The organism is Lentzea sokolovensis (assembly GCF_033949975.1).
GTDB lineage: Bacteria > Actinomycetota > Actinomycetes > Mycobacteriales > Pseudonocardiaceae > Lentzea > Lentzea sokolovensis.
The window spans coordinates 1-56,315 of record NZ_JAXAVU010000017.1; the positions used below are offsets into that span (position 1 = coordinate 1).

General features: G+C 70.0%; 56 protein-coding genes (1 of these 56 running past the window's edge). 19 read left to right on the plus strand and 37 right to left on the minus strand.

The annotated features are described in order from the left end of the window. Nucleotides 1-96: 96 nt before the first annotated feature. From SK854_RS42930 to SK854_RS42960, 7 genes are all read right to left on the minus strand, one after another. A complete protein-coding gene (locus tag SK854_RS42930; protein WP_319980922.1) occupies nt 97-996 on the minus strand; it encodes a hypothetical protein in 900 nt (299 codons plus the stop codon). Continuing rightward, nucleotides 993-1,292: a type VII secretion target gene (locus SK854_RS42935; RefSeq protein WP_319980923.1), complete on the minus strand. Its 300-nt coding sequence runs from the start codon at nt 1,290-1,292 to the stop codon at nt 993-995. The genes SK854_RS42930 and SK854_RS42935 overlap by 4 nt, the downstream gene beginning before the upstream one ends. Further along, nucleotides 1,289-1,633 (minus strand): YbaB/EbfC family nucleoid-associated protein, encoded by a 345-nt coding sequence (locus SK854_RS42940; RefSeq protein WP_319980924.1) that lies wholly within the window; start codon nt 1,631-1,633, stop codon nt 1,289-1,291. Before SK854_RS42940 ends, SK854_RS42935 begins: the two co-directional genes overlap by 4 nt. 13 nt (nt 1,634-1,646) lie before the next feature. After that, the gene (locus SK854_RS42945; protein ID WP_319980925.1) at nt 1,647-2,264 is read right to left on the minus strand and encodes an ESX secretion-associated protein EspG; all 618 of its coding nucleotides are present in this window, start codon (nt 2,262-2,264) and stop codon (nt 1,647-1,649) included. Then, nucleotides 2,261-2,563, minus strand: a complete 303-nt coding sequence (locus SK854_RS42950; protein WP_319980926.1) for a hypothetical protein — start codon at nt 2,561-2,563, stop codon at nt 2,261-2,263. The genes SK854_RS42945 and SK854_RS42950 overlap by 4 nt, the downstream gene beginning before the upstream one ends. Continuing rightward, nucleotides 2,560-3,630, minus strand: a complete 1,071-nt coding sequence (locus tag SK854_RS42955) for a hypothetical protein (protein ID WP_319980927.1) — start codon at nt 3,628-3,630, stop codon at nt 2,560-2,562. The genes SK854_RS42950 and SK854_RS42955 overlap by 4 nt, the downstream gene beginning before the upstream one ends. A gap of 93 nt (nt 3,631-3,723) precedes the next feature. Continuing rightward, on the minus strand, nt 3,724-5,835 hold the full coding sequence (locus SK854_RS42960) for an XRE family transcriptional regulator (protein ID WP_319980928.1): 2,112 nt from the start codon (nt 5,833-5,835) through the stop codon (nt 3,724-3,726). 88 nt (nt 5,836-5,923) lie between these two features. Between SK854_RS42960 and SK854_RS42965 the strand changes: the two genes are divergently transcribed. Further along, the gene (locus tag SK854_RS42965; protein ID WP_319980929.1) at nt 5,924-6,523 is read left to right on the plus strand and encodes a DedA family protein; all 600 of its coding nucleotides are present in this window, start codon (nt 5,924-5,926) and stop codon (nt 6,521-6,523) included. Here the strand turns inward: SK854_RS42965 and SK854_RS42970 are convergent. Next, entirely contained in the window at nt 6,486-7,205 is a 720-nt protein-coding gene (locus SK854_RS42970) for an SDR family NAD(P)-dependent oxidoreductase (RefSeq protein WP_319980930.1), read from the minus strand. The two genes, SK854_RS42965 and SK854_RS42970, sit on opposite strands and share 38 nt — an antisense overlap. Before the next feature lie 109 nt (nt 7,206-7,314). Between SK854_RS42970 and SK854_RS42975 the strand changes: the two genes are divergently transcribed. After that, nucleotides 7,315-8,157: an alpha/beta hydrolase gene (locus tag SK854_RS42975; RefSeq protein WP_319980931.1), complete on the plus strand. Its 843-nt coding sequence runs from the start codon at nt 7,315-7,317 to the stop codon at nt 8,155-8,157. Here the strand turns inward: SK854_RS42975 and SK854_RS42980 are convergent. The 4 genes from SK854_RS42980 to SK854_RS42995 are packed head-to-tail and all read right to left on the minus strand — an operon-like array spanning nt 8,132 to nt 12,122. Beyond that, complete coding sequence (locus SK854_RS42980) at nt 8,132-9,235, minus strand: macrolide family glycosyltransferase (RefSeq protein WP_319980932.1); 1,104 nt, start codon at nt 9,233-9,235, stop codon at nt 8,132-8,134. The two genes, SK854_RS42975 and SK854_RS42980, sit on opposite strands and share 26 nt — an antisense overlap. A gap of 32 nt (nt 9,236-9,267) precedes the next feature. Next, nucleotides 9,268-10,179, minus strand: a complete 912-nt coding sequence (locus SK854_RS42985) for a Gfo/Idh/MocA family protein (RefSeq protein WP_319980933.1) — start codon at nt 10,177-10,179, stop codon at nt 9,268-9,270. A gap of 4 nt (nt 10,180-10,183) precedes the next feature. Beyond that, a complete protein-coding gene (locus SK854_RS42990) occupies nt 10,184-11,251 on the minus strand; it encodes an ABC transporter permease (RefSeq protein ID WP_319980934.1) in 1,068 nt (355 codons plus the stop codon). A 1-nt stretch (nt 11,252) separates the two neighbouring features. Then, nucleotides 11,253-12,122, minus strand: coding sequence for an ABC transporter ATP-binding protein (locus tag SK854_RS42995; RefSeq protein WP_319980935.1), 870 nt, complete (start codon nt 12,120-12,122; stop codon nt 11,253-11,255). Between the two features lie 90 nt (nt 12,123-12,212). Between SK854_RS42995 and SK854_RS43000 the strand changes: the two genes are divergently transcribed. Continuing rightward, nucleotides 12,213-12,686 carry an NUDIX hydrolase gene (locus tag SK854_RS43000; RefSeq protein ID WP_319980936.1) on the plus strand — a complete coding sequence of 158 codons (474 nt, stop codon included), beginning with the start codon at nt 12,213-12,215 and terminating at the stop codon, nt 12,684-12,686. Here SK854_RS43000 and fdhD read toward each other — a convergent pair. After that, nucleotides 12,683-13,522: a formate dehydrogenase accessory sulfurtransferase FdhD gene (gene fdhD, locus SK854_RS43005; protein ID WP_319980937.1), complete on the minus strand. Its 840-nt coding sequence runs from the start codon at nt 13,520-13,522 to the stop codon at nt 12,683-12,685. The two genes, SK854_RS43000 and fdhD, sit on opposite strands and share 4 nt — an antisense overlap. Nucleotides 13,523-13,912: 390 nt before the next feature. Then, entirely contained in the window at nt 13,913-15,154 is a 1,242-nt protein-coding gene (locus SK854_RS43010) for an MFS transporter (protein WP_319980938.1), read from the minus strand. A gap of 62 nt (nt 15,155-15,216) precedes the next feature. On the opposite strand from SK854_RS43010, the gene SK854_RS43015 reads away from it, so the two are divergent. Further along, on the plus strand, nt 15,217-16,590 hold the full coding sequence (locus SK854_RS43015; RefSeq protein ID WP_319980939.1) for a molybdopterin molybdotransferase MoeA: 1,374 nt from the start codon (nt 15,217-15,219) through the stop codon (nt 16,588-16,590). On the opposite strand, the gene SK854_RS43020 is transcribed toward SK854_RS43015, so the two are convergent. Genes SK854_RS43020 through pcaH form a run of 6 tightly spaced genes read right to left on the minus strand, consistent with a single transcriptional unit; the run spans nt 16,579 to nt 21,613 of the window. Beyond that, nucleotides 16,579-17,667 (minus strand): winged helix DNA-binding domain-containing protein, encoded by a 1,089-nt coding sequence (locus SK854_RS43020; protein WP_319980940.1) that lies wholly within the window; start codon nt 17,665-17,667, stop codon nt 16,579-16,581. The genes SK854_RS43015 and SK854_RS43020 overlap by 12 nt on opposite strands. A 34-nt stretch (nt 17,668-17,701) precedes the next feature. Beyond that, nucleotides 17,702-18,871: a 4-hydroxybenzoate 3-monooxygenase gene (locus tag SK854_RS43025; protein WP_319980941.1), complete on the minus strand. Its 1,170-nt coding sequence runs from the start codon at nt 18,869-18,871 to the stop codon at nt 17,702-17,704. Nucleotides 18,872-18,885: 14 nt separating this feature from the next. Beyond that, a complete protein-coding gene (gene pcaC, locus SK854_RS43030) occupies nt 18,886-19,281 on the minus strand; it encodes a 4-carboxymuconolactone decarboxylase (protein ID WP_406601897.1) in 396 nt (131 codons plus the stop codon). Next, complete coding sequence (locus SK854_RS43035) at nt 19,271-20,392, minus strand: lyase family protein (RefSeq protein WP_319980943.1); 1,122 nt, start codon at nt 20,390-20,392, stop codon at nt 19,271-19,273. The genes pcaC and SK854_RS43035 overlap by 11 nt, the downstream gene beginning before the upstream one ends. Continuing rightward, nucleotides 20,389-20,883 carry a dioxygenase family protein gene (locus tag SK854_RS43040; protein WP_319980944.1) on the minus strand — a complete coding sequence of 165 codons (495 nt, stop codon included), beginning with the start codon at nt 20,881-20,883 and terminating at the stop codon, nt 20,389-20,391. The genes SK854_RS43035 and SK854_RS43040 overlap by 4 nt, the downstream gene beginning before the upstream one ends. Beyond that, nucleotides 20,876-21,613 (minus strand): protocatechuate 3,4-dioxygenase subunit beta, encoded by a 738-nt coding sequence (pcaH, locus tag SK854_RS43045; protein ID WP_319980945.1) that lies wholly within the window; start codon nt 21,611-21,613, stop codon nt 20,876-20,878. Before pcaH ends, SK854_RS43040 begins: the two co-directional genes overlap by 8 nt. Before the next feature lie 108 nt (nt 21,614-21,721). On the opposite strand from pcaH, the gene SK854_RS43050 reads away from it, so the two are divergent. Further along, nucleotides 21,722-22,294: a TetR/AcrR family transcriptional regulator gene (locus SK854_RS43050; protein ID WP_319980946.1), complete on the plus strand. Its 573-nt coding sequence runs from the start codon at nt 21,722-21,724 to the stop codon at nt 22,292-22,294. Nucleotides 22,295-22,362: 68 nt separating this feature from the next. Then, the gene (locus tag SK854_RS43055; protein WP_319980947.1) at nt 22,363-23,175 is read left to right on the plus strand and encodes an alpha/beta fold hydrolase; all 813 of its coding nucleotides are present in this window, start codon (nt 22,363-22,365) and stop codon (nt 23,173-23,175) included. A gap of 33 nt (nt 23,176-23,208) precedes the next feature. On the opposite strand, the gene SK854_RS43060 is transcribed toward SK854_RS43055, so the two are convergent. Continuing rightward, nucleotides 23,209-24,027, minus strand: coding sequence for a cellulose binding domain-containing protein (locus tag SK854_RS43060; protein ID WP_319980948.1), 819 nt, complete (start codon nt 24,025-24,027; stop codon nt 23,209-23,211). Nucleotides 24,028-24,250: 223 nt separating this feature from the next. Here SK854_RS43060 and SK854_RS43065 point away from each other — a divergent pair, with 223 nt between their 5' ends. Beyond that, entirely contained in the window at nt 24,251-24,664 is a 414-nt protein-coding gene (locus tag SK854_RS43065) for a ribonuclease domain-containing protein (RefSeq protein ID WP_319980949.1), read from the plus strand. A gap of 4 nt (nt 24,665-24,668) precedes the next feature. On the opposite strand, the gene SK854_RS43070 is transcribed toward SK854_RS43065, so the two are convergent. Continuing rightward, nucleotides 24,669-25,799, minus strand: a complete 1,131-nt coding sequence (locus SK854_RS43070; protein ID WP_319980950.1) for a helix-turn-helix domain-containing protein — start codon at nt 25,797-25,799, stop codon at nt 24,669-24,671. A gap of 162 nt (nt 25,800-25,961) precedes the next feature. Here SK854_RS43070 and SK854_RS43075 point away from each other — a divergent pair, with 162 nt between their 5' ends. After that, nucleotides 25,962-27,743 (plus strand): FAD-binding dehydrogenase, encoded by a 1,782-nt coding sequence (locus SK854_RS43075; protein ID WP_319980951.1) that lies wholly within the window; start codon nt 25,962-25,964, stop codon nt 27,741-27,743. Here the strand turns inward: SK854_RS43075 and SK854_RS43080 are convergent. Both SK854_RS43080 and SK854_RS43085 read right to left on the minus strand, forming a co-directional pair. Next, nucleotides 27,740-28,342: an AAA family ATPase gene (locus SK854_RS43080; protein WP_319980952.1), complete on the minus strand. Its 603-nt coding sequence runs from the start codon at nt 28,340-28,342 to the stop codon at nt 27,740-27,742. The two genes, SK854_RS43075 and SK854_RS43080, sit on opposite strands and share 4 nt — an antisense overlap. An 8-nt stretch (nt 28,343-28,350) precedes the next feature. Beyond that, nucleotides 28,351-30,285: a potassium transporter Kup gene (locus SK854_RS43085; RefSeq protein ID WP_319980953.1), complete on the minus strand. Its 1,935-nt coding sequence runs from the start codon at nt 30,283-30,285 to the stop codon at nt 28,351-28,353. Between the two features lie 447 nt (nt 30,286-30,732). On the opposite strand from SK854_RS43085, the gene SK854_RS43090 reads away from it, so the two are divergent. From SK854_RS43090 to SK854_RS43120, 7 genes are all read left to right on the plus strand, one after another. Beyond that, entirely contained in the window at nt 30,733-31,014 is a 282-nt protein-coding gene (locus SK854_RS43090) for a metal-sensitive transcriptional regulator (protein WP_319980954.1), read from the plus strand. Nucleotides 31,015-31,032: 18 nt separating this feature from the next. After that, nucleotides 31,033-31,239, plus strand: coding sequence for a heavy-metal-associated domain-containing protein (locus SK854_RS43095; RefSeq protein ID WP_319980955.1), 207 nt, complete (start codon nt 31,033-31,035; stop codon nt 31,237-31,239). Between the two features lie 3 nt (nt 31,240-31,242). After that, nucleotides 31,243-32,082, plus strand: coding sequence for a hypothetical protein (locus tag SK854_RS43100; RefSeq protein WP_319980956.1), 840 nt, complete (start codon nt 31,243-31,245; stop codon nt 32,080-32,082). Then, nucleotides 32,072-34,264, plus strand: coding sequence for a heavy metal translocating P-type ATPase (locus SK854_RS43105; RefSeq protein ID WP_319980957.1), 2,193 nt, complete (start codon nt 32,072-32,074; stop codon nt 34,262-34,264). The genes SK854_RS43100 and SK854_RS43105 overlap by 11 nt, the downstream gene beginning before the upstream one ends. Before the next feature lie 63 nt (nt 34,265-34,327). After that, entirely contained in the window at nt 34,328-35,176 is an 849-nt protein-coding gene (locus tag SK854_RS43110) for an SGNH/GDSL hydrolase family protein (protein ID WP_319980958.1), read from the plus strand. Nucleotides 35,177-35,243: 67 nt separating this feature from the next. Further along, entirely contained in the window at nt 35,244-36,074 is an 831-nt protein-coding gene (locus tag SK854_RS43115; protein WP_319980959.1) for an SGNH/GDSL hydrolase family protein, read from the plus strand. Between the two features lie 406 nt (nt 36,075-36,480). Beyond that, on the plus strand, nt 36,481-37,137 hold the full coding sequence (locus SK854_RS43120) for a class I SAM-dependent methyltransferase (RefSeq protein ID WP_319980960.1): 657 nt from the start codon (nt 36,481-36,483) through the stop codon (nt 37,135-37,137). 15 nt (nt 37,138-37,152) lie between these two features. On the opposite strand, the gene SK854_RS43125 is transcribed toward SK854_RS43120, so the two are convergent. Further along, nucleotides 37,153-37,764, minus strand: coding sequence for a TetR/AcrR family transcriptional regulator (locus SK854_RS43125; protein ID WP_319980961.1), 612 nt, complete (start codon nt 37,762-37,764; stop codon nt 37,153-37,155). Nucleotides 37,765-37,835: 71 nt separating this feature from the next. On the opposite strand from SK854_RS43125, the gene SK854_RS43130 reads away from it, so the two are divergent. From SK854_RS43130 to SK854_RS43140, 3 genes are read left to right on the plus strand one after another with little or no spacing between them, the layout of a single operon-like run. Beyond that, complete coding sequence (locus tag SK854_RS43130) at nt 37,836-38,693, plus strand: metal-dependent hydrolase (RefSeq protein WP_319980962.1); 858 nt, start codon at nt 37,836-37,838, stop codon at nt 38,691-38,693. A gap of 52 nt (nt 38,694-38,745) precedes the next feature. Beyond that, a complete protein-coding gene (locus SK854_RS43135; protein ID WP_319980963.1) occupies nt 38,746-39,642 on the plus strand; it encodes a PDR/VanB family oxidoreductase in 897 nt (298 codons plus the stop codon). 2 nt (nt 39,643-39,644) lie between these two features. Then, entirely contained in the window at nt 39,645-41,258 is a 1,614-nt protein-coding gene (locus tag SK854_RS43140) for an SDR family oxidoreductase (protein WP_319980964.1), read from the plus strand. On the opposite strand, the gene SK854_RS43145 is transcribed toward SK854_RS43140, so the two are convergent. The 7 genes from SK854_RS43145 to SK854_RS43175 all read right to left on the minus strand — a co-directional run bounded on the left by SK854_RS43145 (nt 41,244) and on the right by SK854_RS43175 (nt 48,816). After that, the gene (locus SK854_RS43145) at nt 41,244-41,684 is read right to left on the minus strand and encodes a tetratricopeptide repeat protein (protein ID WP_319980965.1); all 441 of its coding nucleotides are present in this window, start codon (nt 41,682-41,684) and stop codon (nt 41,244-41,246) included. The two genes, SK854_RS43140 and SK854_RS43145, sit on opposite strands and share 15 nt — an antisense overlap. Nucleotides 41,685-41,767: 83 nt before the next feature. Continuing rightward, nucleotides 41,768-43,219 (minus strand): carboxylesterase/lipase family protein, encoded by a 1,452-nt coding sequence (locus SK854_RS43150; protein WP_319980966.1) that lies wholly within the window; start codon nt 43,217-43,219, stop codon nt 41,768-41,770. A gap of 56 nt (nt 43,220-43,275) precedes the next feature. Further along, nucleotides 43,276-44,244 carry an NAD(P)-dependent alcohol dehydrogenase gene (locus SK854_RS43155; protein WP_319980967.1) on the minus strand — a complete coding sequence of 323 codons (969 nt, stop codon included), beginning with the start codon at nt 44,242-44,244 and terminating at the stop codon, nt 43,276-43,278. A gap of 151 nt (nt 44,245-44,395) precedes the next feature. Further along, on the minus strand, nt 44,396-46,423 hold the full coding sequence (locus SK854_RS43160; RefSeq protein WP_319980968.1) for a leucine-rich repeat domain-containing protein: 2,028 nt from the start codon (nt 46,421-46,423) through the stop codon (nt 44,396-44,398). 10 nt (nt 46,424-46,433) lie between these two features. Next, complete coding sequence (locus SK854_RS43165) at nt 46,434-47,030, minus strand: VOC family protein (RefSeq protein WP_319980969.1); 597 nt, start codon at nt 47,028-47,030, stop codon at nt 46,434-46,436. After that, nucleotides 47,027-48,370, minus strand: coding sequence for a dihydrolipoyl dehydrogenase family protein (locus tag SK854_RS43170; RefSeq protein WP_319980970.1), 1,344 nt, complete (start codon nt 48,368-48,370; stop codon nt 47,027-47,029). The genes SK854_RS43165 and SK854_RS43170 overlap by 4 nt, the downstream gene beginning before the upstream one ends. After that, the gene (locus SK854_RS43175; RefSeq protein WP_319980971.1) at nt 48,370-48,816 is read right to left on the minus strand and encodes a VOC family protein; all 447 of its coding nucleotides are present in this window, start codon (nt 48,814-48,816) and stop codon (nt 48,370-48,372) included. Before SK854_RS43175 ends, SK854_RS43170 begins: the two co-directional genes overlap by 1 nt. A 109-nt stretch (nt 48,817-48,925) precedes the next feature. Here SK854_RS43175 and SK854_RS43180 point away from each other — a divergent pair, with 109 nt between their 5' ends. Then, complete coding sequence (locus SK854_RS43180; RefSeq protein ID WP_319980972.1) at nt 48,926-51,598, plus strand: helix-turn-helix transcriptional regulator; 2,673 nt, start codon at nt 48,926-48,928, stop codon at nt 51,596-51,598. 7 nt (nt 51,599-51,605) lie between these two features. Here SK854_RS43180 and SK854_RS43185 read toward each other — a convergent pair whose 3' ends face one another. The 5 genes from SK854_RS43185 to SK854_RS43205 form a co-directional block, all read right to left on the minus strand. Further along, entirely contained in the window at nt 51,606-52,598 is a 993-nt protein-coding gene (locus SK854_RS43185; RefSeq protein WP_319980973.1) for a hypothetical protein, read from the minus strand. Between the two features lie 105 nt (nt 52,599-52,703). Continuing rightward, complete coding sequence (locus SK854_RS43190) at nt 52,704-53,687, minus strand: hypothetical protein (protein ID WP_319980974.1); 984 nt, start codon at nt 53,685-53,687, stop codon at nt 52,704-52,706. Nucleotides 53,688-53,816: 129 nt separating this feature from the next. Continuing rightward, complete coding sequence (locus SK854_RS43195; RefSeq protein ID WP_319980975.1) at nt 53,817-54,563, minus strand: SDR family oxidoreductase; 747 nt, start codon at nt 54,561-54,563, stop codon at nt 53,817-53,819. A gap of 79 nt (nt 54,564-54,642) precedes the next feature. Beyond that, nucleotides 54,643-55,509, minus strand: coding sequence for an RNA polymerase sigma-70 factor (locus SK854_RS43200; protein WP_319980976.1), 867 nt, complete (start codon nt 55,507-55,509; stop codon nt 54,643-54,645). Nucleotides 55,510-55,743: 234 nt separating this feature from the next. Then, nucleotides 55,744-56,315 carry the 3' portion of a hypothetical protein gene (locus tag SK854_RS43205; RefSeq protein ID WP_319980977.1) on the minus strand. It continues 370 nt past the right edge of the window, so only the last 572 of its 942 coding nucleotides appear in the window; the start codon falls outside the window, past its right edge; its stop codon occupies nt 55,744-55,746.

The window sequence follows — 56,315 nt, forward strand, 5'->3', positions numbered from 1 at the left end:
CGGTCCACCAGGGCACGGGCCAAGACGGCCGTGGATGCGGCAGCTTGACTGTCCCGGTCCACCCCGATGCGGGCCGGGACGGTCACGCCCGCCGCCCTAGCCGACCGGCTGCTCTTCCCGGTCCGCCTCCGTGCGGGTCGAGACGGTCGGCAGTTCCGCACGGCCCGGCGCGGCGCTGGTCGACGCCGTGCTGTTCGAGGCCGTGCTGGTCGAAGCTGCAGACAGCTCGGCCGACCCTCCCTCGGCCTTGTCCCCGATCACCGACATCGCCTGCTTCACGATCTTCAGCACGGCCTGCGCGCCCTCGACCAGCTTGATCAGGTTCTCGCCGCTGGCCAGCAGTTCACCGAGCTTGGCCGCGATCTGGGCACCGCACTCCACGGCGATCTGCACGCACTGCGGGATCGCCACGGCGATGCTCTGCCCGAACGTCGCGGCCGCCGCGGCGATCGCCTGGGTCATGATCGGCACGATCTTGCCGACCGCCTCGGTGATCAGTCGCGTCACCTCGGCGACGACCTGCGCGACCACCTCGCCCGCCTTGATCAGCGCGGTGGCGTTGGTGAGCGCCGTCTCGGCAACGGACAGCACGCCGTCGACGAGTTCCTTGCCGGTCTTGGCGTACTCGGCCGCGCTGGCGCCGGTCCAGCTGTCGGTCTCGCTGCCCGCCTTCGCGCCGTACTCGCCGGCCAGCGTGGTCGCGGACTTGCTCGCGTTCTGGAACTCGCCCGCGCCCTGTTGCACGCCGTCCGGGTTGCCGCGCAACTGGTTCAGCGGCTCCTCCAGGAACGAGATCATCGGCGTGAGGAAGCCGACGCCCGCGCTGTCCAGTGCCTGCAACGGTTTCCCGTTCGACCCCAGCTCGCTCATCTGGGCCTTGGGCGTGGCGGCGAGGTCGGACGACAGCCACTCGTCGCCCGCGATGGCGTTCGTGGTGGTGCGGAGTTCGTTCAGCAGCGCGGCGATCGTGCCCGCGTCCGTCGCGGTGGCGGTCATCGGCCGGCCCCCGTGATACTCTCGGCGTTGCGTTCGTCGGTGCGCTGGTAGTTCTCGGCGGTGCGCCGCATGCCCTCCCCGACCTTGTCCATTGTGGACGCGACGTGCGCGAAGGCGCCCATCGTCTCCCCCATCGGGCCGCTCAGGCCGGCGGTGAGGAACTGCGCGAACGAGCCGAGCGAGGACTGGCCGAGCTGGTCGGGCAGCCGGGTTCCGGTCTCGGACAGCTGGTCGGCGTACCCGGTCAACGTCGTGGCGTGGCGGCGCAACTGCTCGTGGTCGGCGGTGAAACTCATCGCACGGCCTCCGGCAGATGCCTCGTGATCTGGTGCAATGCGTCGCTCTCGCCGAGATAGTCCGCCATCACCTCGGTCATCCGCGCGCTCGCCAGCCGTTGCGCCTCCCGCGCGGTGCTGACGATCAGCATCGCGAGCGTGTCGACGTCGAGCTTGCGCGCCGCCGGCGTCAGCATGACGTCACCGAGCACGCCGCCCGCGTTCACGGTCACGGTCACCTCACCGCGTGGCGACGTCGCCCTGGCGCCGACCTCGGCCAGGCTCGCGCTCGCCGACCGTGCGCTGTAGGCGACGCGCTCCAGGCGTTCCTGGTAGTCCGCCAGCCACTGTGCTGGATCCACTTCTCCCCCTCTTCTAGGCTCGCGCGACCGCGGCGAGCTCACCGATCAGCCGGACCAGGTCGTGATGCCGCAACGGGTTGACGCTGACCCAGCCGTCCTCGCCCGCGTCGACCCTGACCCGTCCGCCCGCACTGTCCAACCAGGACACTTCCTGCCGCTGCCCGCCCCTGATCACGCCCGCCTGGCCCTGCCCGGTGACCTCCAGGTCGAGTCCGGCGCCGGGCGGCAGGGTGATCGGCATGAGCTGCGCGGGTCTCGACTCCGGGATCAACGCCACCAGCTCGTCGCCGACCGTCTCCGCCTCGACGTGCGTGACCCGGACCGTGCTTTCGGACTGCGTGCACACCAGCGCGTCGTCGCCGTAGACCATCGCGACCGCACCCGTTCCCGGCACGACGAGGTCGACCACCGCCGTGTGCTCGTGCAGCGCGGTCACCAGTGCGGCGGCCATGCCGGTCGGGCCGTGCGGTGCCGCCAGTCCGCGTGCCTGCAACCCGTGGCCCGCCTCGGCGAGCAGCGTCGCGCGTTCGTCCGCGAGCCTGCCGAACGACGGCACCCGCAACGGGAACGGCCAGCGCACCCCGGCGTGCGTGGCGAGCAGGTCCATCTCCACGAGATCGAACGCGATCATCGCCCCGCCTTGCGCGCCTGGTCGGCGTCGGTCTCGGTGTAGGTGGTCCTGATCTCCGCGAGCATCTGCCGGAACTCGCGCACCTCGCGTTCAGCTGCGCTCACCTCACCCGCGAGCCCCGACCCGGCGTCCTTCAGCCGCCGCGACAGCTCCTGGGCGGGCGGCGCGGTGCCGAGCAACGGCGTCCGCTCCGCCAGCCTGCTCGCCGTCGACACCAGGTCGCCGGTCAACTCGGCCAGCCTCGTCAGCGTCTTCACCCGGTCCTGCAACTGGTCGGGCGAGACCTCGTAGCCGGTCACTGGTCCTCCCCGATGACCGCCGGAGACACGCGCTCGGTCACCGCGAACAGGTCGTGGTCGAGCGTCGGCATCTGGTTCTCGTGCTGTTCGTCCTCGTCCTTGCGAGCCCCTCCCGGCGGCGGCGCGCCCATCGCGTTGTTCTGGGCCGGCGTTCTCGGGTCGGCGGTGAGCGTTCCGGTCGCGGCGATCCCGCCGTGCTGGCCGAACATCACCCCCGCCCGCATGCCCGGAGTGAGCTGCTGGCTGACCGGGGTGGCGGCGCCGATCACCGGGCCACGGGTCGTGGCCACCGAGCCGCCGCCACCGCCTCCGCCCACGAGGCGTTGCCACGGCACGCCACCTGAACTGGGCGTCTTCACCTGGGCCGTGGCCGCCGCACGGGGCGTGGAAGCGGCCTGCGGGATGTTGCCGCGGGCGTCGTCGATGAGGCGGCCGCTGCCGTTGAGGCTGGACTCGTAGGTCTGCATCGCCCGGATCGCCTGGGCCTTCTGCTGGTCGGCAGAGGCGGCGCCGAAGTAGAAGTAGAAGCCCGAGGTGGCTCCGGCGGGCATGGTCGGAGCGCTCGGCAGGGCCATCGGCGCGGGTGCGCTGGGCAGTGAGAACGGCGCGGGAGCCGTCGGGAGCGCGAACGGGGCGGGAGCCGTCGGCAACCCCAACGGCGCAGGCGCACTCGGCAGCGCGAACGACGCCGGCGCGTTGGGCAGCCCCGCGAACGCCGGCATCGTCGTCCCGGGAGCCGGTGGCGGCGGCATCGCGGCACGGGCCGCGGCCAGCGCGTCGGCCGAGTCCTGCGCGGCCTTCTGCCCGGCCACCGCCAGTTCGCTGATCTTCTCGACCCGCTCGGCCAGCGCCCCCAGCCGAGCCGCGGCCTCCTCCGCGGCAGCCCCGGCCCACCCGTCGACCAACGCGGCCCGCTGCTCCCGGAGCACCTCGGCGTGCGCGTCCAACGCCGCGCGGTGCCGCGTCCACTCCTCGGCGACGGTGCTCACGTCCGCGACATCAGCGTCCTGCCACAGCATCCGGTGCAACTCTTCATGGCTGTACGCCTCCCAGTTGATGCCTGACACCCCTGGTTCCCCCTTCGTCCCGGCAAACGATCACACCGGGACCAAACGAGGGAACAGGCCAGACGACCGGCCACTTGTGGCCGGTCCACCTGATCAGCGCAAACGCGCGAAATGCTCCTGCAGGCGCGCGTGCCGGAACTGGTAGACCGCACCAGCCCGCCGCAGCACGCCACGCCGATAGGCGTCGTCCAGGAACGCCGGCAACCCCCACGGCAGCTTCCCGGTCAACGGCAACCAGACGCGCGCGAACACCACCCACTGCCCCCACGCGGTCAGGCTCAGCACGTACGCCAGCCCGCCGCCGACGCCGCCGACGAGCCCGAGCGCCAGAGCCGTCGTCGGGCTCCACAGCACCTCGAACCGCAACGCCGTCAGCCCGCTCGCGACGATCCCGGTGGCCCCCGCGACGAACACCGCGAACACCGGCACCATCGCCGCGACGAGTCCGAGCACCGCGCGCCGGTTCGCCTCCAGCAACCCGTCGGGACTGCCCGCCGACCGCACGTCCAGCGGCGCCTCCATCGCGGCGACCACGGCGAACACCAACGCGGCGCCGAGCCCGAACACCAGGCCGAACACCCCGATGTCCACCAGCACCCCTGGCGACCACGGAACGTCCGGCGTGACCAGCCAGAACGCCATCGCGCGCACCAGCCCGTAGGCGGCACCGACCGCCCCGCCGAACGCCAGCCCGAGCAGCGCCCGCGACCACACCCGCCGCCCAGCCCTGCCACGCAACCGCAGCCTCGTCCGCACGGGTTCGAGCGGCGTCCTGCGCACCACGTACCGGTGCGCCGCCCCGAACAACACTCCTGTGACCAGCCCGATCATCACCGCGAACAGCAGTCCCCTGGCGGTCAGCCCGCCGACCAGGATCGTCTCCAGCCCCAGATCGGCCACCCCGACCGCGAGCCCGACGCTCAGCCCGGTCACCACCGAAGACGTGCCGAACTGCCACCACGCCACGTCGTGCGTCCCGAGCCTGGTCAGGTGATCGGCGAGATGACCGAGCCAAGGCTGCACACGATCTGCATGCACCCCGTACACAGCCGGTACGAAGCTGCTGAGCAGGTGGCGCTCGATCTCGTCGGGCTCGTGCAGGTCCAGCAACGCGGCCGGATCGTGGTCAGGGGTGTCGCTGTAGATCCGCCGTGCGAGCGCCACCATCAACGGCGTCGTCAGCACCTCGGCGAGCGGCCCGCCGTTGCGCACCTCGTCGAGAACGGGCTTCCATACGTTGCCGCCCGGCCCGGTCTTGCGGGTGGTGCGCGGCAGGTAGTCGGCGAGGTCGTCGCACGTCAGGTCGGCGAGCACGACCGCGGCGGCCGACGTCAGCACGTCCGTGCCCTCGACCGCGTCGCGATACTCGTCCACCCGGCTGGTCAACAGCAACGGCAGAGTGGTGGTGTTCAACGCCGTGAGCGCGGGCCGATGCAGTCCGGTCGCGATCTCGTCGAAGCCGTCCAGGACCGGCAGCACCCGTTGCGAGTCGACCAGCGCCGCCGCCAGCGTCCCGCCGCTCGGGCCGGGAGCCGCGAGGAACGGGTGATCGCGCGTGAGCTGGTCGGCGAGCCAGTCGCGCAGACCGGCCCGTTCGGGATGCCACGCCCCGAGGCTGAAGATGACCGGCACCGGATCGGCCGGGTTCCGCGCGCCGAGCAGGTCCAGCACGAACCGCGTCGTCAGCACCGTCTTGCCGGACCCGGCCCGGCCCAGCACCACCAGCCGCCGCGACCCGACCCCGCGATACACCTCGACGACCTGGTCCAGCCGTCCCGCGAGGGCGGCCTCGCCGCCGATGTTGAGCCAGCTGTCCATCAACGGCGCGGGCGCCGCGTCCCACCGCACCGGCAGCGGCACCGGGTCGTGGATCTGCCGTTGCTCCTCCTCGCGCCGCCACCGCGCCTCGATCGCGACCTTCAACGTCTCGACGGCCTCGTGCAGCGGATCGAACCGCACGGGCTCCACGGCGGCCACGGGTTCGTCGCGCCCGGCGGCGGAGAACAGCTCCGTGCGTTCGGCGCCGGTGAGTTCCAATGCGTCGGCCAACGCGCGCACGGTGCCCATGCGTGGATCGGTCCGCTCGCCGGTCTCCAGCCCACGTACCGTGCGAATGCCCACGGCAGCGCGCTGAGCGAGCGCCTCCTGGCTCAAGCCCGCTCGCTGCCGCCACTGACGCAGCAGTAAGCCGAACTGGCTCGCCACAACCGCCCCCTCGTCCTGATGATCAGCAGGGTACCGAGACGGTCGTGTCTCGTGGCCGATCCCATCCGGTTGGAGGAAGATCGCGGATGTGCTGACCGAGTGGCTCCACACCGTTCCACCGCTGCTGGTCTACGTCGTCGTAGGCCTGGTGGTCGGTGTCGAGAGCATGGGGATCCCGCTGCCGGGCGAGGTCGTGCTCGTCGCGGCGGCGCTGATGGCCTCACACCACGACGGCATCTCGCCGCTGTGGGTCGGCATCGCGGCGTCGGCCGGGGCGATCATCGGCGACAGCATCGGGTACGCGCTGGGCAAGCGGTACGGGCAGCGGATCTTCGGCTGGGCGGGTGAGAAGTTCCCCGGCCACTTCAGTCCGGACAAGGTCGGCCGCGCCCAGGCGCTGTTCGAGCGCTACGGCGCCTGGGCGGTCTTCTTCGGCCGGTTCGTGGCGTTGCTGCGGATCCTGTCCGGTCCGCTCGCGGCCACGATGGGCATGCACTACGGGAAGTTCCTGCTGGCCAACGCGGCTGGCGGCATCGCGTGGGCCGGCGGCACGACAGCGGCTGTCTACTTCGTGGGAGAAGCCGCCGAGCACTACCTCGCGGAGTTCTCGTGGATCGCGCTCGTCGTGGTGCTGCTCGCGGTCATCGGGTTCAGCGTCCGAGGCCGGCTCCGCCGTTCACCCCGATGACCTGCGCGGTGACGTGCCCCGCCTCCGGTGAGGTCAGGAACGCGATCGTGGCGGCCACGTCGGCCGGGGTGCCCGCGCGGCCGTTCGCCGGGTTGCCCACGAGCTTCTTGCGCCGTTCCTCGCTGAGGGTGCCGCCGAAGAACTCGGTGTCCTCGACGACACCCGGCGACACGACGTTGACCGTGATCCCCCTTGCCCCCAGCGCGAACGCGAGGTCCGCCGTCCACGCCTCCACCGCGGACTTCGCCGCGCCGTAGGCACCCGAACCCCGCCTGCCCGCGATCGAGCCGAGCGTCACCACCCGCGCGTTGTCGGCCAGGCGCGGTTCCAGCGCGGTCGTCACGAGGACGGCGCTGACCACGTTGGACTCGTAGTTCGCGAGCCACAGGTTCCGCACGTCGGTGAGGTTCTGCGGCGCGGGCAGGCGGCGGGTCATGTTGCCGCCCGCGTTGTTCACGAGGACGTCCACTGAGGACGGCAGGTCGTTCAACGCGGCCTCGACCGACTCGGGGTCCGCCGCGTCGAACACGACCGCCCGTGCGCCGATCTCCCCCGCCGTCGCCTTGAGCACGTCCTCGCGCCTGCCCGTGATCACCACGTCCAGGCCCTGCTCGGCGAGCCGGGCGGCCACCGCCCTGCCGATGCCGGTGCCGCCACCGGTCACCACTGCTGTTCGTGTCATGCGACCTTTGATAACAGGGGAATACATGCAGGTCGATCGGCCTGTTAGCCCATCGGGGTTCACGTCTGTGACTAGGCTGCTCAGACCCGACTCCACTGGGGAGAATTCGATGGAAACCCATGTTCTGGAAACCGGCGGCGCGGCCATCACCTACGACGTGAGCGGCGAAGGCGGCCGTCCGTTGATGATGATCGGCCAGCCGATGGACGCGAGCGGCTTCGTGGCGTTGCGCGAGCAGTTCCCCGACCGCACGGTGATCACCTACGACCCGCGCGGGCTCGGCCGCAGCACCCGTTCGGACGGTCGCACGGACAACACACCCGAAACCCAGGCGGCGGACGTGCACGCGGTGATCGAGGCCGTGGGCGGTCCGGTCGACCTGTTCGCGTCCAGCGGTGGCGCGGTCACGGCGCTGGAACTGGTGGCGGCCTACCCGGACGACGTCGTCACGCTCGTCGCGCACGAGCCGCCGATCATCGACGTGCTGCCCGACGCACCCGCCGCGCGCAAGGCCCGTGACGGGTTCATGAACGCGTACCAGGCCGGCGGCGGGGGCGCGGGCATGGCCGCGTTCATCCAGATGAGCTCGTGGCAGGGTGAGTACACCGACGAGTACTTCGCGCTGCCGCTGCCGGATCCCGCGCAGTTCGGGATGCCGGCCGAGGACGACGGCAAGCGCGACGACCCGTTGCTCGGGACCGCCTCGCTCGCCATCACCGACTACTACCCGCGCGTGCAGGCGCTGGCCGCCGCGCCCACTCGCATCGTGATCGCCGTGGGCGAGGAGACGGGCGACGCGTTCACCGGACGCACGGCCGTCCACACGGCACGCCTGCTCGGCCAGGAAGCCACCGTGTTCCCCAGCCACCACGGCGGTTTCATCGGCGGCGAGTTCGGTTACGCGGGCAAGCCGGAGGAGTTCGGCGTCAAGCTGCGCGAGGTGCTCGGCTGAGGATGACCTCGGCGGCCTTCGCGGCGCCGCCGCCGTGAGCGATGGCGGCACGCATCCGGTCGAGGTTCCGCCGGATCGTGCCGCTGGCCGCCACCCGTTCGACGGCCGCCCGCAGGCCGGCGTGGTCGTCGACCCGTTCGCCCAGGCCGAGTTCGGTCACGCGGTCGGCGTTCGCGGCCTGTTCCGGCGTCTGCGGCACGACGACCAGCGGCACGCCCTGGTGCAGCGCCTCCATCGTGGAGTTCATGCCGCCGTGGCTGATGAACGCCTTGGCGTGCTTCAACACGGCGGGCTGCGGGAACCACGGCTGAACGTCGATGTCGTTCGTGCCTTCCACGTCCTTGGCGGTCATCGCGACCTGCCAGGCGCCGTCGTCGAACTGCTCGGCGCAGGCCCGGTAGAAACCGGCATCGCTCATGATCGAGCCGAGCGAGACGAACAGCAGCGGCACGTCGTCACGGCGTGGTGACCACTCCTCGTCCAGCCGGCTGCCGAGCACCGGGCCGACGAAGTGGAACGACTCGTCGAACGTCTCCGCGTGAGGCTGGAACTCGCGCGGCACGAACACGATGCTGCACGCCTCGGGTGCCTCGATCGTGCTTGGGATGTCGAGTTCCACGTCGTACCGGCTGGTGAACTCCGCGAGGTCGTCGGCGACATGTCGCGCCAGGCTCGCGTCCATGAGGTTGTAATGCGCGTTGGATGCCGTGTGCGGCACCGTGCGCACAGCCTGTACACCGAGTGCGTGCGCGATCAGCCTTGCCGGCCAGTTCGTGGAGTCGTAGCAGATCAGATCGGGTTCGGCCGTCTGGCAGTGGTCGAGCAGGACCGGGTAGGTCGCGCTCATCGCCCGGAAGTAGTGCGGAAACCACTCGTCGATCGGGTTGGCGGTGACGGGCCGGAAGTCGGGCAGCGCGGGGAGTTCCACCCACCGCGCGCCCGCTCCGATCACCGCCTCGGCGTGCTCGGCGCCGGTCGCGTAGCCGACCTCGGCGCCGCGTCTGGTCAGCTCCTCGACGACCGCGAGGGTCGGCGTGACGTGTCCATGGCCTGCGAGCGTGACGAACAAGATCCCCATTGGCCTGATCCTGCCGAACGGGGTCAAGCGGTTTATCGCAGGAAGGCCTCGATCACCTCGGCCACCCGCAGCCCGCTGGCGAAGTCCGCCAGGTCACGCGGGTGCTCGCCGCGCACGGCCTGCGCGAACAGCGTGAGCCGCGAGTAGTCGGACCCGGTCTGCTCCAGCGGCACGGGTTCCCACGCACCACCGTCCGAAGTGGACAGCAGGGCCCACTGGTCGAGGCGCAGCGACCGTTCGGTGCCCCACGCGGTCCACTCGTAGATCTCGGGCCCGGCCAGTCCGGAGAACGCCGACACGTGCACCGGCACGCCGCTGCCCCGCAGCACACCGCGTGCCGCCACCTCGGCCGCACCGGGCTCGGGGAAGTCCGACGACACCGACTCGACCGTGAGCGGCCCGAGCATCCGGTCCGTCAGATAGACGAAGTGCGACAACACCTCGCGGACGAACCCGCCCTGCTCCGACCGCGACAGCCAGGTCGCCTCCGCCTGGAACGCCCTGGGCCAGCGCGGGAACTGCAGCCGGATCTCCACGCCCCGCAGCGTGCCCAGTTCGGGCAGCCGTCGTTCGATCTCGACCGTCGCCACCATGTCGGACAACGCGAAGTTCACCGCGTTCGGCCGTCCTCGGGCGGCTTCGGCCATCGCGCGGGCCTCGGCGAGGTCGACGGCGAGGGGCTTCTCGCAGAACACCGCCTTGCCGGCCTGGAACGCCTTGGTCGTCAGCTCGGCGTGCGACGCGGGTGGCGTCGAGACGTACACCGCGTCCACATCGGACAGCACGTCGTCCAGGTTCGTGACGACCGGGACGTCGAGCGTGCGGGGTGCGACGTCGACGCCCGCGACCACGGTGAAGTCGGGATGTGCCAGCGCCGCCGTCAGCATCCGGGTGCCCATGGCTCCCAGGCCGACGACGGCGAGGCGAATCGGATCAGCGATCATGCGCCTATTCTGCAGGTGCCCAGGCCTTCGACAGCTTCACCCGGCCGCCGGTCTGCAGCAACGAGCCGGTGTAGAGCCGTGACGCGACCAGCAGGATCACCACGACGGTCACCGCGAGGATGCCGAGGGACAGGATCGCCTCCCACGCCGCGGCCTGTTCGGAGAACAACCGCACCGGCATCGCGACGCCGGCCGTGAAGGGCACGAACGACATCCACTTGAGCACGACGGGGTTCTCGTAGAAGAACTGCACGCCGAAGTACGGTCCCATGACCGCGATCATGACCAGGCCCATCGTCGAGCCGAGGTCCTCCTGACGGCTGACGAGCGCGCCCGCCACGGCCCACATGGACGAGATCAGCACGAACCCGAGCATCAGGAACGGGATGAACCAGCCGAGCGCGGGCGCCACCACCCCCAGCAGTTCGCCGAGTCCCGCGACCCGCAACGCGATCGGTGCCGCGAGCGCCAGGACGACGACCTGGAGGAGCGTCAGGATCGTGTGCCCGAGGATCTTGCCGGCGAGCAGCGCCCGCACCGGCACGGTCGACACGAGGATCTCCACGATCCGCGTCTGCTTCTCGGTCACGGTGCTCTGCGCGATGGCCGCGCCGCCCATGCCGAACATCAGGAACACCAGCCCGAACACGATCACCGTGACGGATCGCTGGCCGGACGTCACCGCCGAGGCCTCGAGCAACTCCACCGGGGGCGACTCGACGAGCTGGCGGATCACGCTGTTGGGCGGGCTGTTGAGCGCGAGGACCTTGATCCCGGCGCCGTCCGGCACGATCGCGGCGTCGACGTCGTCAGCCCTGACCAGGTCGGCGGCCTCCTGGACGCTGCCTACCTCTTGCACGTCGAGTGCCTTGCCCTGCACCGCTTGCACGGCCGATCCGACGACGGCGACCTTGGGATCGTCGCCCCCGAACACGGTGGGCAGGATCGTGAGCGCGAACAACCCGACGACCGTGAAGAGGAAGCCGATCCAGAAGCCCTTGGTGCCGACCAGGGTCTTCATCTCACGTTCGGCGACGAGCCACGTCGCCTGGCTGAAGGAGGCGCGAGCCATGTCAGATCACTTCCCTGAAGATCTCGTCCAGCGTGGGCACGACCGGCGTGAACGAGCGGACCTCGCCGCGGTCCAGAGCCGCCCTGAGCACCTGCTGGGGTTCCGCCTCGAACACCGCGCGCGGCCCGTCGAGTTCCAGGATCCGGACGCCGGGCACGTCGCGCACCCAGCCCGCGTCCTCCTGCACGACGATCTCGTGCCGCTCGCCCGCGTGCCGGGCACGCAACTCCTCGCGTGACCCGTTGGCCACGATCCGTCCCTTTGAGATGATCACGACGTCGTCGCAGAGCCGTTCCACGATCGCCAGCTGGTGGCTGGAGAACAGCACCGGCACCCCGTTGGCAGCCCGCTTGCGCAGCACGTCCAGCACGGTCTCGACGGCGATCGGGTCGAGGCCGGAGAACGGCTCGTCGAGGATCAGCACCGCCGGGTCGTGCACCAGCGCCGCCGCGATCTGCACGCGCTGCTGGTTGCCGAGCGACAGCTCCTCGAGCCGGTCCCCGGCCCGGTCGGTCAGCTCCAGGTCCGCCAGCAGCGCGTCGGTGTTGCGCTGCGCGGTCTCGCGGTCCATGCCGTGCAACCGCGCCAGCCATGTGATCTGGTCGCGCACCTTCATCTTCGGGTAGAGCCCGCGCTCTTCCGGCATGTAACCGAAGTCGGGCCGGTTCTGCGGCCCGACCTCGGCCCCCTGCCAGCTCACCGCTCCCCCGTGGGCGGCGAGCACCCCCAGCACGATCCGCATGGTGGTCGTCTTGCCCGACCCGTTGGCGCCCAGGAAGCCCGTCATCCGGCCGGGCCGGACGTCGAAGCTCACCTCGTCGAGCACCTTGTGATCGCCGAAGCTCCGGCTGATCCCCCTGACAGTCAACATGGGGAGAACGGTAGGTCGTGGCGTTCAAGATCGCGTCCGCCGCGCGGCATCATCCTCGCGGAGGACCCCTTACGGGCTAACGTGCCCAGCATGACGACCTTCCGGCTGGCCGCCTACGCCGTGAGCATCGAGAACGACCGCGTGCTGCTCGTTCGTTGTACATCAGCGTTCGACGAGGGCCATTGGTCACTGCCCGGTGGCGCGGTGGAGCACGGCGAGGATCCGTTCGACGCCGTGGTCCGGGAGGTCGCCGAGGAGACCGGGTGCGACGGCGAGGTCGAACGTCTGCTGGGCGTGGACTCCCGGTTCATCCCCGCGGCCGAGCGGCACATGCCGGAGAAGGGGCCGCACCAGAACATCGGTGTCTTCTACCGCGTCCGGATCACCGGCGAGCCGCGGCCGGAGCCGAACGGGGCGACCGTCGATCCGGTGTGGACACCGCTGGCCGACGTCGCGGGTCTGCGCCGGGCGGCGCTGGTCGACGTCGGTCTCGCGCTCGCACTGGAAATGCCGCCGACCGGGCATGTCGCCGCGGTCCCGGTCGGCGGCTTGGTCCTGCACTAGCGGGCCGCGGCGGTGACTCCCAGCCGGTGCCCACCGGTATAGACGTTCATCGACGTTCCGCGCAGGAACCCGACCAGCGTCACGCCCATCTCCTCCGCCAGGTCGGCGGCGAGCGACGACGGCGCGGACACCGCCGTGAGCACCGGAATCCCGGCCATGACCGCCTTCTGCACCAGTTCGAACGACGCCCGGCCGCTCACCATCAGCACGGTGCCGGTCAGCGGCAGCCGTCCGCCGCGCGTGGCCCAGCCGACGACCTTGTCGACCGCGTTGTGCCGGCCGACGTCCTCGCGCAGGCAGAGGAGATTGCCCTGGGCGTCGAACAACCCGGCCGCGTGCAGGCCGCCGGTGCGGTCGAAGACCCGTTGCGCGGCACGGAGTTTCGTCGGGAACTCGGTGACCGTCTTCGGGTCGAGGCGGATCGGGTCGGCCGCGACCTGCCAGGACGCGGTGGTGCGCACGGCGTCCAGGCTCGCCTTGCCGCACAGGCCGCACGACGAGGTGGTGTAGAAGTTGCGTTCGATCGACGGGTCCGGCGGCGCGACGCCGTCCGCGAGCCCGACGTCGAGGACGTTGTAGGTGTTGCTCCCGTCCGCCGTGGCGCCCGCGCAGTAGCGGATCGACGCGATGTCGGACGGCGCGCGCACCACGCCCTCGCTGACCAGGAAGCCCGCGGCGAGGTCGAAGTCGTCACCCGGCGTGCGCATGGTCACGGCGAGGGACTTGCCCCGCACGCGGATCTCCAGGGGTTCCTCGACCGCCAGCGTGTCCGGCCGCACGGTGACCGCGTCGTCCACCAGCCGCACCACGCGCCGCCTGCTCGTCACTCGTCCCATGCCTTGCCTCCCAGCAGATCGCGACGCACTCGTCGAGCAGGCGCCGCAACACCTCGTCCCCCGACAGCGCCCTGACGGCCCTGGCCACGATCCAGTTGCGCGGCCACCACTTCGGCGCGACGATCCCGGCTCTGCGCGTGCAGTGCGCGACCAGACGTTCAGCGGGCGCCCTCCGCGTCCCGATCACCCTGGTGGCGAACGGCAGGAGCTTCCTGCGACCATCCTCTGTGGACTGATCGTTGACGCACCGCGCCACGCACGCCAGCACCGGGTGCACGCAGGCGGGCCGGTCCGACCACACCTCACCCGCGAGCACAGAAGTCAGCTCCATCAGGCAGCAGCCGTCCGCGGGCGTCTCGTGCCAGCCTTTCGAGAGCCGCGGCAGGCGGCTCACAGGCGGGGCCTTCCCGGTTGCGACAGGTGCCCGGTGAGCACCGCGCCCGCCAGCCCGAGCACGCCCGCCGCGATGAACGCGAACGCAGGTCCTTGTGACGCGAGGACGATCGCGGCGATCAACGCCCCGGCGGCTTTGGCGGTGTAGAGGACGCCGAAGTTCTGCGCGCCGTTCGTCTCGCCGAAGTACTCCCTGGTGAGGCCGACCAGCAACGAGTAACAGCACCCCGTTCCGAGGCCCGCGAGCGTGGCGCCGATGAGCAGCCCCGTGACGTTCTGGGAGTACAGCAACACGAACTGCGCCAGTCCGCCCGTCGCCAGCGTCCAGACCAGCGCCTTCCGCCGCCCGACCCGGTCGGAGATCCACCCGACCAGCACACGCCCGGTGCCCGTCGCCGCAGCCAGCGTCGCCAGCGCGACGGCCCCGAGCACCTCGTCGCCGACGAACAGCGGCAGATACGCCAGGTCGTAAAGAGACACGGCCGCCGCGAACGCCACACCGCCGTACAGCCACCAGAACGTGCCGCACCGCATTGCCTCGTGGGTCCGGAACTCCTTGAGAGCAGACCGGTTCGGCACTCGCGCGCGGTCGAGCGCCCACTCTCGTGGCGGGATGTGCGGCGGCCACCAGTGCTCGGGCGGATCCTTCATGACCGTGCCCGCCACCGCCACGACGACGGCGATCGCGATCCCGGCCTGCGTGAGAAAGCCGCCGCCGAAGAAGATCCCGGCAGCCAGCACGAACGGCACCGACCCGTACGCGAACGCGCCGCTGACGAACGCGACCTTCCTGGTCACGCGCTCCGGATACCAGCGGACGACCGTGCCGAGGCACGTCGCGTACACCAGCCCCGCGCCGACGCCGCCAAGAACGGCGTATCCGACCAACTGTCCCTGCCCGAGCGTCAGAAGCCCGGCGCCGCACAGGATCGCGCCGATCCACATCGCGCCGGCGGACGTCAGCCTCTTCTGCTCTCTGAGCCAGGCCACCGGAAACGCCGTGCCCGCCTGGCAGACGGTCCACAACGCCAGTGCCCAGAACAACTCCGGCACACTCCACCGGTCCTGCAACTGAGGGATCAGCGCCCCGAACCCGTACTGCCCGATGCCGGCCGCGAGCATCGCCGCCCAAGCGGCCCACAGCACCGTGCGGCGCGAGCGCCCCGACGCCTCGACGTCGGTCTCCCCCACCCGGTAGAGCCTGCCGACGTGATCACGGACGTAAGTCGCGACCGACATGCCCTTCACCCCGTCCCGAGGATTGCATACAGTATTCGGTAGGCTATACCACGGGAGCCCTGATGAACATGCCCTGGACGCTCGCCCGCCAGACGGCACGCGACGCCGCCAAGCCACTGGACGCGACCGAACTCGCCCTGCCCGACGCCCTGGGCCTGGCACTCGCCTCGGCCGTGCGGGCCCTCACCAGCCAGCCGACCTGCGACACCTCGGCCATGGACGGCTACGCGGTGGCGGGCCCCGGCCCGTGGACCGTCGTAGGGCGCGTGGCCGCCGGAGACCCGGTGCCCGCTCTGGCGCTGAGGCCCGGGGAGGCGTTCGGGGTGGCGACTGGCGCGCCGGTCCCGGACGGCTCCGAATCGGTGCTCCCGGTGGAGCGCTGCTCCACCGACGGCACACAGCTCAGGGAAGACCACACCGCCCCTGACGAGCGCGGCCGCCGGAACGACCCCACACCTCGCCGGCACAACGGCCCAGCCCCGGCCAACCGACACGACCACCCCGCGCGGGCCACCGGCTCTCACCAGCCCGAGCCTTCGCCACCCAGCGACCGAACCCTCAGATGGGAAGCCGACCCGTCCGGCAACCGCGCCGCCCGACGGGACGGCACTCCACTCGGCAGCCACGAGGCCTCCCCACCCGACGACCACCACGAGCCCCCGCCCCTGGGCAGACACATCCGCCGCCGAGGCGAGGACTGGTCAGCGGGCGACGAGCTGATCCCCGCCGGTTCCCTCATCTCCCCCGCCGTGGTGGGCCTCGCCGCCGCGGCAGGCCACGACACCCTCCTGGCCCACCGCCGCCCGAGGGTGGCCGTGATCGTCACCGGCGACGAACTCCTCCACACCGGCCCACCCAGGCCAGGCCGGGTCCGCGACGCCATCGGCCCGATGCTCCCCGGCCTGCTCACCAGAGCGGACCTGATCGGCACCACCCACCTGCGCGACGACGCGTCCGCCCTCGCAGAGGCCCTCACCTCGGACCAGGCCGACGTCCTCGTCACCTGCGGCGCCACCTCGGTGGGCCCGGCCGACCACCTGCGCACAGTGCTGTCCGGCCTCGACGCCGAGATCCTGGTCAGCGGCGTCGCCTGCCGACCGGGCCACCCGATGCTGCTCGCCGTCCTCCCCGACGGCCGCTGCGTCGTCGGCCTGCCCGGCAACCCGTTCGCCGCACTGGCCGCGGTACTGACCCTGCTCCACCCGCTGCTCGACACCCTCGGCGGCCACACGACTCGTCCGCCGATCACGGCCTGGCTGGGCGATGTGCCCGCTCACCCCCGCGACACCCGCCTGATCCCGGTCACCAGGTCCGGCAACACGGCCGTCCCCGTCGGCCACGACCGGCCCGGATCGCTCTGGGGCGCGGCACTGGCGGACGCACTCGCCGTCGTCCCGCCCGGTCATCAGGGCGGCGAGGTGGAGCTACTTGCGTGAACGCCAGCTGACCTTCGACGAACCGGTCTCGGGGGCGTCCTTCACGACGGTCCGCACCGGCAGTCCGAGGAAGTCGCCGAACCGCGCGGTGTGCTCGGCGAGCCGGTCGACGTCGAAGCCCGGCAGCGGCCGCAGTTCCACGTCCACCGAGGTCTTCTTCATGACCCGCCGCCACAGCCCGGCGATCTGACCGTCCTCGATGATCGTCGCGTAGAACATGCCGTTGTACGTGGAGATCGGGATCTCGTCGTACCGGGTGAAGTAGGCGCTCCGGTCCTTGTACCCGATCACCAGCTCGTCGTAGGCGGGCAGCACGAACGCGCCGGAGCCCGGCGTGAGGTCCGGTGGCAGCCAGTACTCCTTGCCATCGAACGTCTCGCACACCAGCTCGTGCTTCACCGCCTCCAGGCCGCGCGAGGCCTCGCGCACGCCGATGCCGCACCAGTTCGCGAAGTCCGCGAGCGTCGCCGGGCCGTGGCTGCCGAAGAACCGCGACGCCAGCACGGCCATCGCCTCGTCGCCCTCCAGGGAACGCTGCCGTGGCGCCCATTCGTCCAGCAGCACGAAGGTCTGTTCCTTGCCGCGCGGCGGTCCCGGCACCACCAGGCCCTCCTGAGCGAGGTGGATGAACGTGAAGTAGCTCTGCTGCCGGTCGTCCGGGATGCCGACGCCCGCCATCAGGTCGATCATCTCGCGCCGGGTGAGGCAACCGCCGCCGGTGAGCGCCTCCACGAACGTCTTGCGCGCCAGCGACATCAGCTCGGGCGTCATGTGGTGGTACTGCCAGGCCTTGGGCGTGAGCCTCGCGAGGTCGCGGGCACCGAACAGGCCCAGCATCCACCGGACGTCCTCGGCCAGGACGTAGTGGATCGTGCCGCGCATCAGCCACGTGCGGACCACACGTCCGGTCTGCAACGCTTCCTCGACGTCGGTGATCCTGGCATCCGCCGTGCGCAGGCCGATCGCCCACAGCGACTGGCCGTAGTCCTGGCCCTGCACGGCTCCGAGTGAGCGGACGACGTCCTCCGCCGACTGGAGCCGCCCGATGTTGCCGAGGCGCAGCGCCGCGATGTCCATCAGGACAGTCTGGCGGGCCGCGCTCCAGCCTCGCTCAAGCGGGCCAGCAGCCCGTGTACCCCTCGGCCAGGAACCTCGATCCCGCCTCCGACCCGACCACCGAACGCAGTTCGCCGAGTTGCCTGCGCACGTCGAAGTCCGTCGCGCCGGGCAGGGCGTGCAGCATCGTGGTCATCCAGTACGAGAAGTGCTGCGCCTTCCACACCCGGTCCAGCGCACGCGGCCCGTACTCGTCCAGCGCGTCGTCGTCGTTCTTGAGCAACGCGCGTTCGATGACCTCGGCGAGCACCCGGACGTCCTGCAACGCCAGGTTCAAGCCTTTCGCGCCGGTCGGCGGCACGGTGTGGGCGGCGTCGCCGGCGAGCAGCAACTTGCCGTGGCGCATGGGTTCCGCGACGAACGACCGGAAGCGCAGCACGGTCTTCTCGGTGATCGGCCCTTCCTTGAGAGTGAATCCGTCGGGCCCGGCGACCCGTGCCTGCAGTTCCTCCCAGATCTGATCGGCGGACCACGCCGCGGGATCGGTCTCCGGGTCGCACTGGAAGTACATGCGTTGGTGTGTCTCGGTGCGCTGGCTGATCAACGCGAACCCGCGCGGCGAGTGCGCGTAGATCAACTCTGGGGCGCTGCGCGGTGCCTCGGTGATGATGCCGAACCAGGCGAACGGGTACTCGCGGAAGCTGTGCGTGCGCAGGGCTTCCGGCACCTGGGCGCGGCAGATCGAACGGGAGCCGTCCGCGCCGACGAGCAGGTCGCAGCGCACCTCCTGCCGCACGCCGTCGCTGTCGACGAACCGGATCGCGGGCTCGGTGATGTCGACCGAGGTGTCGCTGACGCCGAACCGCACGTCGCCGCCGTCGCGTTCGCGGGCGTTCGCCAGGTCCACGAACACGTCGGTCTGCGGGTAGAGCCAGACCGACTCGCCGACCAGCGCGCGGAAGTCGACGCGGTGACTCTCGCCGCCGAACCGCAGGTCGATGCCCTCGTGCGGATGCCCGTCGCGCAGCACCCGGTCCGACACCCCGGTCTCGGCCAGCAACCGCGCGCTGTCGGCCTCCAGGATGCCGGCGCGGACCGTGTTCTCGATCTCCACGCGCGTTCTGTTGTCGACAACAACGCTGTCGATCCCGTTGAGGGACAACAGATGCGACAGCATCAGCCCGGCCGGTCCCGCTCCGACGATGCCGACCTGGGTGCGCGTCATGACGGCTCCTTCGTTCACACGTCCTCCTTCAGCACCGACCGCGCCACCGAGAACGCGTGATTGGCCGCGGGAACCCCGCAGTAGATCGCGCTCTGCAGGATCACCTCGCCGATCTCGTCCTCGGTCAACCCGTTGCGCACCGCGGCCGCGACGTGCAGCTTCAACTCGTCCCAATGCCCGCGCGCGATCAACGCGGTGAGCGTGATCGCACTGCGCGTCCGGCGGTCGAGTCCGGGCCGCGTCCACACCTCGCCCCACGCGTACTTGGTGATGAACTCCTGGAAGTCGCGCGTGAACTCGTCCGGCGCCGCCCGGTCCACGTGCGCGTCCCCGAGCACCTCACGCCGAACCTTCATGCCGTCGTCGTAGGACACCGCATCTCCTCCAGTCGCCGCCCGCTCAACGGACATCGCGCCCCTCCCACCGCTTCAGCGCCTCGTCCACGAACACCTCGGCCGCCCCGAGATACGAGCCGGGATCATCACCACCGCCGCGCTCCGCCAGCAGTTCCGGAGCCGCTTCGCGAGCCCGCCGCGCCATCACGTCGGCGTGCACCTCCAGCCCCTCCACCAACTCCGCGGCCTGCGAAGCCGCCACCACCACCAGCTCCAGCAACGCCCGCAAGGCCGGCCACTCCGCGTGCCACGCGCCGTCCGGCCGCTCGTCCACCGCCCGCGCCGCGCACAGGTGCAACCGCGCCCCCAGTCCGGGAGCCTGCAGCGCCGCGCTGTTCACCAGCACCGACAGCACCGGGTTCCGCTTCTGCGGCATGGTCGACGACCCACCCCGCCCCTGCACGAACCCCTCGCGGACCTCGCCGATCTCCGGCCGCCCCAGCGTCAGCAGGTCCGCCGCCATCACCCCGAGCGCGTCACAACACCGCACCACCGCGTCACCAAGCCGGGTGACCGGCGCGCGATAGGTGTGCCAGGGCATCCCCGGCCACACCAGCCCGAGGTGATCAGCGAAAGCCGACGCAGAAGCAACCGGATCCGCTGCACGCGACAACGTCCCCGCCGCACCCCCGCACTGGACCGGCAGGTTCCGCGCCACGACCTCCAGCTCGTCCAGCGCATCGAGTACCCCGACCAGCCAACGCGCGGCCTTGAGCCCGAACGTGATCGGCACGGCGTACTGCGTCAACGTCCGCCCGGCCATCACGCTCGACCGGTGCTCACCGGCCAGCCGGGCCAGCGCGACGCCAACCCGTCCCAGATCCGCCGCCACCTGCCCCAAAGCCCCGCGCGCCAGCAACATCAGCGCGGAGTCGAGCACGTCCTGACTGGTCAGTCCGGTGTGGACGGGCGAGGAAACCTTCGCACGCAAGGCAGAAACCAGCGGCAGCACCGGATTGCCCGCCGCCTCGACCTCGACCGGGTCCAGCGCGGGAACCCAGTCGCCCAGCGAGAGCGAAGTCCCGAGCACGCGCGCCCAGGCGACCTCGACCTCCAGCATCGCGCGCACCAGCGCGGCATCGTCGACGAGGCCGGCGGCGCGATGAGAACCGGGCAGCACGATCACGTCCGCGGGAACTTGAAGAACACCGTCTCGGACGGCCCCTGCAGATGAAGGTCGAACCTCAACCGGCCGTCCTCCTCTCGTTCCGCCACCAGTCCCTCCACGGCGTCGGCGGCTCCGGGCAGGTAGATGCGCGTGAACAACCGGTCGAGCAGGCCGCGCGCGAACACCGTCACCGCGAAGAACGGCAGCCCTGGCTCGACGGTGCTGAACCAGTAGTGCCCGGCGCCGTCGGTGCAGGACCGGCCCCAGCCCGTGAACCCGGCCCCGCGCCGCCGCAACGACCCGCCGATCCTCGGCACGACACCGGCGGCGTCGGACTGGCGGATCTCGATCATCGCGTCCGGCACGGGATCGCCCGCGCCGTCGTGGACGTAGCCGTGCAGCACCACGGATCCGGCCGAGCCGAACGGCACCAGTTCGGAGTCGCCGGGAAACGCCAGCGCGTGGTGGAAGAACGGGCCGACGGTCTGGCCGGGCGTCGAGTCAGTCATCGGACGGCTCCAGGTAGGTCGCGTGGCTGCCGGTCAGCACGATGTCCCAGCGATAGCTCAGCAACCACTCGTGTTCGGACTGCGCGTGGTCGTACGACGCGATGAGCCGGGCCAGGGCGGCCGGGTCGGTGATCGACTGCGCGATCGGGTCCAGCGCCAGCAGCTGGTCGCCGGGGAAGTACATCTGCGTGATCAGCCGCTGGGTGAAGTCCGTGCCGAACAACGAGAAGTGGATGTGCGCGGGCCGCCAGGCGTTGTGGTGGTTGCGCCACGGGTACGGGCCCGGCTTGATCGACGTGAACGAGTACCAGCCGTCGTCGTCGGTCAGGCAACGGCCGACACCGGTGAAGTTCGGGTCCAGCGGCGCCGGGTGCTGGTCACCCTGGTGCGAGTAGCGGCCGGCGGCGTTGGCCTGCCAGACCTCGACGAGCTGCCGGCGCACCGGACGGCCGTCGCCGTCGAGCACGCGGCCGTGCACCCGGATGCGTTCGCCGATCGGCTCGCCGCCGCGCTGCAGGGTCAGGTCCGCTTCGACGGCGTCGACGTCCGAGTGGCCGAAGACGGGCGCGAGCAGTTCGGCGCCCTCGGGGTCGACGTGCAGCGGTTCCTTGGTGGGGTGGCGCAACGTCGTGCTGCGGTACGGCGCGAAGTCCAGCAGCGGCGCACCCCCAGGTGAGTCGGCCTGGATCTTCGCGATCTCGTCGCTGATCTCGTGCTGGCTGGTCGTCACGTCATCGAACGCTAGGCAAGCACCTCGCCGGAGTCGACCACGGCTTTCCACTGAACGGAAGCCTCTCCCCAACTTGACGACTCCGAGACGACCGCTCATATTGATGGCATGCCCAGGGCAAGTGTGCGAGAGCAGATCGTCGACGCCGCGTTCGAACAGTTCCACAGGCACGGCTACAACGCGTGCGGCGTAAAGCTGATCACCGACAGCGCGGGCGTGCCCAAGGGCTCGTTCTACAACCACTTCGAGAGCAAGGAAGCGCTCGCTCTCGTCGTGATGGACCGCTACGGCCAGACACGCCACTTGGACAAGCTCCAAACCCCGAAGACCGCACCGCTCACCCGGCTGCGCGACCACTTCGACGCGCTGGCGCAGGACATCGTCGGCTTCGGCTACGAACGCGGCTGCGTCTACGGCAACTTCAGCGTCGAGGCGGCAGACCACATCCCCGCGATCCGCGACGGGGTCAGGACCGCCTTCGACCTCTGGGGCAACGCGATCGCCGCCGTGATCCGCGAGGCGCAGGACGCCGGCGACGTGACGAACACCCAGAGCCCCGAGACCCTGGCGAGGTTCCTGCTCAACTCCTGGGAAGGCGCCATCGTCGGCGAACGGGCGGCCAAGGACGGGTCGGCGTTCGCCGCGTTCTTCACGGTCGCCTTCGAGGTCGTCCTGCACTGAGACCCACCTCAAAATGACCGACCGTCTTATCCCTTGACGGACTCAAGACGACCGGTCATATTGGATTCATGAGCGACATCCACCCGAGGTTCCGCACCATCGACGGCCTGTCCATCCGCTACGCCGTGAGCGCCAACAGCAAACCGGCCGCGCTGCTGCTCAGCCCGTGGCCCGAGAGCCTCTACGCCTACGACCCGACCTGGACGAGACTCGCCGAACACGCCAGCCTGATCGCGGTCGACCTGCCCGGCTTCGGCCACTCCGACCTGCGCGAGGACCTGCTGTCCCCCCAGGCCATGGGCGACTTCCTCGTGCGCATCGCCGACGCGTTCGACCTCGACCAGCCCCACGTCGTCGGCCCCGACATCGGCACCAGCGCGGCACTGTTCGCCGCGGCGAAGGCGCCGGAGAGGTTCCGCAGCATCGTGATCGGCAGCGGCGGCGCGGTGTCACCGACGGAGCTGGGCACCCCGCTGCACGAGTGGGTGCACGACGAGGACCTCTCGCCGTACCGGGCACTCGGCCCCAAGGACGTCGTGAACGTCGCCATGGACGCCATCCAGGGCTACGAACTGCCGGACGTGGTGCGGCAGGACTACCTCGCCGGGTACCAGGGCCAGCGGTTCGTCGAACAGATGGCGTACGTGCGCGCGTACCCGGCAGAGCTGCGGGAACTGAGCAAGCTCCTGCCGGGCATCACGACGCCCGTCCAGCTGATCAACGGCAAGAACGACACCGTGGTGCCGGTCTCCAACGCGGAGTACCTGCACGAGCGGTTGCCGAACAGCAGGCTGGACGTCGTGGACGCCGCGCACTTCGTGTGGGAGGAGAACGCGGACGAGTACGCCCGCATCGTCACGAACTGGTGGCAGCAGCACTAGTGATGTGGCCCGGAATGTCGCCGGGCCACACCACTAACCCGTGGTGCAGGCCGCGCCGTTGACGCTGAACGAGGACGGCGGCGAACTGGGACCGGTGATGGAGCCGTTGAATCCGAACGACACCGACCCGTCCGTGACGATCAGCGCGTTGTAGTCGGCGTTGGTCACGCTCACATCCGCGCCGGACTGGGCGACCGTGCCGTTCCACAGCTGCGTCACGGTCTCTCCGCCGGCGAACCGCCAGCGCACCGTCCAGCCCTGGACCAACGCGCCGCTGACGTTGCGAATGGTCACCTCGCCCTGGAACGCACCGGGCCACTGACCGGTGATCCGGTAGACCACGACGCAGGGAGCGGAGGGCGGGGCGGCGGTCGAAGAAGGCGGCGGGACGGTCGACGCGGGACAGTCCTGCGCCCACAGACCGAGTTTCGCTTGAGAGGCCTTGGTCTCCGCCTCGACCAGCGGGCCGCCGTCCACACCCGCGGTGCGCAGGATGCCGTACTGCACGGCCAGCAACGCGTAGTCGGTGCCGTCGGGCAGCGCCAGCGAGACCTCGCCGGGGGTGATGCTCGTCACCCGGACTTCCTTGTCCAGCAACGCCTTCGTGGCGAAGTCAAGGGCGACCGCGGCGGCGCAGGCCGGCGGTTCGGCCAGGCGCGCGATGCGAGCGCGCGTGCCGTCGGCCAACTCGACGGTGCGGCCGTCCACAACGGCACGCACCTTTGTGGACGGCTCTTTCTCCACCGCGGAAGAAGAAACGCGTGGTGCGGGGAAAGGTCTGCCGTCCTGCGAGGCCGTGCACCCGGCCACGAGCAAGGTCAACAGCACCACCAAGTGCTTCCGTGCTGCCATTGGACAAACTTATCGCCGGTGGCTGCGTGCGCAATCCACTGTTCGGAGTTGATCAACTCCGGCGTTCAGAGTCGTGGACGGTCCAAGCCTCGCGGGACGACGCCGGGTGTGCGAGCGTGGAGAGGCCACAGTTGCGCGGATGGTTCCCTGCCGTTCATCGGCTCGTGGTGATCAACAGCCAGGATCAGGACGTTCCCTCGTTCCCTGCCGATGGAGGTCTGAAGTGCAAACCCTGCAACCGCACCGGACACGTCGTCTGTTCGCCGCTCTCGCGATCGTCGCGTCCGTGCTCGGTGTGACCACGGCCGTCGCACCCGCCGCCGACGCCACCGTCTACAGCTCCTGCACGCAGTCGCGCTGTTCCGCGGCCGTCTCCGCCAACAAGACGTGGCAGCAGAAGGGCTACCCGAGCACGCGCGGGTGGGTCAGCAACTGGTCGGGCAGCCAGTGCAACTACGCCGGTGGCGTCCACCAGAACCGCGAGGGCCAGCTGCCCGCGGGCCACTACTACCTGGAGTTCGACGTCTACCCGCGTGCCTGCGGCGCGTCCCGGGACGCGTACCGGATCATCGTCGACCGCACCGCCAACACGGTCTACTTCTCTCCGGACCACTACGCGAACTTCTACCGTCTCTAGATCCTCACCTGGCGCTGCGGTCGGTCCACGACCGCAGCGCCCACCAGGTGTGCAGCGTCGTCAGCACGTGTGAACGTCCCGCAACCGGGTTCTCTCCGAGGTCGGCCAGGGTCAGCTCCACCAGCCGGTCGAGCCGGTACCGCACGGTGTTCGCGTGGATGTGCAACGCCGAGGCCGTCGCGCTGAGCCGGCCGCCGTTGTCCAGGTAGCACAACGCAGTCACGACCATCTCGTGGTGGAACGTGCTCTTCGGATCCAGCTGGCCGAGCAGTGAATCGGCGAGCGTGTCCGCCAGCGCCGGGACCGCCGCGAGAGCGGTCTCACCAGCGAGATCGGTCAGCAGCCGCACTCCCAGCGAAGCTCCTGCGGCCGCCAGCGCCTGCGTGCACAGGGAGTACGTGCCCCGCAACGACCTCAGCGCGGTCGCCGGTGACACGACGAGCAGGTCGTCCGACCACGTCGGCGGCACGTGCGTCAGCCCGGCGAGCCGTCCCTCGACCAGCCCGTACACGCCGCCGAACGTGTGCAGCCGCTGTTCCAGCGTCCGCGCGTGACTCGGGTCGGTCACTCCGGACACCACGCAGTGATAGCGGCCATCGGGACGCAGACCGGTGCGAGCGAGTTCGGAGGCGTCCGGGAACTCACCGGACACCAGCAGCCGCCGCAGCACCTGGGCGTTCAGATCGCGGGCCGTGCGGGACAGCTGCAGTTCGGCGGTGTGATAGCCGCTGATGATGTGCCGCTCGACCGCGCCGACGTAGTGGTCCAGGTCGATCATGAAGTCCAGGATCGTGCCGTCGGCGACGCCCAGCGACCGCGCGAGTTCGACGCTCGCCCTGATCAACTCGGTGCGCCCGGCGTGCACGCCGCGCAGCAGCCCCGCCATCGACACGCCCTGAGCGGCGCGGTCGGCACCCAGCGACAACGCGGCGGAGAAGTCGCCGTCGTCGGGCGAGCCGCCGCGTTCGAGGTGCGAGATCCCTTCGGCCAGCAGGAGGGCGATGTGTCTGCGGTTCTCCTCCGCGGGCAGCCTGGCGACCTCCGGCGAGTTGCCGCGGGCGGCGTCGACGACCCGTTCGACCACCTTCTCGTCGGCGGCGACGGCTTCGAGCACCTGGCGGACCATCGCGGACATACCCGGCACAGCACCTCCCGAACACCACGTTGTGTCACGGCCACAACACAGCCGTCGCCGTTTGGTGACGGGCCCCTATCCCCCGCTCTCCGGTTACTGGTTAGTTGCTTTACGCGAGAGTAATTCGCGTTGGCATCACCCTTCAACGAGGAAGGCCCTGGGATGTCAGACCGGAACATCAGCCGTCGCAACCTGCTCGCCGCCAGCGGCGCGATCGGGGCGATCGCCGCGAGCGGGACCCTGGGGCAGGCAGTCGCCGGGGCGGCGCCGCGAGTCGACGCGGACGTGATCGTCATCGGGCACGGCCTGGCCGGTCTCGTGGCGACCTCCGAACTGGCCGCGGCGGGCCGCAAGGTCCTGCTGCTGGACCAGGAACCCGAGGCCAGCCTGGGCGGACAGGCGTTCTGGTCGCTCGGCGGCCTCTTCTTCGTCAACTCGGCCGAGCAGCGCACGGCCGGCATCAAGGACTCGCTGGAACTGGCCCGCGCCGACTGGTTCAACACCGCCGGGTTCGACCGCGGTGTGAGCGATCCCCTGGGCGAGGACCACTGGGCGGCGAAGTGGGCGGAGGCCTACCTGAACTTCGCGGCCGGTGAGAAGCGCGACTGGCTGTACGGCCTGGGCGTGCGCTGGGTGCCGATCGTCGGCTGGGCAGAACGCGGTGGCCAGCTCGCGGACGGGCCCGGCAACTCGGTTCCGCGCTTCCACATGACGCTGGGCACCGGTCCCGGCGTGATGGAGCCGTTCGAGAAGAAGGTGCGCGACGCGGTGCGCGACGGCAAGGTCACCTTCAAGTTCCGCCACCAGGTCGACGGGCTGATCGTCAGCAACGGCGCCGTGACGGGCGTGCGCGGCACCGTCCTCGAACCGAGCAGCGCCGCGCGCGGCACACCCAGCTCCCGCACCAAGGTCGGCGACTTCGAGCTGTACGCGCCGATGGTGGTCGTCACGTCGGGCGGCATCGGCGCGAACCACGACCTGGTGCGCCGCAACTGGCCCGCCCGCCTCGGCCCAGCGCCGCGGCGACTCGTCACCGGCGTTCCCGCGCACGTCGACGGCCGGATGCTGGCGATCACCGAACTGGCCGGCGGCCGGATCGTGAACCGCGACCGCATGTGGCACTACACCGAGGGCATGATCAACCACACGCCGATCTGGCCGGATCACGGCATCCGCGTGCTGGCCGCGCCGTCGTCGTTGTGGCTCGACGCGCGGGGCAAGCGCTTCCCCAACCCCGGCATTCCGTCACTGGACACGCTCGGCACGCTGGAGCTGATCGGCAAGTCCGGCTACGACTACTCGTGGTTCGTGCTCAACAAGAAGATCATCGACAAGGAGTTCGTGCTCTCCGGTTCCGAGCAGAACCCGGAGATCACCGCCAAGAACCTGATCGCCTACCTCGCGATGCGGCTGCTGAACAGCACGCCGCCGCCGGTGAAGGCGTTCATGGACAAGGGCGTCGACTTCGTCATCAAGAACAACCTGCCGGACCTCGTGGCCGGGATGAACGCGCTGACCGGGCAGAACCTGATCAACCTCGACGACCTGCGCCGGCAGATCACCATCCGCGACCAGCAGACGGACAACCCGTTCTCCAAGGACGTCCAGGTGATGGGGATCCGCAACTCCCTGGCCTACAGCGGAGACAGCCTCGCCCGCACGGCGGGCTTGCACAAGCTCCTCGACTCCGGTTCCGGCCCGCTGATCGCGATCAGGATGAACATCCTGACCCGCAAGACGCTGGGCGGCCTGCAAACCGACCTGCAGGGCAGGGTGCTCGGCTCGAACGGCCAGCCGGTCCGCGGCCTGTACGCGGCGGGCGAGGTCGCCGGCTTCGGCGGTGGCGGCGTGCACGGCTACCGCGCGCTGGAAGGCACGTTCCTCGGCGGCTGCCTGTTCTCCGGACGCGCGGCAGGACGTGCGGCAGCAGCGGAAAGCGCCTAACGCCCCAAGATCACGGGGTCTGCGGTCTCCCCTGTTGATCGCAGGCCCCGCACCACCTGCAGGACGCGCTCCAGCGAGGTGTCCGGAGTCTCGACGGCCGAGTCGAGCACCAGGTGGTCGTCCTCCCACGGCTCCCACAGGCCACGCATGCGCTGAACGTGCTCCCACGGAACCGTTGCGTACCAACCAGGAATCCCCCTGTCTCGACCGTCGATCCGTTCCCGATGCAGGACTTCGTCCGAACAGACGCACTCGACGCCGACGAACACACCCCCGAGCCGTTCGGTGAGCTCACGCCACTGGTCACGCTCCTCGCGGGTGTGCCCGGTGGCGTCCACGATCACGTCGATCCCCAACTGGACGTGCCGGGCCACGGAGGCGCGGAGCTGCAGATCGCCCACCTCGTACGCGTTCTCCTCGGTGACCGCGCGACCCAGCACCAGCGCCCCCATCACCCAGTCCATGGAGAAGATCGGCGTGCGCAGGCGACGGGCCAGCAACTCCGCAATCGTGCTCTTGCCCGCCCCGGGAATGCCCGCGACCAGCACGACCACGGGACTCTCGGCCGTCGGTTCCAGTTCCAGGTAGAGATCCGTCATGGCCCTACCTAAACATCGATGTGCGCTCCCATGATCACTGTTCGCTCTCGGGGCAATCCGAAGTGCTCGGCCGCGTCGGCCGTGATGTAGGACGTCGCCACGAACAACCGCTTGCGCCACCCGGCCATGGTCCGCTCCGACCCGCGCTGCAGCTCGATCTTCGACAGGAAGTACCGCGCCTGCCCGAGATCCAGCGCCCCTTCGGTCTGCGCCGGATCCAGCAACGCAAGCGCCGCAGGCACGTCCGGCGTCTCCATGTACCCGAAGCGAGCACTCACGTAGACAATGCCGTCGTCGACATACCCGAGCTCGTCAACCTGAACGCGCCGCTCCAGCGGCACCCGCGGCACAGGCTCGGTCTCGATGGACACGATCACCACCCGCTCGTGCAACACGTGGTTGTGCTCAACGTTCGCCCGCATGGCCAACGGCGCGGTCTCTTTGCCACGGTTGAGAAACACGGCACACCCAGGCACCCGCGTCGGCTGTTGCTCATGCAGTTCCTCGACAAACGCCTGCAACGACCCTTCAGCATCCCGGCGAGCCTTGGTGACGATCGCCCGCCCGCGCTGCCACGTCGTCATGACGGTGAACGCGGTCAGCCCGATCAACAACGGCAACCACGCTCCATGCAGCAACTTCGTCATGTTGGCCGCAAGGAACAACAGGTCCACACCCAGCAACAGGACGCAGCCGAGCCCGATCGCCCACGCCGGAGCACCGAACTTCAAGCGCGCGATGAACAGGAACAACGTCGTGGTGATCGTGATGGTCCCGGTAACGGCCATCCCGAACGCGAAAGCCAGCGCCGCCGACGTCTGAAACGCGAACACAAGCGTCAACACCGAGATCATCAACATCCAGTTGATCCACGGCACGTAGATCTGCCCGATCGTCGACTCCGACGTGTGCGCGATGCGCAACCGCGGCAGATACCCGAGCTGCGCAGCCTGCGACGCCACCGAGTAGGCCCCAGTGATCACAGCCTGCGAAGCGATCACGGTAGCCGCCGTGGCCAGCACGACCATCGGCCACCGCGCCCACTCGGGCACCAACAGGAAGAACGGCCCGCTGACGTTGGCCGGGTCCTCCAGAATCAGCGCCCCTTGCCCCATGTAACTGAGCACACAGGCCGGAAACACCAGAAGCAACCACCCACGAGCAATGGCGGGCCGCCCGAAGTGCCCCATGTCCGCGTACAACGCCTCAGCACCAGTAACAGCCAGCACCACAGCCGCCAGCGCGAAGAACGCAATGTCAAAGTGCCCGAACAAGAACCCGACCGCATACGTGGGCGACAACGCCTTGAGGATCTCCGGATGCCCAGCGATCCCGACGATCCCGGCCACCCCGATCACGCCGAACCACAGGATCATCACCGGCCCGAAGAACCGCCCGACCACCCCGCTCCCCCGCCGCTGCACCAGAAACAGCCCAACGATGATCACGGCAGTGATCGGCACGACGAACCGTTCCAACTCCGGCTCGACGACCTTCAACCCCTCCACGGCCGACAACACGGAGATGGCAGGCGTGATCATGCTGTCCCCGAAGAACAACGCAGCGCCGAACACCCCCAGCGCCGCCAACGTAGCCGCAGCCTTCCGCCCCTGCTTGGCCTTCCACCGCCGCAACAGGGTGATGAGGGCCATGATGCCGCCCTCGCCATCGTTGTGGACGCGCATGGCCAGCAACACGTAGGTGATGGTCACGATGATCATGACCGACCAGAAGATCAACGACACAACGCCATAAACGTTGTCCACACTGACCGGCACCGGATGCGGATCGGAGGGGTTGAACACAGTCTGAATCGTGTAGATCGGACTGGTACCGATGTCACCGAACACAACCCCGAGCGCCCCCACGACCACGGCCAACCGAACGCCGTCGTGCGCGAGCTTCCGCCGAGGCGGCACGTCGGAAACCTGCTGATCAGCCACGAGCAACCCCCTAAACCACCTGCTGCCCGCAAGATAACCGCCCCCTCGGACAACCGCAGAGCGCTACCGAGTGATCTTTACGCGTTCCTGACAGCACCACAGACCACCCGCAAAGCCGAAGGCGAGCCGTCCTTACCGAACGGGCCCGGCGCAACTCTCTAAGCAACCGACGGCCGCCCAACGCAACAGGCGTGCCATCTACCTACGCGTGGCGCCCTCCCCCGATCAGATTGCCGGGGGTCTGGGGGCAGAGCCCCCAGGGGAAGCACCCAACGCAAGCTGGCCGCCCGCAAGGTGACCACCCGCAAGGCCGCCACCCACAAGCCAGGGAACACAACCGGCACCCTTTGACATACCCATACCCCCCTAGGGTATAAATGAGAGCAGAGCCCACCGCTCCCCCGGAATGACCACCCGGCCGCGCGGTGGCCGGAGAAGGAGCGAGACATGCACGGCTACGCCAACACGAAGGCCTCCCACCTGCGCCGCCTCCGGAGAATCGAGGGCCAGGTCCGCGGCTTGCAACGGATGATCGAAACCGACGAGTACTGCATAGACGTGCTCACTCAGATCTCCGCGGCCACCAGGGCGTTGCAGGCGGTCTCACTGGGGCTGCTCGACGAGCACCTCAAGCACTGCGTGAGCCAGGCCATCACCGAGGGCGGCACCACAGCCGACGCGAAGATCGCGGAAGCCAGTGACGCCATCGCCCGCCTGGTCCGCTCCTAAACCGCGAGGAGAAGACCCATGAACAACTCAGTCCACACCGTCACGGGCATGACCTGCGGCCACTGCGTCAGCAGTGTGACCGAGGAACTCACCAGGATCGACGGCGTGCGAACCGTGGCCGTAGACCTGCCCACCGGCAAGGTGACGATCACCAGCACCACCCCGGTCTCCCTGGACGACGTGCGCACCGCGGTAGCCGAGGCCGGCTACGAACTGGCGGGCTGACCGATGAAGACCGGATACAAGGTCGCTCTCTACGGCATCGCACTAGCCGTGATCTTCGGAGGAACCTGGGCAGCGGGCGCGGCGACCGGCCCACCCGCACCACCACCAGCCCACTCGGCAGAAGCCGAGCACGGCGGCACCCACGACGAGACGCAGTCCAAGCTCCCACCAGGACTGTCCGTGTCGGACAACGGCTACACGCTACGACTGAACGAGAACAAGTCGCTGGCCTTCCAGATCGAGGGTCCGGACGGGCTGCCGATCACGAAGTTCGCCGTAGAACACGAAAAACCCCTGCACCTGATCGTCGTCCGCCGCGACGGCTCGAACTTCCAGCACGTCCACCCGAGCATGGCCCCGGACAGCACCTGGTCGATCCCTCTCACCCTCCCGCAAGCCGGCAGCTACCGGGTGTTCGCCGACTTCAAGCCGGAAGACGGCCCCAAGACCACACTGGGCGCGGACATCCAGGTAGCAGGCGACTACCGCCCCCAGAACCACATCGACGGCAGCACGTTCACGGTAGACGGCTACGAGGTGTCCCTGACCGGAGAACTCAACGCGGGCAAGGCATCGACCGTCACCATGGAGATCACCAAGAACGGCACCAAGGTGACAGACCTGCAGAACTACCTGGGCGCCAAGGGTCACCTGGTGGCGCTGCGGGCATCCGACCTGGCGTACCTGCACGTGCACCCCGAGCAAAGCGACCAGGTGAAGTTCGCGGTCGAGGTGCCGACGGCCGGAAAGTACCGGCTGTTCCTGGACTTCCAGCACGAGAACGTGGTCCGCACGGCGGAGTTCACGCTCACCACCCACGGGGAGGGCGGTCATGGCCACTGACACCATCGAACTCTCGATCGGCGGCATGACCTGCGCCTCCTGCGCGGCACGGATCGAGCGCAAGCTCAACAAGCTGGACGGCGTCGAGGCCTCGGTCAACTACGCCACCGAGAAGGCACGCGTCAGCTACGCGGGCGACCTCACGCCCGCCGACCTGGTGAAGGTCGTCGAGGACACCGGCTACACCGCCGAGCTCCCGGCCGCGCCGACTCAGAACACCGAGGACGACCCGACGAAGACGTTGCGGCAGCGGCTGATCACGTCCGCCGTGCTGTCGATTCCGGTGATCGCGCTGGCGATGATCCCGGCGCTGCAGTTCACGTACTGGCAGTGGCTGTCGCTGGCTCTCGCCGGACCGGTCGTCACGTACGCCGCGTGGCCGTTCCACAAGGCGGCGTGGACGAACTTCAAGCACGGCGCCGCCACGATGGACACGCTGATCTCGATCGGCGTGGGCTCGGCGTTCCTGTGGTCGCTCTACGCGCTGTTCCTGGGCACCGCGGGCACTCCCGGCATGACGCACGGGTTCACGTTCACCATCGAACGGATGGCCGGGACCGGCAACATCTACCTCGAGGTCGCGGCGGGCGTCACGACGTTCATCCTGGCCGGGCGGTACTTCGAGGCGCGGTCCAAGCGGCGCGCGGGCGCGGCGTTGACGGCGTTGCTCGAACTGGGCGCCAAGGACGTCGCGATCATCAGGAACGACCGCGAAGTCCGCATCCCGACCAGCGAACTCGAGGTCGGCGACAGGTTCGTCGTGCGGCCTGGCGAGAAGATCGCCACCGACGGCGTCATCGAGGAAGGCAGCTCCGCGGTCGACGCGAGCATGCTCACCGGCGAGTCGGTGCCGGTCGAGGTGCGGCCCGGTGACGCGGTGGCGGGCGCGACGGTCAACGCGGGCGGACGGCTCGTCGTGCGGGCGACACGGATCGGGTCGGACACGCAGCTCGCCCAGATGGCGAGGCTGGTCGAGGAAGCGCAGAACGGCAAGGCCGAGGTGCAGCGCCTCGCGGACCGGATCTCCGCGGTGTTCGTGCCGATCGTGATCGCACTCGCCGTGGGCACGCTGGGCTTCTGGCTCGGCACGGGCGGGGGTGCGGGGGCGGCGTTCACTGCCGCGGTGGCGGTGCTGATCATCGCCTGCCCGTGCGCGCTGGGCCTGGCCACGCCGACCGCGTTGCTCGTCGGCACCGGGCGAGGAGCCCAGCTCGGCATCCTGATCAAGGGGCCGGAGATGCTGGAGTCCACCCGCCGGGTCGACACCGTGGTGCTCGACAAGACCGGCACCGTGACGACCGGGCAGATGAGCCTGGTGAGCGTTCACACCGCGGAAGACGAGGACGAGGACGAGGTCCTGAAGCTCGCCGGGGCGCTGGAGAACGCGTCCGAACACCCGATCGCCAGGGCCATCACCAAGGCAGCGGGAGACGTGCCGCCCGTCGAGGACTTCCAGAACGTCGAAGGCCTTGGCGTGCAAGGGGTGGTGAACGCTCACGCGGTGCTCGTCGGCCGGGAACGCCTGCTGAGCGACTGGAGCGTCAAGCTCGACGCACGCCTGACCGAGGCCAAGGAAGCGGCCGAACGGCAGGGACGCACGGCAGTCCTGGTCGCGTGGGACGGCAAGGCCCGTGGCGTGCTGGTCGTCGCGGACACGGTGAAGCCCACGTCGAAGGAAGCCGTTGAGGGCCTCCGCAGGCTCGGGCTGCGTCCGGTGCTGCTGACCGGCGACAACAGGGCGGCGGCGGAAGCCGTGGCCGCCGAGGTCGGCATCGACGAGGTCATCGCCGAGGTGCTGCCGGCCGACAAGGTCGACGTCGTGAAGCGCCTGCAGGACGAGGGGCGCGTCGTGGCGATGGTCGGCGACGGCGTGAACGACGCCGCCGCGCTCGCCCAGGCCGACCTGGGGCTCGCGATGGGCACCGGAACGGACGTCGCGATCGAGGCCAGCGATCTCACGCTGGTGCGCGGCGACCTGCGGGCCGCCGTGGACGCGATCAGGCTGGCGCGGCGCACGCTCACAACGATCAAGGGCAACCTGTTCTGGGCGTTCGCGTACAACGTCGCCGCACTGCCGTTGGCGGCGCTGGGCCTGCTCAACCCGATGATCGCGGGCGCGGCGATGGCGTTCTCGTCGGTGTTCGTGGTGAGCAACAGCCTGCGGTTGCGCGGCTTCCGCTGACAGGACCCACACGGGCGGTTCCGTAGCCTCGGTACATCAGCTTCCGAAGAACAGGAGTCAGGTGTGCCGAGGTTTGCCCTGGTCGCGGCGTTGCTCGTGACGCTGACGGCGTGCACCTCGACGCCGCCAGCGACCACTCCCGCGCCCGCGTCCAGCAGCAGCAGCAGCGCCCCACCACCGGCCGAGCAGGTCTACGTGTCGATCGGCGACTCCTACGCGACCGGCTTCGGGCCGAGCGGCACGGGCGAGAGCTTCGCGCAGATCGTCGCGAAGCAGTCCGGCCTCAAGCTGATCAACCTGGCCTGCAACGGCGCCACGTCCGCCGATCTCGCCTCCAAGCCGGCCTGCGGGCCCGACGCCGGTGGCAAGACCCAGCTCGACGCCGCGGTGGAGGCGTTGCGCGGCAAGAAGGCGGGCCTGGTCACGGTGGTGATCGGCGGCAACGACCTGGCGCCGTGCGCGCTGTCGCAGGAACCGCTGGAGTGCGCGACCAGGACCGTCGCCGACATCCAGACCAACGTCGCCGGCACGCTCACCGAGCTGCGGGAGGCCGCGCCGGACGTGAAGATCGTCGGGCTGACGTACCCGGACGTGTTCCTCGGTGCGTGGGTGAACCCGTCGTTCCCCAACGGCAAGAACCTCGCCCGGTTGTCGGTCACGATGTTCCAGGACTTCAACACCAAGATCGAGGCTCAGTACGGCAGGTTCGGCGCGAAGTTCGCGGACGTCACGAACTCCACCGGCGGCTACGGCGCGCTGACCGAGCTGACCCAGGACCCGAAGTACGGCCAGATCCCGGCCTCCGTCGCCAAGGTGTGCGCGCTCACCTACTTCTGCGACCGCACCGACGTGCACCCGACGCCCGCCGGCCATCAGGCCATCGCGGAGGCCGTCACCGCCGCGGGTCGTTGATCACGACGGCCTCACGGAAGATCTCGTACCCTCGGCACGTCGGTTCACACGGGGAAGAGGAGCAGGTGTGCAGAGGTTCTCGCTGGTCCTGACCTCTGCGTTGACGCTGCTGGTGGCCTCGTGTTCCGCGAGTGCACCTCCTGCGACCAGCACCGCTCCGGCCGGGCAACGGCTGTACGTGTCGCTCGGCGACTCCTACGCCACCGGACTCGGGCCGAACGGCACCGGCGAGAGCTTCGCCCAGATCGTCGCCAGGCAGTCCGGTCTCGGGCTGGTCAGCGTCGCCTGCAACGGCGCCACCTCCGCCGACCTGCTCTCCTCGCAGGCGTGCGAACCGGAGGCCGGCGACCGGACCCAGGTCGACGTCACCGTCGACACGCTGCGCACCGGCCAGGTCGACCTGGTCACGATGGTGATCGGCAGCAACGACCTGCTGGAACCGTGTGCGGTGGCCCAGGACCCGACCGAGTGCGCGACGTCGGCTATCACCGACACCAGGATCAACATCGCCACCGCGCTGACCAGGTTCCGCGAGGTGGCGCCGGACGTGCGGATCGTCGGGCTGGGCTACCCGGACGTGTTCCTCGGCGCGTGGGTGAACCCCGCGCTCCCGAACGGCGAGAACCTCGCGCGCACGTCGGTCACGTTGTACGAGGACTTCAACAGCGAGATCGCGGCGGAGTACGCGAAGTTCGGCGCGAAGTTCATCGACGTCACCGGCACGACCGGCGGCTACGGGGCGTTGACCGAGCTGACCGAGGACCCGAAGTACGGCCAGATCCCGGTCTCGGTCGCCGAGGTGTGCACGCTCACCTACATCTGCGAGGACACCGACGTGCACCCGACGCCGGCAGGCCACCAGGCGATCGCGGACGCCATCGCCGCCGCGGGCCGCTGAACCCGAACCGGCGCACCGCCGGGCGCGTATTACCCGAAAGACTCTGTTGATCAGCGTCCGCGCCTGACAAGCTCTCGAACCGTTGCCGCACCGAGGAAGTGTTCGATGACCGTGCTCCCGCACACCACAGACGTCCTGCACCGGCTCAGCGACGCCGTTGACGGTTTCCTGCGCAGTGAGAGGGAGTTCAACCTCACCGACCCGTCGACGCACATGCTGGTCGGAGGCCGGTTGCGCACGCTCGGCGCGCAGATCGGCGCCGGCGTGGCAGCGGGCATCCCGGACGAGGACATCGCCGCCGTCGTCCAGCCCGCGCGGTCGGCGTGTTCACGCTCACCCTTCATGCGCGACGAGAACGAGTTGGGCACGCGGCTACCCCAGCGACTTCAAGCTGGTGGAACACGTGATGGCGCAGGCCAACGAGGCCGCGCCGGGCACGCTCGGCTGGCACGTCGAGACGAACCTGCAGAACTCGGCGATCACCCAGCAGCAGCGCAACCGGGTGATGCACCAGGCCCGGCTGATCAGCGACACCCTCACCGCACCGCGCAACGGTCCCCGGTCGATCCTGGTGATCGCCGCCGGTGCCGCCCCCGACCTGCGGCTCATCCCGCCCGGCATCGTGCGGCCCGGCGACAGGTTCGTGCTCACCGACGTCGACCCGGACGCGCTGGAACTGGCCGAGCAGCGGCTCGGGCCGCTCAACGACGTCACGACCTCGGTCTCCGGCAACGTGTTCCGCGCGCTCCCGAAGCTCGCCGAGCTCGGCCCGTTCGACCTCGTCCTGGTCAACGGTCTGTACGACTACCTCAACGACCGCGCGGCAGTCCGGCTGACCGAGGCCGTGCTGACCAGGCTCTGCCGTCCCGGTGGCACGTTCTACTTCTCCAGCATCACGTCCGGGAACCCGTTCCGGTGGTCGCTGGAGTACCTGATGGACTGGTCGGTGATCGAACGCGACGAGCCGGCCGTGCGCGCGTTGCTGCCGGGCTGCGACGTGTCGGTCGTCCACGACCCGACCGGACTGGCGCTGCTCACGCACGTCCGCACGAGGCGGGGCTGACGGCCCGGCCGCAGCTCAGCGCAGACCGTGCGCGATCCGGGTCACGAAGGCCGCCAGCCGGTCCGGCGTGAACTTCTCCGGGTCGGTGAGCACCAGGCGGCCCGACATCTCGGTCAGGGCGAGCATCGCGTGGCCGAGCAGGGCCGAGTCCAGGTCGTCCAGGCGGCCCAGTTCCTTGAGGCCCAGCGCGGCCAGGTCCTCGATCTGGGTCAGCACGCCCGCTCTCACCAGTTCCACCTGGGCGCGGAACTCGTGGGGAGTGCCCTCGGGCGGGAGGAGCACGAGGCGCCAGCGGTCGGGGGCCTCCACGACCGCGTTCACGAAGACGCGGACGGCGTCGGCGAAGGCGTCGTCCGGCGAGCGCGTGGCGAAGTCGGTGGGCAGGGCGGCGATGACCTGTTCGGTCGCGCGGCCCGCCTCGCGGTCGAGCAGGGCGCTGATGAGTTCGCCCCTGTTCGCGAACAGGTCGTAGAGCACAGGCTTGGTGACCTGGGCTTCTTTGGCGACCGACTCCATCGTCACGGTGTCGAAGCCTGCCGGGATGAGGCTCAGCGCGGCGTCCAGCAGCTGCTCGCGGCGCTGCTCGGGCGGCAGGCGGCGGGCGTACTTGCGACGCGTTGTGCTCACGGGACCATATTGCTACGGTGGCGTAGCTTTCACAAAGCTACGCTGGCGTAGTAATTGGCGGAGGTACTGCGATGGAGCCGGACAACCTCGTTCTGCAGCCGCGTGACGTGCAGTTCGACTGGTCGACCCTGCCGATGCACTGGGTCCCGGACGAGCCGGTGACCACGCACGTCATGAACGTCCTGCACCTGTTGCTGCCCGAGGGCGAGCGGTGGTTCGTGCGGACGTTCCAGCAGGCGGTGCCGCTGATCACCGACGACACGTTGCGCGAGGACGTGCTCGGGTTCATCGGGCAGGAGGCCATGCACGCCGAGGCGCACAGCGAGGTCCTCGACCACCTGCTGGCCAACGGACTGGACCCGCGGCCGTTCACGCGGCAGATGGAGCACGTGTTCCAGCGAATCCTCGCGCCCACACCGGGGCTGAGCGAGGAACGGGCGCGGGACCAGTTGCTCGAACGGGTCGCGATCGTCGCCGCCGTCGAACACTTCACCGCCTACCTGGGCGACTGGATGCTGAACGCCGACGCGCTCGACAAGGCCGGCATCCACCCGGTGATGCTGGACCTGTTGCGCTGGCACGCGGCCGAGGAGGTCGAGCACCGCAGCGTCGCGTACGACCTGATGTGCCACCTCGACCGCCGGTACGTGCGCCGGGCGCGCACGATGTTGCTCGTCGCGCCGGTGCTGTTCTGGCTGTGGGTGCGCGGGGCGCGGTTCATGGTGCGCGCGGACAAGACCACGAGGGTGCGGCTCACCTGGCGCGAGTCCGTGCGGGCGGGGCGGCGCGGGCTGCTGCCGAAGCTGTCGGAGATCTTCCGGGCGTTCCTGCGGTACTTCCACCCCGCCTACCACCCGAAGCAGGAAGGCTCGACGGCGCAGGCGATCGCGTACCTCGCGAGCTCTCCGGCGGCACGGGAGGCTCACTGATGCGGGCCGACTCGACCGGCGCTCACCCCACGCCGCGCGGAGAGGCGGTTCGATGCTGAGCGGCCTGACTCGGTTCGGCACCCTCTACGACGCCGCGGTCACCCGCTTCGGTGGCCGGGCACGGCCTGGCGTCGCGCGGGATGCGTTGTGGCTCAACGTTGTCGAACGCTCACAAGTCGCCGACGGGGTGGTGAGCCTCCGGTTTGGAGGGTCGGCGCTGCCCGCCTGGCAACCGGGCTGTCACCTCGACCTGCACCTGCCGTCCGGGCTGCGCCGTCAGTACTCGCTGTGCGGCGATCCCGGCGAGAACACCTACCGGATCGCGGTGCGCGAGGTCGGCGCCGGTTCGCGCGAGGTGCAGGCTTTGCGGGTGGGCGACCGGATCCAGGTGCGCGGGCCTCGCAACGCCTTCCCGTTCGCCGGGCTCGGGCCCGTCGTGTTCGTGGCGGGCGGCATCGGGATCACCGCGATCCTGCCGATGGTGCACGCGGCCGCGCGGGCGGGCCTCGACTGGCGGCTCGTGTACTGCGGGCGGTCGATGGCGGCGATGCCGTTCCTGGACGAGCTGCCCGTCGGCCGGGTCGACGTGCGGATCGGCCGGGGCGAGGCGCTGCTCGGCGACGCTTCTCCTCGTGGCGCGGTGTACTGCTGCGGGCCGGCATCGATGCTGGAACAGGTCCGGGCCGAGTTCTCGTCGCGCTGGCTGCACTTCGAACGCTTCAGTCCGCCGCCGATCGTCGACGGGCGGCCGTTCACGGTCGAACTGCGCCGCAGCGGGGTGTCCCTCGACGTGCCCGCCGACCGGTCGGCGCTGGACGTGATCAGGGACTTCCGGCCGTCCGTCGCCTACTCGTGCCGGCAGGGGTTCTGCGGCACGTGCGACGTCGGCGGTGTGCGGATCTGCGTGGACCGGCCAACCGGAGATCGACTCGTCTTGGAGGAGCTGTGAAGGTGCGTTCCGGGGAAGTCGAACTCGCCGTGCAGGTGCGCGGCACGTCCGGACCGACCGTGGTCCTGGTGCACGGGTATCCGGACACGCACGAGGTCTGGGACCGCGTGGCCGCGTTGCTGGAGAAGGACTTCCGCGTCGTCACCTACGACGTGCGCGGTGCCGGCGAGTCGACGCGGCCGTCCACTGAGGATGGTTATCGGCTCGAACGGCTGGCGGCCGACCTGTTCGCGGTGATCGACGCGGTCAGCCCGGACGAGCCGGTGCACCTCGTCGGTCACGACTGGGGCTCGATCCAGTCCTGGGAGGCGGTGACGACTCCCGGCGCGCGGATCGCCACGTTCACCTCGATCTCCGGGCCCTGCCTCGACCACATGGGGCACTGGTCGCGGAAGGGCTTGTCGATCGCTCACATCAAGCAGTTCCTCCGCTCCTGGTACATCGGCGCGTTCCACCTGCCGGTGCTCGCGCCGCTGTTCTGGCGGCTGTACCTCGGTCCGCGCTGGGGAGGCGTGCTGCAACGGCTGGAGGGAGTGAAGGTCAAGCCCGCGCGCACGATCACATCGGACGCGGTGCGCGGGATCTCGTTGTACCGGGCCAACATCCGGCAGGTCATGCGCGCGCCGCGGCAACGCCTCGCACCCATGCCGGTGCAGGTGATCCAGCCGACCCGTGACCGGTACATCCGCACCGAACCGCTGGACCTCGAACGCTGGGTGCCGTCACTGACGCGCAGGAAGATCGCGGCCGGGCACTGGGCGCCCCTGAGCCACCCGGCGCCGCTCGCCCGGATGATCAGCGAGTTCGTCACCGACTCCACTCCCCCGCGCGAGCTCGTCGTGATCACGGGCGGCGGCAGCGGGATCGGCCGGGCGACGGCGGTGGCGTTCGCCAAGAAGGGCGCGAAGGTCGTGGTGTCCGATGTGGACTTCACCGCGGCCGAGGAGACCGCCGGCATGATCGACGGCCACGCCTACGAGGTCGACGTGCGCTCCGAGGAGGCGGTACGGGCCTGGGCACGGCAGGTCGCGGACGAGCACGGCGTGCCCGATGTCGTCGTGAACAACGCCGGTATCGGCCACTCCGGCTCGTTCATGTCGACCTCGACGGCGCAGTGGCAGCGGGTGCTGGACGTCAACCTGTGGGGTGTCGTGCACGGCTGCCGGGCGTTCGGCGAACTGATGGTGGAGCGCGGAGAGGGCGGCCACATCGTGAACCTGTCGTCGGCGGCGGCCTATCTGCCGTCGAAGATCCTCTCCGCGTACGCCACCAGCAAGGCGGCGGTGTTCATGCTCTCGGACTGCCTGCGGGCCGAGCTCGCGCCGCACGCCATCGGCGTCAGCGCCATCTGCCCCGGGGTCGTGAACACGAACATCACCGCGACCACGACGTTCTCCGGCGTCAGCTCCGAGGAGGAACGCCGCAAGCAGGACCGCGCGTCCCGGATCTACGCCCGGCGCGGCTTCGGTCCGGAGGGCGTGGCCACCCAGATCGTGCGTGCCGTGCGACGCAACAAGCCCGTCGTGCCGGTGACGGCCGAGGCCAGGGCGGCCCGGCTCGCCAGCCGGGCCGCACCGGGCCTGTTGCGCGCCTTCGCCAAGCTAGACGTCGGCTAGTTCGCCACCGAACGCGGCGGCGAGCCGGAGCCAGGGCGCGGCCTCCTCGGGCCGGCCCTGCCGCTCCAGCGTGCGTCCGAGCAGCAGGTGGGCGTAGTGCTCGACCGGGTCGCGGTCCACGATCACGCGGAGCTGCGCCTCGGCCTTGCCGAGCTGTGCGGAGTGGTAGTAGGCGCGGGACAGCAGCAGGTGCAGGTCCGTCTGGAACGGCACCTCGCCGACGACCTCCGCCAGCAGCTGCGCGGCCTTGATGTAGTCGCGGGACTCGAACAGCAGCTGCGCGCGCTCCCACTTGTCCGCGGGAGTCTCGACGTAGTCGGTGTCGAACAGGTGCCGCACGGTGGCCCAGCGATCTGCGGCCACCTCACCGTTGGGCTGGTAGCTGTTGAAGCCAGTGCTGTCGTGCACCGAGAACTCGTTGTTCATCGATCCTCCCTTCCGGCGCGTACAACGCCTTCCGGGAGCAGGTATTCCCCACCAGCCCAGGACGGCCGTCCCGCACCGCGGGATCACTGGTGCGCAACGAGCGAAAGCGGGCGGAAAGCATGATTCCGCCAGATCATCCGCGAGACCTCCTCCGGATAGGCGGTCACCTCGTCCTCCACTCCGAACACTCGCGTGAGCCGGTTCGTGGTGTCGTAGGCAGGCCAGGGATCGCCGTGGATCGCGAACCCGCTCCACGCGGTCCGCATCCGCGCCGACACCTCCTCGGTCTCCGCCGTGACGTCACCCAGGATCGCGGCGGTCCCCCCGACCCCGAGGTTGCCGAACACCAGCGGCACGTCCAGCCCGTGGCACGCCCCGAGCCGGTCGGCCGGTGCCCACGTCACCTCGAACACGTGCGCGCGACCGCCACCCGCGACCTGAGCCTCCGCGAGGTGCAGCGACGGCATGCGGAACAGCCAGTCAGAGCACACCACCTCGAACAACTCCTCCGGTGCCAGTTCCGGATAGGTGAGACCGGGCGCCAACACCTCCGACGCCCACGCGGCCTGGTCCGCGGTCACCTGGCCGAGCATCCCTTCCACCGCGGTGAGCAACCGCTGTTCGTCCCGCGTGTGCCCGGCGATCAGCTCGACGTCGCGCCCCGCACCCGACTCCAGCGCCTCCCACGGCGTCATCGGCAGGACGTCGCCGTCCACCACGGGTGCGAACGGGATCTTCTTGTGCGCGGCCTGCCCCCACCGGGCGAACTGGCCGATCTTGGCCATGACCTCGTCGCCCGCGACCGTCAGCAGCTCCGGATCCACAGTGGACAGATCGGCGACGGTGGGGCGCAACCCGAGTTCGGCGGCGCAGGCCACAGCGATGTCCGCGGCCAGGTCCGGCGCGAAGAACGCCACCGGCACGCTGCTCGCGATGGCGCGGTGGAACAGGCCCTTGGCGCGCGGCATGGCGAGCAACGCCGCCACCGAACCCCCGCCCGCCGACTCGCCGAAGATCGTCACGCGGGCCGGATCACCGCCGAACGCGCGGATGTTCGCGCTCACCCACTCCAGCGCGGCGACCTGATCGAGCAGACCGCGGTTCGCCGGAGCCCCCTCGATGAGCGCGAAACCCTCGATGCCGACGCGGTAGTTGAACGTCACCACGACGACACCGTCCGACGCCAGCCGCGCGCCGTCGTACTCGGGCAGCCCGGACATGCCGATCAGGTAGGCGCCGCCCTGGATCCACACCATCACCGGCAGGTCCCCTGCCAGGTCGGGCGACCAGACGTTCACGGTGAGCCACTCGTCGCCGGCGACCCCGACGCCGTCCACGCCGAACACCCCGGCCTGCGGTGGCGGCGGCCCGAACGCCAGTGCCTCCCGCACGCCCTCCCACGCCACCACGGGTTGCGGTGCGGCGAAACGCGCCGCACCGACCGGTGGCGCGGCGAAGGGGATGCCGCGGAACACCGCCATCCCCGCCTCGGAAGCGCCCCGAACCGTTCCACCGCTGACTCGAACCTCGACCATGGCCGAATCGTCGGCGCAGCGCTCCCGAAATAGCCAGGGATTTACCGCTGAGCGGTTCAGGCAGTGACGACGACCTTCGCCCGCGCGTGCTCCGACTCGACGTGCCGGATGGCGTCCGGCGCGTCGGTCAGCGGGTAGGTCCGTTCGATCACCGGCACCAGCTGTCCCGACTCGGCCAGCTCCCGCAACGCGGCCAGGTTCTCCTTGCTGGGCTTGGCCTCCAGCACCACGAGCCGCTGCCGGGAGAACGACGCGAGCAGCCTGCCCTGGATGATCAGCCGGTACGGGCCGAACAACGCGCCTCCGCTGAAGCTGCCACCGCCGGACAGCACCAGCACGCCGTCCGGGGTGAGCAACGCCCGCAACTCCCCCATCGACCTGTTCCCCACCAGGTCGAAGACGACGTCGTAGTGCTGCCCGGTGCGGGTGAAGTCCGTGGTCTTGTAGTCGATGACGTGGTCGGCCCCGACCGAACGCACCTGCTCGACGTTGCGCGTGCTGCACACGGCGGTCACGGTCGCCTTGCGCGCCTTGGCGATCTGCACCGCCATCAGCCCGACCCCACCGGACGCGCCGTTGATCAGCACCTTCTGCCCCGCCCGCAGGTCACGCAACCCCATCCACGCGGTGTTGCCCGCCAGCGGCAGCGTCGCCGTCTGCTCGAAGGTGAGGTTGGACGGCTTGTGCTCCACCAGGTTCGCGGGCACCCGGACGTACTCGGCGAAAGACCCCTCGACCTCGCCGAACACCTCGTCCCCGACCTGCACCATGCCGCCCACCCCGGGCCCGACCTCCTCGACCACGCCCGCGAAGTCCATCCCCCTGATCCGCGCCTTCGGGCCCTTGAACCCGAGGAACAGCCGCGCGAAGTACGGATCGCCGCGCATGATGTGCCAGTCGGCGGCGTTCACCGACGACGCCCGCACGCGCACCAGCACCTCGCCGGCCGCGGGCACGGGCCGTTCGACCTCTTGCAGCTCCAACACGTCCGCGGACCCGTATCTGTCCTGCACGATCGCCTTCATCGCGGCCTCCCTGCCTTGCGAAGGAAGGTAAGCGGCAGCGGCGCACCGGCACATCAGGGACGACCCCTAGGGTCTGTGTCGAAGTCTGGTGCGATGAGAGTCGCGCTTGAGGTGGTTCCTGGTGGTCGCGGACCAGACTTCGACACAGGCCCTAAGGCGGCCACCCGATGTCGTCCGACATCATCCTGGCGGCGAACTCCTGAGCGTCGGCGAAGTCCTTCGCGTACTTGGCCGTGCGTTCGGCGCGGAAGTCCTCCGTGGGCGGATCCGGATCCTGGTCCTCGTCCGGGAGGTACTCGAAGGGCTGGACGTGCGTGAGGAACGCGGCGAGCTCCCGCCGCCCGGTCCTGATCAGTTCCTCGTGCCGCTCAGCGGGAAACCCGCACGAGTAGCGAGCGCCGTGGTAGGCGTCGATCACCCCGAGGTACAGCGAGTCCAGGTTCGGGAACGACTCCCGCGCCACGACCTCGGCCGGCAGCGGCACGCTGTCGCGGCGGTGGTGCGCGGTCCAGACGTCCTGTTCCAGGTCGAGTTCCAGAATCCGTTGCGCCGCACGGGAGCGAGCCAGGCCGGTCAGGCCGTCGTCACCGATCACGTTGTCGTGCAGGCCCAGGTCCCACAACTGTGGCAGCACCGCCCACCCGGCGAGCACGCGCGCGCCGCCGGAGTCGATGTTGTTGTGCGAGAACGAGATGCTCTCCAGCAGTGGGGCTTCCGGTGGCAACGACGCCAAGTCGCCGAGAGCGCAGTCGTCGAGGTTCAACGTCCGCAAGGTGCGCCACGCGGGCGCGTCCGGTACGGAAGGCAAGGCGCCCAACGGGTTTGCCGACACGGCAAGGGATTCCAGCGGCAGCTCCAGCACCGCGGTCAACCCGGCGGCGGTGAGCCCGGTCGCGGAGAGGTTCAGCGACTTCAGGCCCTTCGACTCCGCGACGGCTCGCGCGCCCTCGTCTCCGATCGGCTGCACGTCCGATCGGCTGTAGTGCGGCGAACCTCCGGCACTGCCGCTGAGGTCGAGATGTTCCAGTACGGGCATCTGTGCGGCGAACAGCGTCCGCACGCCGTCCGGGCCGAGGTGGTTCCCGCCGAGGTCGAGGTGCCGCAGCCGCAGGTACTCCGCGGCGAACGCGCCGGCGGTGCGGTCGGTGGCGACGAGGTTCGTCAGCACCATCTTCTCGATGATCGTGGCGTCGATGGCATCCAGCACGCCCGCGATCGTGTCGTCGCCGACGGGCAACGCCGCGAGGGTCAGTTCGGTGAGCTGTCCGAGCACGCCGCCGGCCACGATCGCCGCCACGCCTCGCGCGCCGAGCCCTTCACGGCCCATGCCCATGGTGGTGCCGTGCACTGTGAGACTGCGCAGGTTCGTCAGCATCGCGCGGGAGAAGAACTCCTCGCACGCGACGTCGTCCGCCTCGATGACGTTGCCGAAGTACTGTGCCCACAACGGCTGCTTGCCGTCCTTGCCGCAGCGGAACCCGATCTCGAGGTGGTTCAGCGCGGAGATTCCTTCGCACCCGGCCAGATCACGTGCGTCGTCGGCGCTCTCCACGAGCACGACGGCGGACTTCAGATCCGGCGCGAGGCCGTTCCGCAAGAGGTGGATCAGGTCGGGCGCGAGCAGGGCGGCGTGCCGCAGCCGGGTCGGCCGGTCGATGCGCAGAGGCGGAATCTTGAAGTGCCACAGGTCTTCTGACACCCGCACCGTCGTGAGCGACTCGAGCCGGGTGACCATCTCGCTCGCCGCGACCCGGTCGATCACTTCCCCGTCCGACTCCGACAGACCCGCGAACTCGACCGAGCGCAGGTGTTCCCAGTGATCGGCGGTCTCCGCCAGCGCCGCCACCTGGTCGTGGTCGTACCAGGCGAGCCGCAGGTCGGTCACCGCACGCACCTCGGGACGGACCCGCGGATCCGGCAGCACCAGGTCGCGCATCCCGTCGCGGGCGCTGCGCAGGTCGAGCGAACGGACGAGCGGCCAGACCGGTGTGGCGAAACCGGAGTTCAGTGCGGCGATCCAGGAGTACGGCGCCTGACGTGTCTCATCGGGCCAGGAGGCGAGCCGTTCTTCGCACCGCTCAAGGAGATCCTCACCAGATCTCGTCACGGCAGCACAAAGCGCGCGGAACGCCAAGGGGCTCGGCGTTCCGCGCAGCGCTCTTGCGATTTCCTCGTTCACCCGCCCGAACCTACTGCGGCAGTTGCTCGCCCGTCTGCGCTTTGACCATGTACTCGGCGTACCAGTCGGGCCAGTTCTCGTCGTACTCGCCGCCGTTGCGCTTCTCGTGCTCACCATGGGCCACCGCGGCCCTGCGCAACGCCGCGGCCAGGTCGGCGATCGACGCGTAGGACGTGTCGTCGGCGTCGACGCGGCCAGGCAGTCGGGTCGTGACCTCCTGCAGGATCCACGTGTTGCCGTCCGGGTCGGCGAACTCGGCGCGCGTGAAGTAGCTGCGGCGCTCGGGGTCGGCACCCTCGACAGGACCGTCCGGTCCGCCGTGGAACAACGGGCCGACCTTGACGCCGGCGGCGAGCAGGGCCTCGTGCGTCTCCACGATGTCCGAGACGATCAGGAAGTGCCTGCCGGAACCGGGTGCCGCGGTCGTCGCGCCCTCACCGAAGTGGATGGAGGCGTCCGATCCGCGCGGGGTGAACTGCACGACCCACGGCGGGGTGGCGTCCAGACGCCAGCCGAGGCGGGAGTAGAACTCCTTGGCGCGCTCGACATCGGTGACGGGGATGACGGTGACTTCGAGCAACATGTCGATCTGGTCGAGGTTCTTCACTTCGCTACTTCCTTCGCGAGATCGCGGAGGGCGTTGAGGAACGCCTCCGAAAAGGTGGGGAACGGCTGGATGACGTCGAGCAGCACGGACAGCGGGACCTTCGCGCGGATCGCGACGGTGGCCTGTTGCAACCACTCGCCTGCTTCCGGGCCGACGGCGTGCGCGCCGGTGAGGACTTCGCCGTCGGACACGAGCGTCAGGAATCCGGGGCGTGTGGCGTAGTCACGGGTGTAGGTGGCTGTGCGCGCGACACCGGACAGGTGAGCGGTCGCGGTGTACTTTCCTTCTGCCGCACCGACTGCGGCTACCTGCGGATCGGTGAACACGACTCGTGGCACGGCGTCGTAGTTGACGCTCGCGTTCTGGCCGAGGATGTTCGCGGCGGCCACCCGGCCCTGGTACTTGCCGACGTGGGTCAGGTTCCACTGACCCGTGACGTCGCCGACCGCCCAGATGCCGTCCGCCACGTTCATCCGCTCGTCGGTGGCGAGCCCACGCGGGTCCGGTTCGATGCCCACGGTGTCGAGCCCGATGCCGTCGACGCGCGGACGCCTGCCGGTGGCGACGAGGAGCTTGTCGCCGCGCAACCGCGTCCCGTCCGAGAGGTCGAGGACGTACTCGCCGTCCTCGAACGACGCCTTGTCGGCGCGAACGCCCAGGTGCAGCTCGACACCGTCCGCGGTCAACGCCTCGCCCAGTGCGCGGCCGGCCGCTTCAGGCTCGCGGGACAGCACCCGGTCGGTGCCGTCGACCAACGCGACCGACGCGCCCAGGTGCGTGAACGCCTGGGCCAGTTCGACTCCGGTCGGACCGCCACCGAGGATCAGGAGCCGGCGCGGGATCTCCTGGACCCCGGTGGCCTCGCGGTTCGTCCACACGTCCAGGTCGCTCAGGCCGGGGATCGGCGGGATGAACGCCGACGAGCCGGTGGCGATCACGACGTGGTCGGCCGTGTAGGTCTGGTCGCCCACCGCGACGGTGCCGGGACCGGCGATCTTGCCGTCGCCCCGCAGCACATCGATTCCCGCGCTCTCGGCCCACTTCTGGCCGCCCGCGTCGTCGTAGGACGAGACCATGAAGTCGCGGTAGGCGAGCACGGCCTTCGCGTCGATCTCGCCGGTGACCGCCTCACGGGCGCCCGGCACCTGCCGAGCAGCCGCCACGGCCTCACCGGCCCGCAGCAACGTCTTCGAGGGGATGCAGGCGTAGAACGAGCACTCCCCGCCGAGCAACTCGCGCTCGACCAGCGCCACCCGCAGCCCGCCCTCGGCGACGGCGGCGGCGAAGTGCTCGCCGGGTGAGCCGCCGCCGATGACGATCACGTCGTAGTGCGAGGTCATCACACACGTCCCGGAAGGCGCGTGGTGACTTCCTGGAGCACCCAGCCGTTGCCGTCCGGGTCGCTGAACGAGGCGAACGAACCGTAGCTGGCGCGGGCGGCGTCCGGACCGGCGACGCGACCGGTGGTGCCGGCGTGGTGGAAGACGCCGGTCTTGTCGTGGAAGATCTCGCTGACCTCCACACCGCGGCCGGTCAGGTCCTCGCGGGCAGCCTCGACGTCGTCGACGATCAGGTGCAGGCCCTCGGCGCTGCCCGGCTCGGCGTTCGAGACGCCGGTGCCGAAGATGATCGACGCGGGTGAGCCGGGCGGGGTGAACTGCACCAGGCGGTAGCCCTCGTCGTCGGCGAACTCGGCGTCGAAGCGCCAGCCCAGCGTCCGGTAGAAGTGCACGGCCCGGTCGACGTCGCTGACCGGGATGACGGTGACCTCGAACTTGTAGTCCATCGGGGTTCAACTCCTTCGTTCTTGTCGATGACATGAGACTGCTCCCGCCAGGGGTCGGTTCGAACCCGTGTAACCCCCTGGTCGATCCCTGGTGACTACGCTCGGACCCGTGTCGGACGAAGGTCTGCTGGGCAGACGCGCTGAGGGCGAGACGCTGGACCGGCTGCTCACGCAGGCGCGGTCCGGCGCAGGTCAGGTGCTGGTCCTGCGGGGTGAGGCCGGGATCGGCAAGACCGCGCTGCTCGACCACGTGTCGACGCGCGCCTCGGGCTTCCGCGTGACGCGGGCCGCGGGCGTCGAGTCCGAGAGCGCGTTCCCGTACGCGGGGCTGCACCAGCTGTGCGTGCCGTTCCTCGACCGGCTCGACAGGCTGCCGGCACCGCAGCGCGAGGCGCTCGGCACGGCGTTCGGCATGGCCACCGGGCCCAGACCGACGCGGTTCATGGTCGGACTGGCGGTGCTGACGCTGCTCGCCGAGGTCGCCGACGAACAGCCGCTGGTGTGCCTGGTCGACGACGCGCAGTGGCTCGACTCGATGTCGTCGGCGGTGCTCGGGTTCGTAGCCCGCAGGCTGCTCGCCGAACGGATCGCGCTGGTCTTCGTGCTGCGCGAGGGCAACGACTACCTCGACGGGCTGCCGGAGCTGTTCGTGCGCGGCCTGGACGACGCCGACGCCCGCTCGCTGCTGGAGTCGGTGATCAAGGGGCCGGTGGACGGCCGGGTGCGCGACCGGATCGTCGCGGAGGCCCGCGGCAACCCGCTGGCGCTGCTGGAGCTGCCGCGCGCGTGGACCACCGCCGAACTGGCGGACGGACTGGACGGCGGGCCGCTGACCAGCCGCATCGAGGCCGGTTTCGTCCGGCAGATCGCGCCGCTGCCCGCCGACACCCGGCTGCTGATGCTGATCGCCGCCGCCGAACCGCTCGGGGACGCGACCCTGCTGTGGCAGGCCGCCGGTCTGCTGGGGCTGGGTGCGGACCCGGCCGCCGCTGCTCTGGGCACCGGGCTGATCGAGTTCGGCGCCCGCGTGCAGTTCCGGCATCCGCTGGTGCGATCGGCCGTGTACCGGTCGGCGTCCACTGCGGACCGCATGCGGGTGCATCGGGCGCTGGCCGACGTGACCGATCCGGCCATCGACCCGGACCGCCGGGTGTGGCACCGGGCGCAGGGCACCGCCGCACCGGACGAGGAGGTCGCCGCCGCGCTGGAGCACTCGGCCGGTCGCGCGCAGGCCCGTGGCGGGCTGCTGGCCGCGGCCGCGTTCCTCGAACAGGCCGCGGTGCTCACCCCCGAACCCGGCCGCCGGGCCTCCCGTGAACTCGCCGCCGCGCGGGCCAAGCGTGACGCGGGGGCGCTGGACGCGTCGTTGCGGCTGCTGTCAGCGGTCGAGGCGGGGCCACCGGACGAGCGCCGCAGCGCCGAGATCGAGCACCTGCGCGGCCACATCGCGTTCGACCAGCGCCGGGTCGCCGACGCGGCGCCGCTGCTGTTCAGCGCGGCCCGCCGACTCACGCCGTTCGACGCCGACCTGGCCCGTGAGACGCACCTGGAAGGCCTGTCGGCCGCGATCTGGGCGGGTGCGCCGCTGGCCGACGCCGCCCGCACCGCTCCCCCGGCGCGCACCCCGGCCTGTGCGCTGGACCTGGTGCTCGACGCTCTGACGACCCGCATCACGGCGGGGTACGCGGCGGCCGTTCCGCGGATGACGCGGGCGCTGGACGAGGTGCGGGCGTTGAAGGTCGGCGCCGATGACATCAGTCGCGTGCCGTGGCTGTTCGGCAACCGCGCGGGCGGGATCGTCGCGAGCGAGATGTGGGACTTCGACACGCGCCGCGCGTTCGCCCAGCAGCAGGTCCGCCTGTCCAGGGACGCCGGCGCGCTCGTGCAGCTGCAGTTCGCGCTGAACTTCCTGGCGGACAACGAACTCCTCGCCGGCGAGCCCGCGGCCGCGCAGGCGTTGATCGAGGAGGACCAGCGCATCTCCGAGGTCACCGGCATCCCGCCGGTCGGCTACGCGGTGCTGCTGCAGGCCGCCTACCGCGGCGAGGACGTGGCCACCACGGCGCGGGCGGAGGCGCTGGCCGCGGGTCAGGGCCGGCTGGCCGTGATCGCCGACTGGACCGCCGCGATCCTCCACAACGGACTGGGCCGCCACGACCTCGCCCGGGACGCGGCGCTGCGGGTGTTCGCGTCCGACACCCTGGTGTACAGCTGCCTGATCGCGTCCGAACTGGCCGAGGCCGCCTCCCGCACCGGCGACACGGCTCTCGTTTCCGAAGCCCTGGACCGTTCGGCGCCCTGGGTCGACACGCAGTGGTCGTTGGGCGTCAAGGCCCGGCTGCGCGCGTTGAACGGGGAGACAGCGGCTTTCGCCGAGTCGATCGCTTGCTTCGAACGCACGGCGGTGCGCGGCGAGCTGGGACGCGCCCACCTGCTCTACGGCGAGTGGTTGCGCCGGGAGGGCCAGCGGGTCGAGGCGCGTGAACACCTCCGCGCCGCGCAGGAAATCCTTGTGGCGTCAGGGATGCCGACGTTCGCCGATCGGGCGTTGCGCGAACTGCAGGCGACCGGTGAGACGGCCCGCAAGCGCACCGCCGAGCCCACCGACGAGCTGACCGCGCAGGAGTACCAGATCGCCCGGCTGGCTCGCGAGGGCTACTCGAACCCGGAGATCGGCACGCGGCTGTTCATCAGCCCGCGCACCGTGGAATGGCACCTGCGCAAGGTGTTCGGCAAGGTGGGCGTGACCTCGCGCCGCCAGCTGCGCGACGCGAGGTTCTAGCCGATGGTCAGCTGACGGTCCACTTGCAGGCCGTCGCGCCTCCATATCCGACGATCACGCCGGCGTTGTTGATGTCCCGCGCGTACGCGAACTGAGTGCCGCTGGGAAACCCGAGGTCGAGCTCCTCGCCCTCGTTGCTCCAGCGGTACGGGACGTTCTGGTTCGGGGTCGTGCTCCACCCGACCGTCACACCGTGGTCGTTGATGCTCCACGGCGTGAGGTTCGGGCCGAACTTGGTCATCGACCCGTCGAGGTTCCAGCGCACGCCGAAGGACCCCTCGTTCCAGAACTCCGCGGTGCCGACCACGTCACCGTTCCGGTTCACCGCCAGAGCCGCGGACTCGGCACCGTCTTCCAGCCTTTGCAGCGTGGTCACGGTGCCGCCGGGGTTCCACCGCACCGCCAGGCGGTTCATCCCCGGCCCGGAGACCACCCCGGTCGCGTACCCGTTCGGCGACGCGCCCGTCACGCGGCCCCTGGTGGCGCCCTCCGGCAACTTCAAGGTGGCGAGAACGCCGTTCGGCCGCCATCGCACCGGGATCTCGCGATCGTTGTCGCGGCCCGCCGCGGTGCCGTAGACAGTGCCGACGTCGTCGATCGCAACCGCTGCCGCGGACCAGAAGCCGAACGGCACGGACAGCACCGCATACGTTCCGTCCGCGTTGTAGCGAAGGGCCCTGCCGCCGACGTCAGGACTGGTGCCGGTGGCGGTGCCCGCGGCGAGACCGTTGTTGTTGATCGCTTCGAGCTGAGTGTGGCGATCGGCCGGTCCGGCGAGCTCGGTCACCCCGGCGCCGTCGTACTTCACCGGCCGGTTGAACCCGGCCCTGTTGGACGTCCCGACCGCGACGCCCGAGTCGTTGATCGCCGCGGCGCCGCTGCCGGTGGAGCCCGGCAGGCCGCCCAGGTCGGTGATCGTCGTGGCAGCGTGAGCCTGTGGCGCGGCGATGACCGACGCCAGAAGTGCTGCGGACAAAGCGAAGGAGAGTCTTCGACTCATTCCCAATCCCCCAAGTTCGTGAGCCATGCGGTGGTCACGATATAGAGGGAACGATCGCGTTGGCCAGGTCACCGGGCAACGCCACGACGACCCGGCCGGTTCGTCTCAGCTGACGATCCACTTGTACGCGGTGCCCCAGACCGATCCCACGATCACGCCGTCGTTGTTGATGGCCAGCTTCTCGATGCTGGGAGCGAGCGAGAGGAGACCGAGATCGAGCTTTTCACCCTCGCGGGTCCAGCGGAACGGGCGCCACTGGCCGTCGGCCCAGCCGTATCCGACAGCAATGCCGTGGTCGTTGACACCTGTCGGCTCGTCCATGTGGCCGTACATGTTCATCGACCCGTCTGCGTTCCAGCGCACGCCGTACGGCCCTCCGCCTCCCGGGAGATCAGCGGTACCGACCACGTCACCGTTGCGGTTCACCGCCGATGCGCGGCTCCTGACGCCGCCGGCCGGCAGCGGGAGCACGGTCACGCTGTGGTCGGGGTTCCAGCGCACCGGCACCCAGTCCTGCCCAGGACCGTAGACGAATCCGGCCGCATACCCGTTCGGTGAGGCGCTCGCCACGCTCCCGCCGGTGAAACCCGCCGGCAACTTCATGGCGGTGAGGGCGCCGTTCTGCCTCCAGCTCACCGGGATCGAGTTGTCGTTGCGCGCGGCCACGCCGTAGGTGATCCCGTTGTCGTCGATCCCCGCTGCCCGCGTGTAGTTGTAGCCGAACGGAGTGCTGAGCACCGAGTACTTCCCGTCCGGGTCGAACCGGATGGCATTGCCACCGACGCCGGGAAAGGTGCTGGTGCCCACGGCTGCCCCGTGGTTGTTGACCGCGGTGAGGCCGACGGACGCGCCGTCCGGTCCGACGAGCTCGGTCACCCGGCCGCCGTCGAACTTCACCGCGCGAGTGACGTCCCTGACGATGGAACTTCCCACCGCGAGGCCGGAGTCGTTGATCGACATCGCCCGGTGGCTGTGGCCTCCCGGCAGGCCGACGAGGTTGATGATCGTCGTGTCCGCGTGCGCCGGCGCCGTGCCGACGACGGTGGCCAGTAAGGCTGTGGACAGCGCAAAAGAGAGTCTTCGACTCATTTCTTCCCCCAGAGTTCGTGAGCCAAGCGACGCCCACGCTACCCAGAGCTCGATCGAGTCGGCCACCCGTTCGTGCAACCGCTGCGCGTGAGAGTGCGGCGGAACGGCCGCACTCTCCACGGCGGAGTGTCAGTTACCGGCGTCCAGCCATTGCCGCAGGCTGGTCGGCTGCAGCTGCGCCCCCGCGTTCGGCACGAGCTGCTTGCCGGTCAGGAACGTGCCGAAGTACTTGGCCTGCGGGTCGCTCACGACCTCGCGCTCGTCCTTGCGCCACGTCAGCACCGTGCGGATCCAACCGTCCATTGTGAACTCTTCGGGCCCGCCGATCTCCAGCACGCCGTTCACCGGCTCGGTCGCGGCGGTCCTGGCGACCACCGCGGCGACGTCCGAGGCCGCGATCGGCTGGACGCCACCGTGCGGGAGGTGCACCGCGCCGCCCTGCTCGGCGGAGTTCGCGATGGCGCCCGCGAACTCGAAGAACTGGGTGGCGCGGATGATCGAGTACGTGAGGCCCGACTCGGTGATGAGCTTCTCCTGCGCTACCTTCGCGCGCAGGTAGCCGGACTCGGGCAGTTCGTCCGTGCCGACGATCGACAGCGCGACGTAGTGACCGACGCCCGCGTCGGCGGCGGCCTTGGTCAGGTTCGTCGTGGCGGTGGTGAAGAAGTTCATGACGTCGTCGTCGGCGAACGACGGCGAGTTCGACACGTCGATCAGCACGTCGGCGCCCTGCAGCACCTCCTCGACGCCTTCTCCGGTCAGCGTGTTCACGCCGCTGTTCGGGGAGGCGGGCACGGCGTCGTGGCCGTGCTCACCGAGCCGCTTCACGACCTGGCTGCCGATCAACCCGGTGCCGCCGATGACAACGATCCTCATGGGTCCGTCCCTCTCGTGAGCCCGCCGCGTGCGGGTGTTCACGAGCTAAGACAGGACAGCCCCCGAAGTTGTGACAGGCCTACCTGAACGCGGCCAGCTTGTCGGGGTTGACCAGCCACAACACCTGGTCGATACCTTCGCCGGAGGCCGTCACGGTGATCACGGCGTAGGTGCCGGAGTCCCTGCGCAGCCGGATGGCGGTGAGCCCGTTCGCCTCCACGAACGACGCCTCGGCGCCGGCCCAGAACGACGGCGCCCAGCCCGAGATGATCTTCGCCAGGGAGGCCGCGCCGACCAGCGGACGACCGGCCGCCCGGATCGCGCCGTTGCTGTCGGACCAGCTCACGACGTCCTGCGCGAACAGCTTCTCGAGTCCGGCCAGGTCACCGGCCTGCGCCGCCGCCACGAACGCCTCCAGCAGCTTGCGCTGGTCCGCGCGTTCGACGGGCACGCGGCGTTCGTCCGCGAGGTGCTTGCGCGCCCGGCTGACCAGCTGCCGCGTCGCGACCTCGCTGGTCTGCACGATCTCGGCGATCTCCCGGTAGGGGTAGTCGAACGCCTCGCGCAGCACGTACGCGGCCCGTTCGGTCGGGGTCAGCTTCTCCAGCAGCATCAGCACCGCGAGCTCCAGCACCGCGCCCTGTTCCGCACCGACCTGCGGGTCGGCGGAGGTGTCGACGGGCTCGGGCAGCCACGGCCCGACGTAGGTCTCGCGGCGGGCCCGCGCGGTCTGCGACTCGTTGATCGCGAGGCGGGTGATGGCGGTGGCCAGGTACGCCTCGGGGTTCAGCACGGCGGCGCGGTCCGCGAGCTGCCAGCGCACCCACACCTCCTGCACGAGGTCCTCGGCGTCGGCCACGCTGCCGGTCATGCGGTAGGCGATGCCGAACAGCCTCGGCCGGGCCGCCGCGAACACCGACTCGGCCTCGTCCAGCTGCTGCGTCATCCGCCACCCCTTCTCCCACCGGTCACCGTAGCGCCGATGGGAGAAGGCGGTGATGTGGCGCCTCACACGGATAGGGCGTGTGTCGAAGTCGGGTTCGATGAGAGTCGCGCTTGAGGTGGTTCCTGGTGGTGCGGCCGGACGGCCCGCGTACCGGTGTTGTACGTGGGTCGTCCGGCCGTGCCGCCAGGGGCCGCGTCGGGCTCGGCTGTCGCGGACCGGACTTCGACACAGGCCCTAGTCACAGCTCCAGCGCAGTGGTCCCGAACCCGACTTGCTGAAGAGCGTTTCGTCGTCACCCGCCACGAACAGCTCCGACACGCCGGAAACCCCGCTCGGCAGCGGCAGCTCGGTCTTGAAGGTGGTGTCCCGCCAGATCGCGGCCTTGCCCGTCAGCGATGACCGCTGACCGGTGACCAGGCCGCCTCCGGTGATCGTGTACGCGGACGCGGCGCCCGCGATGCGCTTCACCACGCCGTTGCCGTCCCACAGCAGGGCCTGCGCGTTGGGCCACGAGCCTTCGAGCTGGTAGCCGACCACCTTGCCGCCCCGGATCGCGTTGACGACCTGGCGCTTGCCCTGGTGTTCGAGCGGCGTCACGACACCGTTGCGCCACAACAGTCCGCCGTTGCCGGTCGGGTGGCTGAGCAACACCGTTCCGTCGTCGTCCAGGTCCTCGCCGCGGCCAACGGAGTGTTCGATGATCTGAGGCGCGGCCCCTGGCGTGGACGCGGTCCACAGGACCGTCACCGCCACGCCGTCGGAGAGCCGCGTGGCGCCGCCCAGCACGTCGCCGCGTTCGTTGATCT

What these genes read in the sequence shown, in the direction of transcription:
- SK854_RS42930 (WP_319980922.1), bottom strand. Translation starts at nt 996, where the DNA reads ATGACCGCCACCGCGACGGACGCGGGCACGATCGCCGCGCTGCTGAAC.
- SK854_RS42935 (WP_319980923.1), bottom strand. Translation starts at nt 1,292, where the DNA reads ATGAGTTTCACCGCCGACCACGAGCAGTTGCGCCGCCACGCCACGACG.
- SK854_RS42945 (WP_319980925.1), bottom strand. Translation starts at nt 2,264, where the DNA reads ATGATCGCGTTCGATCTCGTGGAGATGGACCTGCTCGCCACGCACGCC.
- SK854_RS42970 (WP_319980930.1), bottom strand. Translation starts at nt 7,205, where the DNA reads ATGACACGAACAGCAGTGGTGACCGGTGGCGGCACCGGCATCGGCAGG.
- SK854_RS42975 (WP_319980931.1), top strand. Translation starts at nt 7,315, where the DNA reads ATGGAAACCCATGTTCTGGAAACCGGCGGCGCGGCCATCACCTACGAC.
- SK854_RS42980 (WP_319980932.1), bottom strand. Translation starts at nt 9,235, where the DNA reads ATGGGGATCTTGTTCGTCACGCTCGCAGGCCATGGACACGTCACGCCG.
- SK854_RS42985 (WP_319980933.1), bottom strand. Translation starts at nt 10,179, where the DNA reads ATGATCGCTGATCCGATTCGCCTCGCCGTCGTCGGCCTGGGAGCCATG.
- SK854_RS42990 (WP_319980934.1), bottom strand. Translation starts at nt 11,251, where the DNA reads ATGGCTCGCGCCTCCTTCAGCCAGGCGACGTGGCTCGTCGCCGAACGT.
- SK854_RS42995 (WP_319980935.1), bottom strand. Translation starts at nt 12,122, where the DNA reads ATGTTGACTGTCAGGGGGATCAGCCGGAGCTTCGGCGATCACAAGGTG.
- SK854_RS43000 (WP_319980936.1), top strand. Translation starts at nt 12,213, where the DNA reads ATGACGACCTTCCGGCTGGCCGCCTACGCCGTGAGCATCGAGAACGAC.
- fdhD (WP_319980937.1), bottom strand. Translation starts at nt 13,522, where the DNA reads ATGGGACGAGTGACGAGCAGGCGGCGCGTGGTGCGGCTGGTGGACGAC.
- SK854_RS43010 (WP_319980938.1), bottom strand. Translation starts at nt 15,154, where the DNA reads ATGTCGGTCGCGACTTACGTCCGTGATCACGTCGGCAGGCTCTACCGG.
- SK854_RS43015 (WP_319980939.1), top strand. Translation starts at nt 15,217, where the DNA reads ATGAACATGCCCTGGACGCTCGCCCGCCAGACGGCACGCGACGCCGCC.
- SK854_RS43020 (WP_319980940.1), bottom strand. Translation starts at nt 17,667, where the DNA reads ATGGACATCGCGGCGCTGCGCCTCGGCAACATCGGGCGGCTCCAGTCG.
- SK854_RS43025 (WP_319980941.1), bottom strand. Translation starts at nt 18,871, where the DNA reads ATGACGCGCACCCAGGTCGGCATCGTCGGAGCGGGACCGGCCGGGCTG.
- pcaC (WP_406601897.1), bottom strand. Translation starts at nt 19,281, where the DNA reads ATGTCCGTTGAGCGGGCGGCGACTGGAGGAGATGCGGTGTCCTACGAC.
- SK854_RS43040 (WP_319980944.1), bottom strand. Translation starts at nt 20,883, where the DNA reads ATGACTGACTCGACGCCCGGCCAGACCGTCGGCCCGTTCTTCCACCAC.
- SK854_RS43050 (WP_319980946.1), top strand. Translation starts at nt 21,722, where the DNA reads ATGCCCAGGGCAAGTGTGCGAGAGCAGATCGTCGACGCCGCGTTCGAA.
- SK854_RS43055 (WP_319980947.1), top strand. Translation starts at nt 22,363, where the DNA reads ATGAGCGACATCCACCCGAGGTTCCGCACCATCGACGGCCTGTCCATC.
- SK854_RS43060 (WP_319980948.1), bottom strand. Translation starts at nt 24,027, where the DNA reads ATGGCAGCACGGAAGCACTTGGTGGTGCTGTTGACCTTGCTCGTGGCC.
- SK854_RS43070 (WP_319980950.1), bottom strand. Translation starts at nt 25,799, where the DNA reads ATGTCCGCGATGGTCCGCCAGGTGCTCGAAGCCGTCGCCGCCGACGAG.
- SK854_RS43075 (WP_319980951.1), top strand. Translation starts at nt 25,962, where the DNA reads ATGTCAGACCGGAACATCAGCCGTCGCAACCTGCTCGCCGCCAGCGGC.
- SK854_RS43080 (WP_319980952.1), bottom strand. Translation starts at nt 28,342, where the DNA reads ATGACGGATCTCTACCTGGAACTGGAACCGACGGCCGAGAGTCCCGTG.
- SK854_RS43090 (WP_319980954.1), top strand. Translation starts at nt 30,733, where the DNA reads ATGCACGGCTACGCCAACACGAAGGCCTCCCACCTGCGCCGCCTCCGG.
- SK854_RS43095 (WP_319980955.1), top strand. Translation starts at nt 31,033, where the DNA reads ATGAACAACTCAGTCCACACCGTCACGGGCATGACCTGCGGCCACTGC.
- SK854_RS43100 (WP_319980956.1), top strand. Translation starts at nt 31,243, where the DNA reads ATGAAGACCGGATACAAGGTCGCTCTCTACGGCATCGCACTAGCCGTG.
- SK854_RS43105 (WP_319980957.1), top strand. Translation starts at nt 32,072, where the DNA reads ATGGCCACTGACACCATCGAACTCTCGATCGGCGGCATGACCTGCGCC.
- SK854_RS43120 (WP_319980960.1), top strand. Translation starts at nt 36,481, where the DNA reads ATGGCGCAGGCCAACGAGGCCGCGCCGGGCACGCTCGGCTGGCACGTC.
- SK854_RS43130 (WP_319980962.1), top strand. Translation starts at nt 37,836, where the DNA reads ATGGAGCCGGACAACCTCGTTCTGCAGCCGCGTGACGTGCAGTTCGAC.
- SK854_RS43135 (WP_319980963.1), top strand. Translation starts at nt 38,746, where the DNA reads ATGCTGAGCGGCCTGACTCGGTTCGGCACCCTCTACGACGCCGCGGTC.
- SK854_RS43145 (WP_319980965.1), bottom strand. Translation starts at nt 41,684, where the DNA reads ATGAACAACGAGTTCTCGGTGCACGACAGCACTGGCTTCAACAGCTAC.
- SK854_RS43150 (WP_319980966.1), bottom strand. Translation starts at nt 43,219, where the DNA reads ATGGTCGAGGTTCGAGTCAGCGGTGGAACGGTTCGGGGCGCTTCCGAG.
- SK854_RS43155 (WP_319980967.1), bottom strand. Translation starts at nt 44,244, where the DNA reads ATGAAGGCGATCGTGCAGGACAGATACGGGTCCGCGGACGTGTTGGAG.
- SK854_RS43170 (WP_319980970.1), bottom strand. Translation starts at nt 48,370, where the DNA reads ATGACCTCGCACTACGACGTGATCGTCATCGGCGGCGGCTCACCCGGC.
- SK854_RS43175 (WP_319980971.1), bottom strand. Translation starts at nt 48,816, where the DNA reads ATGGACTACAAGTTCGAGGTCACCGTCATCCCGGTCAGCGACGTCGAC.
- SK854_RS43185 (WP_319980973.1), bottom strand. Translation starts at nt 52,598, where the DNA reads ATGAGTCGAAGACTCTCCTTCGCTTTGTCCGCAGCACTTCTGGCGTCG.
- SK854_RS43190 (WP_319980974.1), bottom strand. Translation starts at nt 53,687, where the DNA reads ATGAGTCGAAGACTCTCTTTTGCGCTGTCCACAGCCTTACTGGCCACC.
- SK854_RS43195 (WP_319980975.1), bottom strand. Translation starts at nt 54,563, where the DNA reads ATGAGGATCGTTGTCATCGGCGGCACCGGGTTGATCGGCAGCCAGGTC.
- SK854_RS43200 (WP_319980976.1), bottom strand. Translation starts at nt 55,509, where the DNA reads ATGACGCAGCAGCTGGACGAGGCCGAGTCGGTGTTCGCGGCGGCCCGG.